The organism is Bartonella sp. HY328, assembly GCF_025449335.1.
In the GTDB taxonomy this organism is placed as follows: domain Bacteria; phylum Pseudomonadota; class Alphaproteobacteria; order Rhizobiales; family Rhizobiaceae; genus HY038.
In genome coordinates, this window is record NZ_CP104884.1 from 230,685 (window position 1) to 283,364 (window position 52,680).

44 protein-coding genes (1 of these 44 cut by a window edge) are annotated in these 52,680 nt (G+C 39.6%); 19 read left to right on the forward strand and 25 right to left on the reverse strand.

Annotated features, from left to right (window positions below; genetic code table 11):
• From N5852_RS14465 to N5852_RS14475, 3 genes are all read right to left on the reverse strand, one after another.
• On the reverse strand, positions 1-937 hold the 5' portion of the coding sequence (locus N5852_RS14465; RefSeq protein WP_262099873.1) for a hypothetical protein. Its footprint begins 149 nt before the window's first position; only the first 937 of its 1,086 coding nucleotides appear in the window; its start codon is at positions 935-937; its stop codon lies off the left edge, out of view.
• Positions 938-1,635: 698 nt separating this feature from the next.
• On the reverse strand, positions 1,636-2,829 hold the full coding sequence (locus N5852_RS14470) for an MFS transporter (protein ID WP_262099875.1): 1,194 nt from the start codon (positions 2,827-2,829) through the stop codon (positions 1,636-1,638).
• A gap of 107 nt (positions 2,830-2,936) precedes the next feature.
• On the reverse strand, positions 2,937-4,145 hold the full coding sequence (locus N5852_RS14475; RefSeq protein ID WP_262099876.1) for a hypothetical protein: 1,209 nt from the start codon (positions 4,143-4,145) through the stop codon (positions 2,937-2,939).
• A 195-nt stretch (positions 4,146-4,340) separates the two neighbouring features.
• Here N5852_RS14475 and N5852_RS14480 point away from each other — a divergent pair, with 195 nt between their 5' ends.
• The 4 genes from N5852_RS14480 (at position 4,341) to N5852_RS14495 (ending at position 7,581) form a co-directional block, all read left to right on the forward strand.
• A complete protein-coding gene (locus tag N5852_RS14480; protein ID WP_262099877.1) occupies positions 4,341-4,769 on the forward strand; it encodes a hypothetical protein in 429 nt (142 codons plus the stop codon).
• Positions 4,770-4,881: 112 nt separating this feature from the next.
• Positions 4,882-5,271 (forward strand): hypothetical protein, encoded by a 390-nt coding sequence (locus tag N5852_RS14485; protein ID WP_262099878.1) that lies wholly within the window; start codon positions 4,882-4,884, stop codon positions 5,269-5,271.
• 356 nt (positions 5,272-5,627) lie between these two features.
• Complete coding sequence (locus tag N5852_RS14490) at positions 5,628-6,515, forward strand: hypothetical protein (protein ID WP_262099880.1); 888 nt, start codon at positions 5,628-5,630, stop codon at positions 6,513-6,515.
• A gap of 364 nt (positions 6,516-6,879) precedes the next feature.
• Positions 6,880-7,581, forward strand: coding sequence for a tetratricopeptide repeat protein (locus N5852_RS14495; RefSeq protein WP_262099881.1), 702 nt, complete (start codon positions 6,880-6,882; stop codon positions 7,579-7,581).
• Between the two features lie 161 nt (positions 7,582-7,742).
• Here the strand turns inward: N5852_RS14495 and N5852_RS14500 are convergent, their stop codons facing one another.
• From N5852_RS14500 to N5852_RS14520, 5 genes are all read right to left on the reverse strand, one after another.
• Positions 7,743-8,357, reverse strand: coding sequence for a methyltransferase family protein (locus N5852_RS14500; RefSeq protein ID WP_262099882.1), 615 nt, complete (start codon positions 8,355-8,357; stop codon positions 7,743-7,745).
• Positions 8,358-8,485: 128 nt separating this feature from the next.
• The gene (locus tag N5852_RS14505) at positions 8,486-9,280 is read right to left on the reverse strand and encodes an ABC transporter ATP-binding protein (RefSeq protein ID WP_262099883.1); all 795 of its coding nucleotides are present in this window, start codon (positions 9,278-9,280) and stop codon (positions 8,486-8,488) included.
• Positions 9,273-10,157, reverse strand: a complete 885-nt coding sequence (locus N5852_RS14510) for an ABC transporter permease (protein ID WP_262099884.1) — start codon at positions 10,155-10,157, stop codon at positions 9,273-9,275. Before N5852_RS14510 ends, N5852_RS14505 begins: the two co-directional genes overlap by 8 nt.
• A gap of 450 nt (positions 10,158-10,607) precedes the next feature.
• The gene (locus N5852_RS14515) at positions 10,608-11,549 is read right to left on the reverse strand and encodes a tetratricopeptide repeat protein (protein ID WP_262099885.1); all 942 of its coding nucleotides are present in this window, start codon (positions 11,547-11,549) and stop codon (positions 10,608-10,610) included.
• Between the two features lie 62 nt (positions 11,550-11,611).
• Positions 11,612-12,334 carry a histidine utilization transcriptional repressor HutC gene (locus N5852_RS14520; protein ID WP_262099886.1) on the reverse strand — a complete coding sequence of 241 codons (723 nt, stop codon included), beginning with the start codon at positions 12,332-12,334 and terminating at the stop codon, positions 11,612-11,614.
• 177 nt (positions 12,335-12,511) lie between these two features.
• On the opposite strand from N5852_RS14520, the gene N5852_RS14525 reads away from it, so the two are divergent.
• Complete coding sequence (locus N5852_RS14525; protein ID WP_262099887.1) at positions 12,512-12,886, forward strand: hypothetical protein; 375 nt, start codon at positions 12,512-12,514, stop codon at positions 12,884-12,886.
• A 199-nt stretch (positions 12,887-13,085) separates the two neighbouring features.
• Here N5852_RS14525 and N5852_RS14530 read toward each other — a convergent pair whose 3' ends face one another.
• The 6 genes from N5852_RS14530 to N5852_RS14555 form a co-directional block, all read right to left on the reverse strand.
• Entirely contained in the window at positions 13,086-14,126 is a 1,041-nt protein-coding gene (locus tag N5852_RS14530; protein WP_262099888.1) for a TerC/Alx family metal homeostasis membrane protein, read from the reverse strand.
• A 460-nt stretch (positions 14,127-14,586) separates the two neighbouring features.
• A complete protein-coding gene (locus N5852_RS14535) occupies positions 14,587-15,309 on the reverse strand; it encodes an ABC transporter ATP-binding protein (protein WP_262099889.1) in 723 nt (240 codons plus the stop codon).
• Between the two features lie 4 nt (positions 15,310-15,313).
• A complete protein-coding gene (locus N5852_RS14540; RefSeq protein WP_262099890.1) occupies positions 15,314-16,081 on the reverse strand; it encodes an ABC transporter ATP-binding protein in 768 nt (255 codons plus the stop codon).
• Complete coding sequence (locus tag N5852_RS14545; protein ID WP_262099892.1) at positions 16,081-17,121, reverse strand: branched-chain amino acid ABC transporter permease; 1,041 nt, start codon at positions 17,119-17,121, stop codon at positions 16,081-16,083. The genes N5852_RS14540 and N5852_RS14545 overlap by 1 nt, the downstream gene beginning before the upstream one ends.
• Positions 17,121-18,026 carry a branched-chain amino acid ABC transporter permease gene (locus tag N5852_RS14550; protein WP_262099893.1) on the reverse strand — a complete coding sequence of 302 codons (906 nt, stop codon included), beginning with the start codon at positions 18,024-18,026 and terminating at the stop codon, positions 17,121-17,123. The genes N5852_RS14545 and N5852_RS14550 overlap by 1 nt, the downstream gene beginning before the upstream one ends.
• Positions 18,027-18,144: 118 nt before the next feature.
• The gene (locus tag N5852_RS14555; protein ID WP_262099895.1) at positions 18,145-19,269 is read right to left on the reverse strand and encodes a branched-chain amino acid ABC transporter substrate-binding protein; all 1,125 of its coding nucleotides are present in this window, start codon (positions 19,267-19,269) and stop codon (positions 18,145-18,147) included.
• 646 nt (positions 19,270-19,915) lie between these two features.
• Here N5852_RS14555 and N5852_RS14560 point away from each other — a divergent pair.
• The 3 genes from N5852_RS14560 to N5852_RS14570 all read left to right on the forward strand — a co-directional run bounded on the left by N5852_RS14560 (position 19,916) and on the right by N5852_RS14570 (position 22,676).
• Complete coding sequence (locus N5852_RS14560) at positions 19,916-21,106, forward strand: tetratricopeptide repeat protein (RefSeq protein ID WP_262099896.1); 1,191 nt, start codon at positions 19,916-19,918, stop codon at positions 21,104-21,106.
• A 154-nt stretch (positions 21,107-21,260) separates the two neighbouring features.
• Positions 21,261-21,989, forward strand: a complete 729-nt coding sequence (locus N5852_RS14565) for a barstar family protein (RefSeq protein ID WP_262099897.1) — start codon at positions 21,261-21,263, stop codon at positions 21,987-21,989.
• Positions 21,990-22,676, forward strand: coding sequence for a barstar family protein (locus N5852_RS14570; RefSeq protein ID WP_262099898.1), 687 nt, complete (start codon positions 21,990-21,992; stop codon positions 22,674-22,676). It abuts the gene before it with no gap.
• Positions 22,677-22,846: 170 nt separating this feature from the next.
• Here the strand turns inward: N5852_RS14570 and N5852_RS14575 are convergent, their stop codons facing one another.
• A complete protein-coding gene (locus tag N5852_RS14575) occupies positions 22,847-23,758 on the reverse strand; it encodes an MBL fold metallo-hydrolase (RefSeq protein ID WP_262099899.1) in 912 nt (303 codons plus the stop codon).
• Positions 23,759-24,423: 665 nt separating this feature from the next.
• On the opposite strand from N5852_RS14575, the gene N5852_RS14580 reads away from it, so the two are divergent.
• The 6 genes from N5852_RS14580 (at position 24,424) to N5852_RS14605 (ending at position 32,007) form a co-directional block, all read left to right on the forward strand.
• Positions 24,424-26,301, forward strand: coding sequence for a TRAP transporter large permease (locus tag N5852_RS14580; RefSeq protein WP_262099900.1), 1,878 nt, complete (start codon positions 24,424-24,426; stop codon positions 26,299-26,301).
• A gap of 66 nt (positions 26,302-26,367) precedes the next feature.
• Positions 26,368-27,378, forward strand: a complete 1,011-nt coding sequence (locus tag N5852_RS14585) for a TRAP transporter substrate-binding protein (protein ID WP_262099901.1) — start codon at positions 26,368-26,370, stop codon at positions 27,376-27,378.
• A gap of 197 nt (positions 27,379-27,575) precedes the next feature.
• Positions 27,576-28,430 carry an IclR family transcriptional regulator gene (locus tag N5852_RS14590; RefSeq protein WP_262099902.1) on the forward strand — a complete coding sequence of 285 codons (855 nt, stop codon included), beginning with the start codon at positions 27,576-27,578 and terminating at the stop codon, positions 28,428-28,430.
• Positions 28,430-29,599 carry an acetyl-CoA acetyltransferase gene (locus tag N5852_RS14595; RefSeq protein ID WP_262099903.1) on the forward strand — a complete coding sequence of 390 codons (1,170 nt, stop codon included), beginning with the start codon at positions 28,430-28,432 and terminating at the stop codon, positions 29,597-29,599. The genes N5852_RS14590 and N5852_RS14595 overlap by 1 nt, the downstream gene beginning before the upstream one ends.
• Positions 29,596-31,197 (forward strand): acyl-CoA synthetase, encoded by a 1,602-nt coding sequence (locus N5852_RS14600; protein WP_262099904.1) that lies wholly within the window; start codon positions 29,596-29,598, stop codon positions 31,195-31,197. Before N5852_RS14595 ends, N5852_RS14600 begins: the two co-directional genes overlap by 4 nt.
• Positions 31,198-31,236: 39 nt before the next feature.
• On the forward strand, positions 31,237-32,007 hold the full coding sequence (locus N5852_RS14605; RefSeq protein WP_262099905.1) for an SDR family NAD(P)-dependent oxidoreductase: 771 nt from the start codon (positions 31,237-31,239) through the stop codon (positions 32,005-32,007).
• Between the two features lie 87 nt (positions 32,008-32,094).
• Here the strand turns inward: N5852_RS14605 and N5852_RS14610 are convergent, their stop codons facing one another.
• The gene (locus N5852_RS14610) at positions 32,095-32,616 is read right to left on the reverse strand and encodes an Lrp/AsnC family transcriptional regulator (protein ID WP_262099906.1); all 522 of its coding nucleotides are present in this window, start codon (positions 32,614-32,616) and stop codon (positions 32,095-32,097) included.
• 264 nt (positions 32,617-32,880) lie between these two features.
• Between N5852_RS14610 and N5852_RS14615 the strand changes: the two genes are divergently transcribed.
• Positions 32,881-33,348 (forward strand): PPC domain-containing DNA-binding protein, encoded by a 468-nt coding sequence (locus tag N5852_RS14615; RefSeq protein WP_410004276.1) that lies wholly within the window; start codon positions 32,881-32,883, stop codon positions 33,346-33,348.
• Positions 33,349-33,425: 77 nt separating this feature from the next.
• Positions 33,426-33,782: a PPC domain-containing DNA-binding protein gene (locus tag N5852_RS14620; protein ID WP_262100015.1), complete on the forward strand. Its 357-nt coding sequence runs from the start codon at positions 33,426-33,428 to the stop codon at positions 33,780-33,782.
• Between the two features lie 28 nt (positions 33,783-33,810).
• Here the strand turns inward: N5852_RS14620 and N5852_RS14770 are convergent, their stop codons facing one another.
• The 9 genes from N5852_RS14770 to N5852_RS14660 all read right to left on the reverse strand — a co-directional run bounded on the left by N5852_RS14770 (position 33,811) and on the right by N5852_RS14660 (position 48,842).
• The gene (locus N5852_RS14770; RefSeq protein ID WP_410004271.1) at positions 33,811-33,984 is read right to left on the reverse strand and encodes an Imm8 family immunity protein; all 174 of its coding nucleotides are present in this window, start codon (positions 33,982-33,984) and stop codon (positions 33,811-33,813) included.
• Positions 33,985-34,068: 84 nt separating this feature from the next.
• On the reverse strand, positions 34,069-35,331 hold the full coding sequence (locus N5852_RS14625; protein WP_262099908.1) for a NupC/NupG family nucleoside CNT transporter: 1,263 nt from the start codon (positions 35,329-35,331) through the stop codon (positions 34,069-34,071).
• 112 nt (positions 35,332-35,443) lie between these two features.
• Positions 35,444-36,382 (reverse strand): pseudouridine-5'-phosphate glycosidase, encoded by a 939-nt coding sequence (locus N5852_RS14630; protein ID WP_262100016.1) that lies wholly within the window; start codon positions 36,380-36,382, stop codon positions 35,444-35,446.
• Positions 36,375-37,346, reverse strand: a complete 972-nt coding sequence (locus N5852_RS14635; protein WP_262099909.1) for a PfkB family carbohydrate kinase — start codon at positions 37,344-37,346, stop codon at positions 36,375-36,377. The genes N5852_RS14630 and N5852_RS14635 overlap by 8 nt, the downstream gene beginning before the upstream one ends.
• A gap of 579 nt (positions 37,347-37,925) precedes the next feature.
• Positions 37,926-39,239 carry an amidohydrolase gene (locus N5852_RS14640; protein ID WP_262099910.1) on the reverse strand — a complete coding sequence of 438 codons (1,314 nt, stop codon included), beginning with the start codon at positions 39,237-39,239 and terminating at the stop codon, positions 37,926-37,928.
• Between the two features lie 36 nt (positions 39,240-39,275).
• Entirely contained in the window at positions 39,276-39,728 is a 453-nt protein-coding gene (locus N5852_RS14645; RefSeq protein WP_262099911.1) for a hypothetical protein, read from the reverse strand.
• Positions 39,725-40,534: a DUF3100 domain-containing protein gene (locus tag N5852_RS14650; protein WP_262099912.1), complete on the reverse strand. Its 810-nt coding sequence runs from the start codon at positions 40,532-40,534 to the stop codon at positions 39,725-39,727. Before N5852_RS14650 ends, N5852_RS14645 begins: the two co-directional genes overlap by 4 nt.
• 181 nt (positions 40,535-40,715) lie before the next feature.
• On the reverse strand, positions 40,716-43,049 hold the full coding sequence (pbpC, locus tag N5852_RS14655) for a penicillin-binding protein 1C (protein ID WP_262099913.1): 2,334 nt from the start codon (positions 43,047-43,049) through the stop codon (positions 40,716-40,718).
• Positions 43,050-43,142: 93 nt separating this feature from the next.
• A complete protein-coding gene (locus tag N5852_RS14660; protein WP_262099914.1) occupies positions 43,143-48,842 on the reverse strand; it encodes an alpha-2-macroglobulin in 5,700 nt (1,899 codons plus the stop codon).
• A 576-nt stretch (positions 48,843-49,418) separates the two neighbouring features.
• Here N5852_RS14660 and N5852_RS14665 point away from each other — a divergent pair.
• From N5852_RS14665 to N5852_RS14675, 3 genes are all read left to right on the forward strand, one after another.
• Positions 49,419-50,456, forward strand: a complete 1,038-nt coding sequence (locus N5852_RS14665; RefSeq protein WP_262099915.1) for a tetratricopeptide repeat protein — start codon at positions 49,419-49,421, stop codon at positions 50,454-50,456.
• A 198-nt stretch (positions 50,457-50,654) separates the two neighbouring features.
• Entirely contained in the window at positions 50,655-51,008 is a 354-nt protein-coding gene (locus N5852_RS14670) for an MmcQ/YjbR family DNA-binding protein (protein WP_262099916.1), read from the forward strand.
• 1,194 nt (positions 51,009-52,202) lie between these two features.
• A complete protein-coding gene (locus tag N5852_RS14675) occupies positions 52,203-52,607 on the forward strand; it encodes a hypothetical protein (RefSeq protein ID WP_262099917.1) in 405 nt (134 codons plus the stop codon).
• The last annotated feature ends 73 nt before the right edge of the window (positions 52,608-52,680 follow it).

Below are 52,680 nucleotides of genomic sequence, written 5' to 3' on the forward strand. Positions count from 1 at the left end.
TTTCAACCAAAGGCAGCGCTCTTTTATGCGCCATTGCCCAATTAAGCACCATAAGGTGATAATTGACACATGTTTGACCACCAAAACGTGCATAAAGATCCTCAAAGCCTTGATCCAACAGATCAAGATCGCAAAAACTTTCATCAAAGGGATTTTCTGCTATAGTAGATTGTAAGTAATAGATAGCGGCATAAGCACCGGCGCCAAATTTATCCTTGGTTCGTTCAACCGCTATGCGTGCAAAATCTTCAACATCCTGCATGGAATCGCCAAACCAACGCGGCATAAGGCGAAAAGCATGATTGGCATAATGAGCAAGGTTATAAGGCTCTAATGCCACACATTTTTCAAAATATTGGTGAAGCTCGTCTCTGGTTACGCCACCATCACTATGCAGGCAATAATTAGCCAAATTCCATATTAAACAATTATCGGTCGTTTCATGGCAATCATTAAGTACGTCGCTTGCCTTCACCAAATAGTCGCTATAGCCTTGCATACCACCTTCACTAACATCGCTTATATAGCCGCCACCACGTTTAGACCATCCGCGCTGATATAGGTAATAAGCATAAAGGCCGCAGCTAAAGGCGGTTTTGTCTTTTTGCCACCAGTCATTAAGAGCGGCTAAGCGTTCTTGCGCCGCTTTCATGTCATAATCGTTAATTATTGTAACTAGCGCGTCAAGGACTAAGCTACTTTTGAGCTGACCGCCGGATAAATATTCATCATTTTGCCGCATAGCATCGTAATCAGCCTCAAAGCCATCAAAATCATTATTAGAAAATTTGAGTAAAAGATCGTAGATTTCTTGCTTAACAATCGGCGTTTCATCAAAAAGTGACTGAATATAAGTAAAATTTCTTTTTTTAAGATAACGCCTTTTTGCAAATTTAAAATAAATCTGATATGCAAATAAAAAGATCCGTACAAGCACGCAATATACTCCAATATCTCTTAAAAACATTTAATTTTATATTTATAGGTATTTGTAATTTCAAAAGCAATTCTATCTATTTATATAAATATGGTTCAATTTAAAATCCGAGAATATATGAGAATAATTGTATTATATTTTGAATTATTGTGAATTTCTATTTAATATATTACGTTGTTCAAGTACATCTATAATCATTTTGAGGCGGTTATGACCAGATTTATTAAAGTCTATTGTTTAACTATTTTTATAAGCATAATGGTTTTACCAATTGCATTTATTATCTATATGACTAAGCATGATGGCAATGTACTTAATACTTATGCAATACAAAACTTTCTGGATGTTTTTATATATATGATGTATATTTACCTATTATGAATTTAGTCATCATGGTTTGCGTAGCTTTGCCGCTTTATCAAAGGTTTAATAATCTGGCCTATGGCAAAAGCACTGTCATTTTTGTTTATGCGCAGCTTGTAAGTATTTTAACATATTCAATTTATTTTTTTTGGAAGCTATTTGATTTTAGCCATAGCTTTGAAAAATCGGACTTTTTATTTTTATTTTTATCCATTATCCAAGGCCTTTTGTTTGCGGCAATTTTCAAATGGCTATATTTTGACTTCTACGGTGAAAAGGCAGAGGTTTATGACGTATAATATTAAAATTGCAGACAATTTTTATGTGTTGAGCAGTTAATTATCTTGCTTTTTTTCATTGCTTTGCCGCCAAAGCAGCGGAATAAGAATGGCAAGAACAATTGGAAAAACCAAAAGATTGATTATCACCCAGCCAGCACTTTCTAAAAGCACACCAGATAAAAATGACGATACTGCAACACTGCCAAAAACAATAAAATCATTGATACCTTGCATTTTGGTTTTGTTTTGCGGCGTAGAAAGAGCAGCAACCATTGCTGTTGCACCGATAAAACCAAAATTCCAGCCAAGCCCCAATAAAATTAGCGCAGTAAAAAAATGAATAAGTCCATAACCAGTCAAAGCCGCAAATGCCGATAGCATGATGAGCGTGAGACCAATAGCGGTTATGCGTTCGGCACCAAATTTATTAATCAGGGTTCCGGTTACAAAACTTGGGCCAAACATTGCCAAAATATGCCATTGGATACCAAGGGTGGCTTGATCGATAGAGTGGTGATGGTCATGCATGGCCATGGGCGTTGCCGTCATTAAAAAGCTCATCAAGGCAAAGGAAATTGCACCGGCAATTGCCGCTAATAAAAAGCCGCGGATACGTAATATTTCACTAATTTTAATGGTGGACGTGTTGTGTAAAGTTTGGCTATCTGTTTGTATTATAGGGCGGTAGAAGAACAATATCGGTATAACAAGCAAGGCCAAACCAGTTTGGCTTAAAAATGAGCCGACAAACTCAATATTCTCAAAGCTATTTCTTGTTCTGTTTGCCAATTGCGGACCTATAACAGCGGCGATAAGTCCGCCAACCATAATCCATGAAATAGCGCGATTACGCATTTGTGGTGAAACACCGTCAGTTGCGGCAAAACGATAGCTTTGCACATGGGCACCATAAATGCCGGCCAATAAAGTACCAAGGCAAAAGATAAAAAGCGAGCCATGAATAATGCCGTATGCTGCAACAAGGCCTGATAAAACGCCAAATATCGCGCCGACCAAATAGGCACAGCGCCGACCCAATTGCCGCATAAAAAACGCAGCTGGAATTACGCTTAAAGCAACGCCTGCTTGATAGATAGATACGGGCAATGTGGCAATGGCAGCATTATCGCTTAAATTGCGCCCGACTAAGCCACCAAGGGAAATAATAATTGGTGGACTTGAAGCACCAAGAGCTTGTGCCACGGTAAGCAGGCATAAATTTCTATATCCTTGGTGTTTGTTGTCCATATTACCCTCCCCAAAATTATGGTTTTTATACTGTCAATATGCTTTTGCCTTTATTTTGTATATTTTTATAAAATGAAAATATGTAAGGTTTTAATTAATTTACCTTATTAATTGCGGCATTGCCCCATATTTGAAACATAAATATCTTCAAAGCGTGTCGATGTAAAAGAGGATAGTGCCAAGGTTTTACCATCGTAATTATAGATGTGGTTTTCAAGCCAGACGGATTCACCAATACCTTTACAAACAGCTTTGGCGACAAGACTATTGCCAATAATTGCACCGTTTTCAAAAGCACAACTGCCTTCATAGCGTGATAATTCATAAATAATATGGTTATTGGCGGTAATTGCTTTAAGTGACACTGGCCCTTCCATACAAGCATCGACATTTTCGCCAAAATTCTTGCCCTTTAAACGGCTAATAAAGGTAGTAAGATCTTTATTTTCACTATATTGGCTGGGTTGATAGCCCCAAAGGCTCAATGCATAAATGATAGCGGACTTTTCGTCATTAAATTCTTTTGGTTGCTTGCAGGCCGTATCATTGCAAATGCTATAGGGCGCCATTGTGTTCTCTGCTACTTCCGCCGGGCTATCAAAATCAAGCATTTGCATGGCTGAGTCAAATACACCAAGCAAAGCTGCCGTGCCAAGCAGTCCAAGGCATGCACCGGTGTTTTCTTTGACCATATTGTTACAGGCGCTTGATTGCATTTTGAAATAATTCTCATGGGCAGTGATATAATGCTCTTCTTTGGTCACGTCTCGCAGTTCACCATTTGCAATAGTAAAAATTTTCATAGGGGGCATTGCGCCAGCATAAGATGAAAACATGAAAAAATTTTGGTCATAAGTGACCAATTCATTTAAGCCGTCACCGTCAATATCTTTTGGCACTAAAACATCGCCATCAAAACTACCAACATTGATGAGTTTTGCGCCATTGCTGTAATCTACAACATAAACCGCACTGCAACAATGGGTACCACCGCTAAATACCGATAAAACAATATTATACTTAGTACCTTCACCAAAACGGGCAATACTAATATTGCCCAAAGGACCAGATTCTTTGAAGGTGAGTGGTTTTGCATTGGGCTTTACAATATCAAAGCGCATTTCAAAATCATCACCAATAGTTAAGGGAGTAAGTTTAACGGTAATGTCATTGAATCTAAAAGTTTGGACGCCATCTGCTAACCGCCATTTAAGCGTTTCTCCTTCAAACAGCATATTGCTATCTTGAGCATGGGCATTGGAAAGGTTGAAGATTGTGATGAAGCAAAGCCCAATAAAAAACAATATGCGGTTCATAAAATCCCTCAATGAGTGCAAAATGCTGTAATAGCTGACAATTTGTCCAATTAAATTGGACTTAAACCAGTTGTTTGTAAATAACAAATAAGGTTTTATACAATATTTTAACAAAAGCCTTAAAACTTATTGCGTAACTATAATAAAAAAGCTTATTCATCGGTAATTGGAGACCCTGAAAGCAGTTGGAATAAAATGAAAAGCTTTATCAATGCCTATTTATCAACCTTGGCGATTTTATATGTTTTAGGATTTGTATTTTCGTTATTCTTGTTCCGCAATGATCTCGATTTATTAACAACATTGCTTCCTCAAAAAATGGCTTTGATGGTAAAAAGCTTAGCAATATATTTTGCTTTAATGTGGGTTGTAGCTTTGCCTTTTTTTAAACTTGTTACAAAACGGCGCAGTTTTTCTTGGCTGTTTAGCACGGTCATGTGGTTTTTAATAAACACTTGCATGAGTTTTTTCACTTTGCTCCGTACCGGTGAAGTTCGCGCGATTTCAATACTAGGTATATTGGTGATTAGTATACTTTTTGGTGTTATTTTTTTGGCTCCATATTCTTGGTTTAAAAGGCGCGAAAAGCCTACCAAACTTGATATTGCTAAAGAGTTTAGATAATTTTAGCTTTTACCATGGCTGTTGTGGAAAATTGCTACTATTTTAACTTGGGCAGAAAATGAAAAGCTTTATTCAATCCTATATTTTGGCAGTTTTTATCAACGCCATATTCGTGTTTACTTTTTTTTGGCTAATATTAAAAGAGGACACTGAGACGTTCACAGAAACTGTTATGCCCGATGCTTTAGCGATATCTCTCATCTTGGCACTATCATCAATTGTAGCTTATCTGGTTTTGATGGTGGTGATTGGACTGCCACTATTTGCAATTGTAAAAAAATTTACCGATTTTTCTTGGGTCTATGCAATTTTTATGGTGCTGGTGTTTGGTATTATTATGAATTATCTATGTATTATATTTTTGGAAAGTAGCGAAGATTTTCAATTACATTTATTTTTAATACTAAATGTGATTTTCAGCGCGATTTTTGCACCTATCCATTATTGGTTTAAAAAACGACAAAAGCCCTATTTAAAGAATGTGGATGAGGTTTTTAATTAAACAGCCAGAGCGCATTTCGATCTGATTGGATCAGATCGGCGCTCTAATCCATTGTTTACACCGCGTTTTTTGTCCGAAAACCGCTTCACACTTTTTTTAAAAACGCTCTAATAGAAATTGACTTAAAATTATTCTGACTTGTTTATGGTGTTTATAAAACTAAAGCTAAAGAATTATACATATAGCTCGACATAAAAAGCTTTTGTAAAGACAAGTTTAAAAGAAACATAACTATCGCGCCAAATTTCATGCAATAGCATAAATAAATATCTATTGCTTCATGGTATTACTTGTGATAATTATATTGAACAATGTTCAATATTTTAGGTGGTATTGCGGTTTGATAGGGGGATAAAATGGGTAGTTTCGTAAAATCTTATGGGCTAACGATGCTGGTCACATGCTTAGTTGCATCTTTAATACTTGTATTGAAGCAATTTGTGCTGCAAATACCCGAATATAGCGATAAATCCATTTTGTTTATGCCGGCTGCTTCTTTTTTCGTTACCACATTTGCTTATATTTTTTTCTTAAATTATATAATTTTATTTGTAATTATTGTTCCTATTTATGCAGTGATTAAAAAATTTGTTACCATTAACTGGTGGTCGGCCTTTATAATAGGTCTATGCGTTTGCAGTTTAAATGGATTCATTATATATCTTTTAATGGCTGAACGGTTTCCATTTATGTTCGCTCTCCGTTTGATTTTACTCCATGGTGTGTTGTTTGGGGTGATTTTAAAGCTAATACATGATTATGCATTATCACCAAGCGGTATAAAATGGTTTAAAATAGGCAATTTTACCAAGGCTTATTGGTTTACTCTTTCTAGCCCCCTTATTTTTATCAATGTGCTTGTTTGGGGGTATATTTTAACAACTGAAAAATTTCCGTTGAAAGGTTGGGCTATATTTGGTGGGCTTATCGTAACTGAAGCATCAGAAATATTTTTCTTTTTGAATTTCTTTATCTATCTGGTGATTTATTGGGCTTTTTATAGGATTTTTTGCAAATATTATAGATTTGGCTTTTTAGCCGCTTGCAGTGTAGGTGTAGTCATCGGCCTAATCAATTGTTTAGCTTATACTTCTCGCTTTGGCGCGTTCGATAACTCATTTGAGATCTGGCGGATATTTATATGTGGCGGCTTTATTTTTGGGATTGTCTTATATATTGTCTATTTGTGGTTGTTACGTTCTAATCCCGATAAAAAAGTAGATGCGGTTAATTTAAAGCCATAAAACGTGGGCCCTTTCGCCAGTTAGATCGAAGCGTACAAGATTAAAGGGTGAAGTCATCGCACTATTTAGTTTTTTACCAAATAGCACTAAACCCCAAATTTTTTACTTCTGAAAAAATGTCAAATATAATTTATGATGGGATGTTAGAACGCCTAAAGAGTGCTGCTATTTAATAAAGATTTTTGACTTTACATTCACTGTAAATCATATTTAATCTGGCCGCAGTAAAGTACTCCAATATTTTTATAGTGTTAGAGTATCGGCAATTAAAACCTATTGCAAATTATAGAAAATATTTTGAAAATACAAAAATTAAGCATAAATGCAACGTAATTACCTTACTTTAGCGAAAGATGGATAGGATATGAAATTAAAAACTAATATAATGCGGTTGTTTTTAATGGTCATAATCAGCATTTTTTCCGTTCATATCAGCTATGGTGCTGAAAGCATAATGTCTCTTCGTGCCAAGGCAGAGCAAGGCGATGCAGTTGCCCAATTCAATTTGGCTATCATGTATGAAAATGGCAAAGGCGTTGTTGAGGATAAGGCTGAGGCAGTAAAGTGGTATAGGCTTGCTGCAGAGCAAGGGCTTGTCAAAGCGCAAAATAATTTGGGCCTTATGTATGATGAAGGTGAGGGTGTGGTTAAGGATCAAGCCGAGGCATTGAAATGGTATAGGCTTGCGGCAGATCAAGGCGATCCAAAGGCTCAAAATAATTTAGGTACGATATATGAAAATTGCCGAGGTGTTGCTAAAAATGCGGCTGAGGCGGTGAAATGGTATAAGCTTGCGGCAGAGCAAGGCAATGAAGACGCCCAGTATAATTTAGGTGTATTATATGATGGCGGTAATGGCATTGCTCAGAACGGGGACGAGGCGGTGAAATGGTATAAGCTTGCTGCCAATCAGGGTCATTTAGATGCGCAATATAATTTGGGTATCATGTTTTTAAATGGCAAAAATATTAAGCAAGATAAGCTTGAAGCGATTAAATGGTTTAAGCTTGCTGCAAAGCAAGGTGACAAAGATGCGCAAAAGATTTTAAGACGCATAAACGACTAATAGGTAAAATAGCATTTTCATTATTATTAAATAAAAGTGCTATTTGCTTCATAAATCTTTGATTGAGTTTCTTAATTTTTAGCCATTTGGGCAAAGAACTATAAGGGAAAAGCATTTTTGGTGACATTCGCAAATATACCAAAAATGCTTTAAAATAAGATTTAATACATGTGAAATAAAACAGGTAAAATATTGCTGTCTTGTAAATATTCAATAAATTCGAATACCGGATAAGCAATGAAAAAAACAAGTCCATCACTAAAGGTGCGGTAAAGTCGATCTGGCTTAACGATTAGCTCATTGGCATCATGAAAAAGTGAAAACTTTGGGAAAAAACGGGGAACTTTTTGGCAATATTGTTGATAGGGTTCGCCGAAATTTCCTTGCAAAAATTTTTCTTCAACTAAAATAACCCGTAAAAAGGCAATATAGCATAAAAACCCCATAATAAGGGCTAAAACTATGCTGCCAGTCTGCGCCCCAATGCCAATGGCGCCAATGGCACTAAATACATAAAGTGGGTTGCGGCTTATGGAATAGGGGCCGATGGCAACAATCTCAGCGCTTTTGCGCCCACCAATATAAAGCGTACACCAAAGGCGACCAATAATTGCAAAAACGATAAAGCCAAGGCCAAAGGCTTCAATATATTCATGCATATGCCCATACCAAGACGAACGAATGAATAATAGGGCAAAAATTAAAACAACAATAATAAGCCCAATGACATAGCGGCGTTTTTGTTGGTACTTTCCCATTTCCTGGATTGTCTTCATGATATTCCCAAAGATGTAAGATTTAAAAAATGCTTTTTTCAATATAATTGCGGCTAATTTACAAGCAAATAACGCGAACGCTTATTTATAGTGCAAAAAAAAGCCACCCAATTGGGTGGCTTAAATCTTTAATCCATTAATAATTTGTCGTCATCAAGCGCTTCACCGCGCACTTTGGCAAACATATCAAGCAAGTCGTTCACATCAAGACCTTGGCGTATTTCGTGGGCGACATCCAAAATAATCTTGCCGCCATGCAGCATCAAGGTGCGGCTACCATAATCAAGTGCTTGACGCATTGAATGAGTGACCATCAAAGTGGTCAATTTATTTTCACTAACGATCCGATCGGTAAGTTTCATGACAAATTCAGCCATGCCGGGATCAAGCGCGGCGGTGTGCTCGTCCAACAATAAAATATCAGCCTTTGCCAAAGTTGCCATAATCAATGACACAGCTTGGCGTTGCCCACCAGACAGCATATCCATACGGTTTTGAATACGATCTTCAAGCCCCAGACCAAGGGCGGCGATGCGTTCGCGAAATTCTTCATGGCGCCCTTTGCCAATAGCTAACTTTAAACCGCGTTTTTCACCGCGTTTTGCCGCAAGCGCCAAGTTTTCTTCAATGGTTAGCGAGCCGCAGCTACCAGCCAACGGATCTTGGAAAACGCGGGCAATCTGGTTAGCGCGATCAGCAGTTTGCTTTTTTGTAACATCAATATCATTGATAATGACTTCGCCGGCGCTTGGCAAAATATCACCAGCTAAAACCCCAAGCAAAGTGGATTTGCCCGCACCATTGGAGCCAATAACAGTTACAAAACTGCCACGCTCTATTTCAAGGCCTATATCAATAAGGGCGCGTTTTTCAAGGGGCGTTCCAGCTTTAAAGGTTACATCAATATGAGAAAGCTTAATCATATTTCTTTGCCCCCAAATATTTAGGTACAATAAGGAATAAAGCTACAATTACAGCCGTTACCAATTGCATGTCTTTTGATGGATCTACGCCCAACACGCCGCCTAAAGCTAAAAAAACAGCAATTCGATAAAGCACTGATCCAACAATACAGGATAATAAAATAACAAGAAGATTACGACTTTGAAATAAAGCCTCGCCAATAATGACTGCTGCAAGACCAAAAACAATGGTGCCTATACCGCCTGTAATATCCATACCGTGATTGATTTGAGCAAAAAATGAGCCACTTATGGCAACCAAGCCGTTTGATAATGCAAGGCCTAAATAAACATGGAAAGAAGTGTTAACACCTTGAGCATTAGCCATTTTCTTATTAATACCAGTTGCGCGTATGGCAAGGCCTATTTCACTTTCAAGAAAACGCCAAAAAATAAGCGCAGTAATAAGAACCAATATTCCAATGATAATAATACGTATATAATAAGACTTTAAGCCAAATAATCCCTCAAAAGGTGTAAAAATTGAAGGAGCATTGCCAACTTGTAGGTTTCCGCTGCCCATTACATGTAAGTTAATAGAATAAAGCGCTGTCATTACCAAAATGGAGGCAAGCAGATTTAAAATATTAAATTCTAAATTGAGCATTGCTGTGACAAGCCCTGCAAGACTACCAGCAAAAAATGCCGCTAGCATGGCAAGCCAAGGATTAATTCCAGCTACCACCAATGCAACATAAACCGCACCGCCGAGAACGAAACTACCGTCAACTGTTAGGTCTGGAAAGTCAAGCACTCGGAATGATAGATAAACACCTATACCAACAAAGGCTAGAATAAACCCCATCTCTATGGCGCCTGTAAAGGCAAACATGCTCATGGTCTAACCTTTCTGTTTTTATTATCTCTTACTTTACGCATTAGCATTATCTTTAATAATGCCTTGTTTATATCAATTCCAACGGATTTCAACAAATATCGCAGAATGTCAATGTTTGAGCGCATTTTTATGAGAATTTTATCAAAAATACAATGTTTTTTAAAAATGCTTTGTATTTTGATGTGTACAGGGCATCAAAAGTAAAATCACTCCTCCATTTCTAATTAGGGTAATGTAACTGATTTTATCACAATTATTAGCGTTAAGAATATTTTGGTATAAAGCCATATAGATTAAGATTGAAAACCGTGCCGCTTCGTTAAGATATTGTTTTTAGTTATAGTCGTGGCGCATATTTGTGGTTTGAATTCGCACAATGTGAAATTTTTTAAAATTTCTGTTGCTCTTTGCGGTGGTTGCTTGTCAACCTTGAGCAAAACTATATGGGTCCTATTGGTGATTTTGCACAAGTGCGCGCAAAGGGCAATTCTCATGATTGGACTTAAAGCAGGCTTTAGCGGCTCTATCCATCATTTTGCGCTGTGCTTTTGTAATAAATTTGGATGCTTCATATTTATTTTCAAATAATTTATTGTTTTTATTGGAGTTTAAATAGGCCAAGGCCATCCAATAATATGCAAGCTTATTGTCATTTTTGACAGCTTCGCCGTTTAAATACATCAAACCGATAGCATTTTGCGCTTGTGCATAGCCTTGATCGGCAGATTTTAAAAACCACTTTAACGCCAGTTGATAATCTTGTTCAACATATTTGCCAGTTTGATAATAAACACCCAACCAATATTGGCCACCGTCATCACCGGCATTAGCAGCTTTTTTAAACCATTTTAGCGCTTCATCCCTATCCTTTTGTACGCTACGCCCCATATAATAGCTAAGGCCAACATTGGTATAGGCAATGGGCCAATTCTGGTTTGCGGCTTTTTTAAACCATCTAAATGCTTCGTCATAATCATGAGCAACACCATCGCCATTAAGATACATCACTCCTAGATCATTTTGCGCTTGTGCATAGCCTTGTTCTGCGGCTTTCCTATACCATTTTACCGCTTCTTCATCATTAGCGCGAACGCCATGGCCATCTTGGTAAATTTTGCCCAACATGCGCTCGGCTCTCATATCATTTTGTTCCGCAGCTTTTAATAGCCAATCGCGGGCTTTATTAAAATCCTGCTCCATCTCGTTACCATCAATATAAAACGTTGCAAGATTATACATCGCGTCAACATCGCCTTGCTCAGCAGCCTTTTGCAACGCATTTATTTTTTGCCCTTGTGTTTGCGCAAATGCGACAAAAGATTGATAAGGTATTGCAGTGAAAAACCCAGTTGCAATTAAAACCGTGAACACAATAAATTTTAAACGCTTCATAAAAATGTTCCTGCGGCAATTTCATCGCCTGTTTAAACTATCTTTTACCTTGTTGAGCTGCTTTAACTTGCATTGGGGGTAAATTCGGCGACTATGCTATGATGATCCCCTGGATAAGTAAGTTCTACAAACGTCACCACACCAATATTATTTTTGGTAAAACGTTCAACACAAAGGCAAGCACTATGCTCACCAATATTGAGGATTTTAGCGGTAGATGCATTGACATTGCGGGCTTTAATCTCGTTATGAGCGCTGCTCCACGGGACTTGATCTACCAGCCAATTACCGGGCGCTATGGTAGAAAAATCTGCGTCTTTTGCTTCGGGAACGCTGACAAGGTTAATTAAACGCCGTTCTAAACAAAATGGATGGTGATTACCATAATGCAAACAGCTAATGTCGCGCACAAGGCCACCATCTTCAATGTCTAAATGAAGCTTATCATGACTATCCGCTTTGCGGATAGTGTCGGATAGTATTTTATAGCTATAGAAAAGATTAAGGCTTTCAATTTCCATTGAAATTTCGTTAATCGGCAAAACAGCAGCATGGCTTTGTGGCATGCGTACAAAACTGCCCTTTTTACGCCGCCGCTCAATCATACCAGCAGCAACAAGCTGCGTCATGACCTTATTGACGGTCATGCGTGAAACGCCATAATGCTCGGCAAGCTCCACCTCAAAGGGTAATTGGAAACCAGGACTCCATTTACCGGTTAAGATTTTATCGCTAATATCATTTAGAATATGCTGATGTCTGGTCTCATTTGAGCGTTTTGTCATCTCACACCATTCGCTTTAAAAAAATCCCGCAAAGCTGTATAATAGGCATTTAACAAGATATTTGCTAATATTTTAATTATAATTCTTGAATTTGATTTTATATATATCGCATATATTTAATTTTATGCATTAATAAATAAGATTGCGATTATTTTAAATAAGTGGATCAATCCGATTATGATTTGTAGATTTTTTTTAACCATTGAAGATTTAACCATTATAAAAAAGACCTTAAAATTATGCTTAACTATGGATGATGATTGGGAATTTCCCTTATTAATTGGTGCAACGCAGCCCTATATCATTGCTTTAAAGGACAAAATTCAATCTTTTATCAATAATCAAGACCACGGCTATTCAACTGATCCAGCAGATATTTTTGTTGATTTTACCGACGATGAGCTAAGAGCGATTGCCGCCTGTTTAGGTCATGCAGCATATTTGAGCCATAGCGCTGCTAATCAAGCGATCATTGATGTCGATGATGTAGATTTTGATGCTAGCCGTTCAAAAATCACTGATATTATGGAGCGAAATGATATTTTTCTTTAAAGCGTTTTATAAAAATTATAAAGCGAGTTTCGCAGATAAATCGCCGTGTAAACAATGAATTAGAGCGCCGATCTGATCCAATCAGATCGAAATGCGCTCTAATATAATAATAGCAACGCGCGGTACACACTTAGCGCGTGGGATAAGCGCATACCACACGCAATAAAACCCACGAATTGCGATATTTTATCAAAATAGCTTAGTTTTTTTGCTCTTCCTCATCGGACTTATCGGGAAAAATCACACTTGCAATTATGCCAAGCGCTAATACACCCAAAACGACATAAAGACTGGTGGTAGCAGAAAGACTATAACCATGATGCCAAATGTGATCCGTTGCATTTAGGCCAAGCTTAAAGGCAATGAAAAATAGTAAAACGATAACTGCTTTTTCCAATTGCGAAAGATATTTTTTTAATGCTTCCAGTACAAAATACAGGGTACGAAGGCCCAAGATTGCAAACATCATTGCACTATAAACTATGAGAGGTTCACGACTAACGGCAATAATTGCTGGCACCGAGTCAAAGGCAAACATAACGTCAGATAGCTCAACAACGGCGACACATAGCATTAGTGGCGTTGCATATAATGCAGCTTTGGTAGCGCGGCCGATTGTAATATCTTTATTTTCAGGTTTTGCTAATTCCGCATCAACTTCTTTTTGAGTTAACAGAAATGAATGGCCTGATAATTTTGGCCAAATTGGAAAAAACCGCTTAACCAAACGATAGGCTAGATGTTGCGAGTAATCCTCGATTTCATCTTCATCACCATTGCTCTTCAGCATCATTATTGCGGTCCAAGCAACAATCAATGCAAATAGTAATTCCACATAGGGCCCTAAACTTAATAGGCCGGTACCAATTGCTACAAAGATTGCTCTAAAAACAATTGCGCCGATAATTCCCCAATATAATACCCGATGGCGATAGCGATCGGGAATAGAAAACCAAGAAAATATCGCCATCATGACGAATAGATTATCAACCGAAAGCACTTTTTCAAGCGCATAACCGGTAACAAAGAGGCTTGCAACTTCAGATCCGTGATGAATATAAAGAAACAGGGCAAAAGCCATTGCAACAATAACCCAAAAAACGGACCAAAGCGCCGCACTTTTCAAGGAAATAGCTTGATCATTGCGATGCATAAAAAGATCAATGAAAATTGCGCCAATAGAGAGTGCAAGAAAGACAATAACTGTCTCGATGGGAAAACCGATATGTGTAGAAACCATAATTATCCTTCAAAGATAGGGTATAGAAATCAAAATCGGCTTAAATCACCCCTATAGCGCCCCAGCCCGCTTTTGACGTTAATCCACGCTTAAACTGGAGTCCAGTTCTTTATGGAGCCTTGCTATATATACCATATTGGCTAACTTAGCCATAAGATAGAATTGATGAATCAAATTATTGTTATAAAGAAATGATTGCTATCATTGTAGGTTAAATTATTTGCGCGTTGCAATAGCGTTCCATAGCAATTGATAAAAAATTTATCTACCTGCTTTTAGCTGCTTAACGCATTGGAAATATGTGTTAATTTTCGTTTTTATTGCGATAAACTAGAATAAAGCAATTAAAGTCACTTTCACTTTAACAGCAAAACAGTTTTGAATGTAATTAGAGTCTATTTACAATGGCTTGGCTAAAGCCATTAAAAAAGGCAGCTCCAAAGCTGCCTTTTGAAATTTTTTAACCGCCAAGATAGGCTTTTTGAATTTCTGGATTATCAAGCAATTTTGATGCTTCATCTTCCAAAACCACATGCCCTACTTCAATTACATAACCACGATCGGCAATTTTTAAGGCAGCACGGGCATTTTGTTCAACCAAAATAACCGTTACACCGCGCTTATTAATTTCTTTTGCAGCTTGCAAAATTTGCCGTACTAAAATTGGTGCAAGGCCAAGGGATGGCTCATCAAGCAACAACACTTTAGGATTGCCCATCATGGCACGGCCAATTGCTAACATTTGTTGTTCACCACCCGACAAGGTGCCGGATAGCTGGTGCAAGCGCTCTTTCAAACGTGGAAAAAGATCAAAAATCCACTCAAGGATTTCCTTTTCATTTTTCTTGTCGTGATTGGTATAAGCGCCAAGCAGCAAATTTTCCTGCACGGTCAAAGTACCAAATACCCGTCGTCCTTCAGGCGATTGGGTAATGCCAAGCTTAACAATTTCACTACTATCTAGCTTTTGGATCGAACGACCTTCAAAAAGAATTTCGCCTGAACTTGGCTTGACAAGACCACTGATCGAGCCAAGTGTGGTGGTTTTACCTGCGCCATTGGCACCAAGAATAGTGACGATTTCGCCTTTTTGCACCTTGATATTGACGCCATGCAAGGCTTCAACATTGCCATATTTGACATGCAAATCTTTAATTTCAAGATAAGCGTTAGAGTTGGACATTAGATTATTCCTCTTCGCTAGCGCCTAGATAGGCCTCAATCACTCTTGGATTAACCCGAACTTCTTCCGGCTTTCCTTCGGCAATTTTGGAACCATATTCAAGCACAACAAGCTTATCGCAAATTTTCATAACCAGATTCATGTCATGTTCAATAAGCAAAATGGTGATACCACGTTGTTTAATTGCGCCAATCAGTTCAGTTAATTCAGCTGTTTCTTGATCATTCATACCGCCAGCTGGCTCGTCTAAAATCAAGATTTTAGGGTCAGAGGCGAGGGCACGAGCAATTTCCAACAAGCGTTGGTTACCATAAGAAAGATTACCAGCTTCATTAGCAAATTGCGCATCCAACCCAACAAAGGCAAGCTCCTGCATGCAGCGTTCAACCGCAGCAGCTTCTTCTCTTTGCATCATTGGCAAATGAAACATTGACGAAATCAAGCCAGATTTCATGCGGCAATGACGACCAGCAAGGACGTTTTCCAAGCAACTCATTTGTTGGAATAAACGAATATTTTGGAAGGTACGTGCAATACCGCTTTGCACAATTTTGTAAGGTGCATTGCCATTGTTTTTTTGGCCATTAAAAATGACCGAACCAGATGTTGGCGTGTAATTGCCGGTAATCAAATTGAAAACCGTTGTTTTACCAGCACCATTTGGGCCAATTAGGCCAAGCACCATTTGCTCTTCAACGTCAAATGATACGTCATTTACTGCCACAAGGCCGCCAAAACGCTTTGTGAGATTTTGTACAGATAAAAGGGTCATTATTTTTCTCCCACTTTATCTTGGCTGAAATTACGCTCGGATCGCTTAATGCCGCTCGCAAATTTACCTACCAGATCGCGTGCCTTATACCGGCGACGGCGTGGATGCATAATGCCTTGCGGACGCAAAATCATAATGATCATCATCATGGCGCCAAAAATTAGCATGCTCCAGTCGCCAAAGTTTTTGGTTAAAAAATCTTTGAAGCCAACCAATAAGAATGTAGCAATAACCACACCAATAATATTACCGCCACCAGCAAGTACAACAATCGCAAAAAGGACGATGGATTCATTGAAACCAAAAAGGCCTGGTGAAATGGTACGAATGAAAGGCGCATAAATAGCGCCTGCAATGCCGGCCCAAAATGCACCTACAGCAAAAGCAAGCAATTTATAGCGAACAATATTAATACCATTACCCGATGCAGCAACTTCATCATATTTGATATAGTTTAATGCACGGCCAAAACGCGAATGTTCCAAAAGATAGAATAACAAAGCTGTAAAAGCGACAAAAGCCCAAATCAACCAAAATTGCGAATATTGCGAAGTAAATTTGAAACCAAATAATTCAAAACGCTTAATTGCTGTAATACCGTTTGGACCTTGGGTTAGGCCAAAAATGTCATTAATCAATGCAATACGCAAGATTTCACCAATACCAATGGTGACCACCAAAAGATAATCACCGCGTAGGTGAATAACAGGAAGGATAACGAGTAAGGCAAAGGCGCCAGCAATACACGCAGCAATTGGCAATGTGTAGATAATTGGCAACCCCAAAGAGGTGTTAAGAATACCTGTAACATAAGCGCCAAGGGCAAAAAACGCGGCATGACCCATGTTAAACAGGCCAGTTTGGCCTAAAATAACATTGAGTGATAACGCCAATATCGCAAAAATACCAATCGTATTAAGCGTGCGCAACCAGTCATTTGCCCCATGTGAATTAAGCCAAAAACTTACTAAACTAAGTAGGATAAAGAAAAATATTCCGATCCAAAGCCCGATATATCTGTTGTTTTTTAATATTTCCATTAGACTTTATCCGCAACTCGTTCGCCCAGAATACCGGTCGGGCGAAAAATCAGAATGACAATAAGAACACCAAAGGCGATTGCGTCTTTCCAGCTACCTGAAATATAGCCGCCAGCAATTGCTTCGATAACTCCAAGTAATAGGCCGCCAATCATAGCGCCAGGAATATTACCAATGCCGCCAATAATTGCAGCAACAAAGGCCTTCAAGCCAAAAGCAAAACCCATCTCTGGATTAATTTGTCCGTAAAATAGCCCCATCAAAACACCAGCTGCAGCACCAAGCGCAGGACCGATGAAAAATACGAGTGAAATGATACGATTAACATTAATACCCATCAATTTTGCAGCGCCTTGATCAATTGCAACAGCGCGAATAGCTGTGCCCTGGCGCGTACGGTTGATAAACCAATAAAGAGCCATCATCAAAAGAACAGCAGTACCGAACATGATAAGGCGCTTTGCTGGTATATCCACACCAAAAATTGGGATATTGGGTAGGGTAATAAGATCAGCAGGATAAGATTGGCTTCTTGGTGAATAAATCAATTTCAAAGCATTTTCAAAAAAGATTGAAGCGCCAAAGGCCGAAACAACTGCGGCAAGCCGATTAGAATTGCGTAAGGGGCGATAGGCAACGCGCTCAAGTGCAACACCAATAACGCCAACACCGCAAGCGGCCATAATAATCAAAATCCACGGAATAATAAGTGGGCTGACATGGCCTTGTAAACCAAAGCTGACCAAAAGGGTGAAGCCAAAATAGCCACCAATTGTAAAAAGGTCACCATGGGCAAAATTGATAAGCCGTAATATACCATAAACCATGGTATAACCAAGAGCAATGAGCGCATAGATACTGCCAATGGCGAGACCATTGCTCAACTGGGTTAGGAAAACATCCATTCAATAAACTCCTCTTCCGTGCGTCAACAATTTGACGTGGAAGTATGAAAGAACCTGCCTTTTTGTAAAAGGCAGGTTTTGTATTAGAGGTCACCCTCTTTCATTTTAAAATTGCAAATTACTGCGGCTGAATGACAAATTTGCCGTTTTCATCAATTTCATAAAGGCGATAAAGGTCGCCAACGCGGTCACCTTTTTCGTTGAAAGAAATCTTGCCTGATAAGACGTCAACATCTTTAAGGTCATTATGAAGATAGTCGGCAATTGCTTCTGAATCTGTGCCTTTAGCTTTAATTGCATCTACAAGTGCAATCAAAGCATCGCCACCGGCGATAGACCAAATTGAGCCAGGCGCGCTACCATATTTTGCTTCATAAGATGCAAGGAAAGCTTTAGTGACTGGCGTGTCAAGATCTGCCGGCATAGGAGGGGAAACGAAACGGTAGCCTTTAGCTGCTGCATTACCAGCAATTTTGACGAGATCAACGTGGTTTGACGCATCACCGCCAATGATTGGCACATCCCAGCCCATTTCCTTCTTTTGGCGCAGCAAAAGACCAACTTCTGGATAATAGCCGGTGAAGAAGATAACATCAGGATTTTCGCTCTTGATTTTAGTCAAAACAACTGAATAGTCACTTTCGCCAGGTACCAATGCATCGAAAAATACAATGTCTTCACGTTTTTGCTTTTCAATTTCAGCTTTCAACTCATCAGCAAGTCCTTTTGCATAAGCAGTGCTATCATGCAAAATGGCTACTTTTTTAAAACCTAGCTTGTTAATGCTTTGTTCGGCAACGCGGCCCTGTTCGTCATCGCGAGGCGCGGTACGGAAAAAACGTTCATAGCCTTTTTCTGTAAGGCGGATAGAGGTTGAACCAGTACCAATTTGTACCACACCAGCTTCGTCATAAATATCTTGCGATGCTTCAGTAATTGCTGAACCGTAAGTGCCTATAACAGCTGGAACACCAGCAGTAACAAGGCGGGTTGCAGCCGTTGCAGCAGTCGCTGGCGTTGAGCCATCATCTTCAATAATTAACTTTATCTTGTCGCCATTAATACCACCTTTGGCATTAATGTCCTCGACCATCAATTCGATAATGCGCTTCATGTCTTGGCCTTCACTTGCGTAAGGCCCGGTCAAACCTGTCATCAAACCAATTTTGATATCTTCAGCATTGGCTTGTGCGGTAAAAAACAACGACGCGGTTGCGAGCGTGGCTAAAAGGAATTTTTTCATCCTTTATAATCCTCCGATTCTAAAAAAAAGACAATAAAACAAGCCCCTAAAACGGTTTCTTGCAAAATTAGGCATGAAAACGAGCTTAAGTTATTAAGAAATCTTTAATGGAATATGTCACAAATTGCAATTGCATTTCGACATTTTAAACAGATTTTGATAATATAGGACCAAATATAGAATAGTTCTTATATTGATTTTTATCTTTTAAAAAACCGATGTAAGTTTATTTAAATATTAAATAATTAAATAGTAATTTTATTTTTATACCTTTGAAATATTGTTGAATTTATATTTATAATATAATTTATCCAAATTAAATTAACATTTTATAGATATAAAATTTTATTTATAGATATTGGCGGTTTATAATAAGTTATACCAAATAATTACCATGTTAAATGAATATGCTCTTTGCTGTAAATTTATTTTCCCCAACTATTTCGTTTAATTAAATATCTTTCTTTTTTTAGATATTATTTTAATATTCTCATCAAATATATCAATACACCAATTATGTATTTTTGTTTATGCTAAAATATTGATATAAAAGTTCAAAAGGCGTCAATATATGCAGAAATATTTAAACAAAGTTTTTTTAAGAATTATATCGTTTGCATTTATGTTGCCAATCTTATGGTGCAACGTGATTTATTTTAAAAAAAATCTGTTTAGCTTTGTGTTGGTTTGCGGTCTCGTCAGTTCGCCGGTTTATGCACAAAAACAAGATAATGTTAACCAAAATATCGGCTCCATTGGGCAAACTGGCGTTACCCATTCAACAGTTTTAATGAACATTTTGCAGCTTGATGAAAGAGATAGTGCAATAAATGGCAAAATTCTCAGCTACAATTTTCGGTTTTTAGACGGTATTGACCCTGCGCATGAAACCATTGGTGATACGCCCTATGAGATATTTTTAGCTGAACTCTTTTTTGCAGATGTTTGGTTATCGATATATGTACCAGAAGATATCCCAAATGGAAATAATGAACTAACTTTGGTCATTTTGAAACAAACTTATTTTTATCTTGAACGACTTGGCGAGATTAAAGTTAAAGGCCGAACTTATGTTAGTGATTTATTTGGTTTAGGCATCAATGTTTCACAACAAAACATCAAACAAGCATTAGCGTGGACAGAAACTGCGGCTTGGCTTGGTTTGGAAAATGCTCAAATGGCATTAGCAGACTATTATGATCAGTTTGAAAATAATCAAGATTATTTGAAGGCTTATAAATGGCTGCTTATATTGGCAAATCGAAATAATAGGGAAGCACTTTATCGGCTTGGTACCTATTTTGAAGATGGGTTAGGTGTTCAAAAAGATCCTAAACGGGCCTTCTATTACTATGAAAAAGCAGCGAATGACGGTGAGGTTAAGGCGTATGGGAAACTTGCAATATTTTATGCAAAAGGTATCGGCGTTCGTAAAGATTTGCAATCTGCCTTTGAGTATTCTTTTTACGCCGCTCAAAAACGCGATACTGATAGCCAAGCTTATGTTGCTATGGCCTATTTAAATGGAGATGGTGTTGAGCAGAATGATGAACAAGCTTTGCTGTGGGGTAAACGTGCCGCGGATGATTTTCGCAAGAACTATCAATGCCTTTATGGCACAATGCTGTTTGATGGTCGTGGAACAAATCCAGAAAAGCTTGCAGGCTATACATTTTGTGAGGTGGCACATTTATTGAGTGATCGGACTGATGATAATATTGGAAATGAGCTAAAGCGCATGGCAAAAGAATTAAATGAAAGCGATATTAAAAAAGCAAAAGACATTGCAAAATCCTGCTATAAAGAAAGCTTTTATTCCTGCGCTAATCCATTTTAAATATTAATGCCGGCGCAGCCTTTTTGAAATAATGGTTTTGAATGTATAGAGGCTTTGAGAATTCTTACCATAGTTTATGGTTTTATGGATAGTTGCGATCAATCTTATATAACCTCACAAATGATAATTATGTAAAATATTAAAGAGTATCAAAATGGATATAGAGGATTGTCAGTTTAAATATGTTTTGGAATTGGATGAAATTGACCATCCGTCAATTAAGGCCGAATTTATAAGCAATATTTTTTCAATTTTTCATAATGAAAAAGTCTTTATCGTTTTAAATCCTGAGATCCCGATTGAGCAATTTTACAACCAGAGAATGGGATTATATTTTTATATTAATGATCTTTACATTTGTGAATATATCAATATCAAAACAATCGAAAAGTGTAATACTAGTTATATTTTAACCTATAATCATGTTGAAAAAGACCCGTTGAAAAGCGATTTATTCGACTTTGCTACTAATTTATATTTCAATTTTCATAATAGTGAACGAGTTTGGCAAAATTTTAATACCGTTGACAAGGTTAAATATCTTAGTGCTGTACCGTGGCGCAGCACTGATTATCCTAAAACTATTGTCATTGATGGCAATATTATTGATGGTTGCCTCGATTTTTACTGTGAAATAGGTTTTCTATTAAATCATAATCAATGGGCATATTTTGGATGGAATTTAGATGCGCTTAGTGATTGCCTCGATAGCTTGCCAAGAGACACAAAAATAATTTGGAAAAACTATGAACGGTCTCGCATATTAATTGACCAAGATTGTCAAAATTCAATGAGACTGGGTTTTTCACCAATGTTTTATGCGAATGCTGACGATATTTTTTATTTATTAAAAGAACATGTGGATGTTGAAAGGATCATTTAAGTGAACAGCATGCCGTATAAGTTCTACAAAATTGATCAAGCTGCGCCAATTATGTCCTGTCAAAATATCTTTGTTAAACAAACGAATAAAGATATTATTGTAGATATAATTATTAATAATTATAATATTCATGACCATTTCGATTTTAAAATTCACGATATTTTTTTAAAAAATGCAGATAAACCTTATGGCGAAAAAATTTTTCTTCATGTGATTGATGCTAAATACAATGGTAGCATTCTAATACTGCGCGTTAAAACCACAGATTTTAATCATCTTTTCATTGATGAATTTGGCAATGGTTTGCTCAAATTGTCGCCGACTGAACGTGTTTGGCAAAATAAGTCAGAAAAGTGGAAATTATACTATCTGATAAGTATCTATTCTTCATTTGGTTTTGTTGACGTGCAAAAACCCGAAATTATTATTGAAGGCGATAAGATTTTTAGTGAATTAGATTTTTTTTGTGAGGTTGGATTTTCCATTGGTCATCAATGGGCCTATATTGGCAATAACTATTATAACTTTCAGCATTTTCTTCATGCTTTGCCACAAGATATAAGATTTATATGGAAAAACTTCGATCTATCAAAAGCAAGGTTGAAGATTGAAAGTGTTACCGGAGAAAATGTAGTGGACTATATAGATAACTCTTTAAGAAATAAGCACAAAGTTATTTATGAATAGCTTTAGGATTATTTCTATAAAACACACAAAAATAACGGCAATCGGCAAGACGAAAAGTTTATTTAATTATATGCTTAAGGTTTCGCTTTTCGTCTTAAATATTTTGCTTCTTTGGCTTGGTTTTTTAAGTTAAAAAATTCTTGCACTAATTCTAACTTCAGCCATTAGGCCTATTTTGCTGGCCATTGACGCTCGCCTTTTATCACTTGCGCACTCATTTCTAAAGAAGTTTTACCTTCAAGGTCAAGATAGCGCTTTTCCATTGCTGCAATAAGCTCTTTACTGTTTTTGGCTTTTGCGGCTTCTTCTTCAAAGGCATTGATATAATCGCGTGTAAATTGAACTGATGCAAGGGTGAATGGCTTGCTGCCGTCCTTATTATCAATAAAATGACCTGGTACTACCATTTTGGGCTGTAAAGCTTCAATCTTATCAAGAATTTTTATCCAATTGCTTCTTGCTTCTTTACTTTGTGTATCTGCCATCCAAACATGTTCGTTCGCCAAAACAACGACACCGCCGATAACTGCTTTATTGTCTGCAATCCATAAGGTTGTGCGCTCAGGTGCTGGGCCATCAAGTCCAATAATTTTAATGTCGTGGCCGTCAAGGGTCAGTGTATCGCCTTCCAATGGCTGTGGAACAATTAAAGCTTTTGGCGCATTTTCTGCTAAAATATCTTTCCAAAAAGCCAATTTATCATCTTTGGTAGCCTCAATAAGAGCAACGGTTTGTGGGGTAGATAAAATTTTGGCATCAGGAAAAGCGGCTTTAATCGTTTCCAAACCAAAATAATAATCAGGATCGCTATGGCTGATAAAAATAGTTTTCAATGGTTTGCCAGTTGCTTTGATTTCTTCTACCAATTTGGTGGCATCAAGGGTCGAAAATTGCGCATCAATGAGCATCACTTCGCTTGGGCCGGTGATAATTTCAGAAGATACGGCAAAAATACCTTTATCGCCTGGGTTGTAAACTGATATGTCAAGGCCATTTTTATCGCTGGCATGGGCTGAAAAAGTGCAAAATAATGTGAAAGCTATTGCTATTACAGCGCCAAAAAATCGGTTAATAATGGTCATGCAAACGTCCTTTAAAGATTTGTTTGATTAGGATAAGCAAAACGTGTAGCAGTTTCATAAAAATCCGCGTCAAGCTTTATACATCAATAAACCAATAACCACAATTTTGTATTTTTTATCATTGCTGGATTTAATAGAAAAATATTTGTGCCATAAATAGTGTTGCAACAAAATATCCTTTTAAAATATGCCTCTTATAATTTTTTACAAAATGCAACTTTATATTCCTAGCAATTTTTTAAAAAATTTATCATCAAAATTATATAATAATAGATAAAACAAATGATAATTGCCGAAAATTCTGCTTCTATCAATGTAAAAGATCCATAATATGGACTATAAATATATTTAATTTTATCAATAATTGCCAAAATTTTAGTATAAATGCACTTTATTAGGCAATTTTTCTGGTTGCAAATTAAAATATTTAGGATAATACTAAAAATTAAGTGACTATAGGGTCCATATTATTGATAAAGTTGGTTGATGTTTTAAAAACCATTTTTAAGAAAATATAGGGCGCATTCGGGGAGGAGCCTGATTGATAGTCGCTGCCACATTGGAGGAGTTCCCTTGGCATCTATATCGGTGGAGCGATAGAGATAAATAGGGGGTATGGCAGTATTATGTATTGTTGGAGCAATACATAATTGGGAGGAATTTATATGCCATCATCTGGACAGCATAGTCTTGAGCAAAATCAGCAGAAATCTAAATTAGCATTATGGGCTAGTCACGTTGAAAAATGGCTTGCGCATATGGTAGAAATTCCGGTGGCTATTCTCGTCGCGATTGAAATTATTATCCTTTTTGCCGGTGTTGTGGCCCGTTATATATTTCACAAACCCATTTTGTGGAGTGACGAGCTTGCATCCATTTTGTTTGTTTGGCTTGCGATGCTTGGTGCAGCTATTGCATTTCGCCGTGGTCATCACATGCGTATGAATGCGCTTGTTGTTAAATTTAATGAACAAGGGCGTGCTTTTTGTGATGTTTTGGCAATTGTTTCGGGGCTGGTATTTTTCGTCTTAATCATTCCCCATGCGTTTGAATATGCCGAGGAAGAAGCCTATATTACCACCGCTGCGCTTGGTTTACAAAATTCTTGGCGCGCTGCTGCTTTAGTGGTGGGGTTTGTTATTATGTTTGTGTTTGCTATTTTGCGTCTATTGCAGCAAAAACAACCTAAGCTGGTATTTTCGGCGCTAGCGCTTTCTGCCGTTATTATTGGCATATTCTGGTTATTGCAACCGGTGCTTTTTAATCTTGGCAATATTAATTTGGTTATTTTCTTTGTTGGCGGCGTTGCAGTTTGTGTGCTGTCTGGCATTCCTATTGCTTTTGCTTTTGGCCTAGCAACTTTTGGCTATCTTGCTTTGACAACCCGCACACCATTGCTGGTTCTTGCTGGCCGTATTGATGAAGGCATGAGCCATAGTATCCTTTTAGCGGTGCCTTTGTTTATTTTCCTTGGCATGCTCATTGAAATGACCGGTATGGCGAAAGCAATGGTAACTTTTTTGGCCAATTTGCTGGGCCGTGTACATGGTGGCCTACAATATGTGCTTATTGGCGCCATGTATCTTGTGTCGGGTATTTCTGGTGCTAAGGCTGCTGATATGGCCGCGGTTGCACCAGTGCTTTTTCCCGAAATGAAAAAACGCGGTGCGCAAGAGGGCGACCTTGTTGCACTTTTAGCAGCAACCGGCGCCCAAACCGAAACTGTACCGCCATCTATTGTGCTGATTACTATTGGGTCTGTGACGGGTGTTTCAATTGCGGCCTTGTTTACTGGTGGTATTTTACCCTCTATCGTCCTTGGCATTATGTTGTGCTTTGTGGTGTGGTGGCGCTATCGGCATGAAGATTTAAGCTTTGTGCAAAAAGTTGCAAAAAAAGAAATCCTAATCAGCTTTTTTATCGCTTTTCCTGCTATTGCTTTACCTTTTATCATTCGCGCAGCGGTGATTGAGGGGGTAGCAACCGCCACCGAAGTTTCAACCATTGGTGTGGTCTATTCTATTCTTGCCGGTCTTTTCATTTATCGCCGTTTTGATTGGCGTCGCTTAAAGCCCATGCTGGTGGACACAGCATCGCTATCGGGAGCCATTTTGTTAATTATTGGCTGCGCGACTGGTATGGCTTGGGGGCTTACACAATCTGGTTTCTCGCGGGCTTTAGCTGATGTGATGATTGGTTTACCAGGTGGTGCGACAACTTTTATGATCGTGTCGATTTTTGCCTTTATTATTCTTGGTTCGGTTTTGGAAGGTATTCCAGCTATCGTTCTGTTTGGCCCATTATTATTCCCGATTGCACATCAAGTTGGCATTAATGAGGTGCAATATGCAATGGTTGCCATTCTATCCATGGGTATTGGACTTTTTGCACCGCCTTTTGGTGTTGGTTATTATAGCGCTTGTGCGATTGCTCGTGTTGATCCCGTCAAGGGTATGAAGCCAATTGTCGCCTATCTTTTTGCGCTATTCATCGGCATTCTTTTGGTGGCATTTATACCGTGGATTTCCACCGGCTTTCTCTAAGCAAAGTTAAAAATTACAAACGCAAATATTTTATCGGTTTAGCTTATCATGAAAAGGGAGATATCCATGATTACGCGTCGTAAATTATTACAAGTTGGTGCTTTATCGGCAGGCATGTTGGCGGCGCCCCATATTGCCCGCGCCCAAAGAGCTGAATATTCTTATAAATATGCCAATAATTTGCCCCTTTCCCACCCAATGAATGTAAGGGCAATGGAAGCGGCAGAACGGTTAAAACAAGAAACCGATGGGCGTTTTGAATTAAAAGTTTTTCCAAGCAACCAGCTTGGATCGGATACGGATATGTTAAGTCAGGTTCGCTCTGGCGGCATTGAATTTTTTACCATGTCGGGGATTATTTTATCAACGCTGGTACCAGTTGCTGCGATTAATTGCCTTGGCTTTCTTTTCCCCGATTATCCAACCGTTTGGAAAGCGATGGATGGTGATCTTGGTGCCTATATTCGCCAAGCCATTATGAAAGCCAATTTGATGCCAATGGATAAGGTTTGGGATAATGGTTTTCGCCATACGACAACGTCAACCATACCAATCAACAAGCCTGAAGATTTTAAAGGCATGAAGATACGCATTCCAGTGAGCCCAAGCTTTACGTCATTATTCAAGGCACTTGGCGCCGCACCCGTTGGTATGAATTTTGCCGAGGTCTATTCTGCTTTGCAAACCAAAGTGATTGATGCGCATGAAAATCCGTTGCCGGTTATTTCAACTGCAAAGCTTTATGAAGTTCAAAAATATTTATCATTAACTACCCATAGCTGGGATGGCTATTGGTATTTAGCCAATAGTCGTGCTTGGCGAGCATTACCTGATGATTTGAAAGAAGTTGTTGCCAAAAACATCAATCAGGCCGGTTTAGATATGCGAAATGACGTGCAATCCATGACCACCCATCTTGCCAAGGATCTTGAAGACAAAGGCATGATTGTGAACAGCGTTGATACAAAGCTTTTCCGTGATGCCATTCGCCAAACTGATTTCTATTCCTATTGGAAAGGTCAATATGGAGAAGAAGCTTGGTCCTTGTTAGAACAATATACCGGCAAGTTGGTTTAAGGCCGTTTACGCTTTTTAAAAATGCGGTGATTTTATCGCCGCATTTTTGACCCTTATAAAAGTCGTTAAAATGCTTTTGCTAAAAATTATATTTTGCAGCGTCCCTTGCAAAAGGGCGAGACGATAGTTTGCGGCCATTTAAAAGGCCGCGTTAAGCGGTTGTTTTATTATAGATAACCAAATGGAAAGCATTGAAAATGGAAAACAGTGCAAAAAAAGACGGTACCCAAAGCATAGAACGTGCCTTGCAAGTTATGCAATTGGTGGCTAGTGCTGGACAAGATGGTATCAGGCTTACCGATATTATCAAGGAAGCGGATTTGCATAAGCCGACAGTGCGCCGGCTGCTTATTGCGCTTATCCGTTCTGGCATGGTTGAGCAAGATAGCGGCAATAAGCGGTATTTTATTGGCCCGGAAGCCTTTTTGCTGGGGCTTGCTGCCGGTTCACGCTTTAGTCTTCATCAATTGTCGATTGGCAGCTTGATGCGGCTTGCAAAGGCGAGCGGTGATAGCGTATTTGTCTCAGTCCGCCGCAATAATTTTTCAGTTTGTCTCCATTGCGAGGAGGGGGCTTTTCCCATTCGCACACAGGTTTTAAAACCCGGTGATCGTCATCCTCTTGGCATTGGGGCAGGTAGTCTTGCGATGCTTTCTGCCCTTGGTGATGATGATATTGCGGCAATTATTGACCAAAATCAGGCCATATTACGCGATTCATATCCAAATTATAGCAATGAAATTATTTGGCGCGGTGTCGAAGAAACACGAAAAAATGGCTATGCCTTTAATCCTGGTATTTTAATGCCCGGTTCGTGGGGGATGGGGCTTGCTGTTAACGATGCGCAAGACCAACCCCTTGGTGCTATTTCAATTGCTGCTATTGAAAATCGCCTTGATGATGCGCGAAGGGCAGAGCTTTTACCGCTTTTGCGTGAAGAAGTGGCCATTATTACTGCGGCTCTACGTTCGCAGCGTCATCTTAAAAGTCATAAAAAACTGCAAGATCAAGATCAAATTCAGCCATTCATCAATCATAGAAAGGTTTCCTAATGACCAAAGCTTGTATCATTGGTTATCATCATAGTCCCTTTGGAAAGTTGGAAGACCCCGACACCGAAAGCCTCATGGCAAGGGTTTCTGGTGCGGCATTACAGCATGCCGGTGTTGAGCCACAAGAGGTAGATGGCATTTATGTCGGGGTTATGAATTCAGGCTTTTCCAAACAAGATTTTCAAGCCGGCCTTGTTGCACTTGCCGATGAACGCCTTAGCTATACGCCAGCGACAAGGATGGAAAATGCCTGCGCTACAGGGTCGGCAGCTTTGCATAGTGCTCTTGATTTTATTGAATCTGGCCGTGGGCGGATTGCACTTGTGGTGGGCGCTGAAAAAATGACAGCAAAGCCAACAGCGGAAGTTGGCGATATATTGCTTAATGCCTGCTACCGCAAGGAAGAAGCTGATATTGCAGGTGGTTTTGCTGGCGTTTTTGGCACAATTGCGCAAAACTATTTCCAGCGTTATGGCAACCGATCAGAAGAACTAGCTCTGATAGCTGCTAAAAACCATGCCAATGGTGTTAGCAATCCATTTGCCCAAATGCGTAAAGATTTAGGCTTTGAATTTTGCAATACTGTATCAGATAAAAATCCGCTGGTTGCTGGCCCTTTACGCCGTACTGATTGCTCGCTTATTTCTGATGGTGCTTGCGCCATTATCCTTGCTGATGCGGACACAGCCCGCAGTATGCAGCGTGCTATTCGTTTTCGCGCACGCAGCCACCGCAATGATATTATGCCGCTATCAAGGCGTGATCCAATTGCCTTTGAAGGCGCTCGCAAGGCTTGGCATGATGCGCTTGCCACCGCCAATATGAGCCTTGATGACCTACAATTGGTTGAAACCCATGATTGCTTCACCATTGCCGAGCTTATTGAATATGAAGCTATGGGGCTTGCAAAACCGGGCGAGGGCTACAAGGTGGTGCGCGAGGGCATTGCTCGTAAAGATGGCCGCCTACCGATTAATCCCTCCGGTGGCTTAAAGTCCAAAGGCCATCCTGTCGGAGCAACAGGGGTTTCAATGCATATTCTTGGCGCAATGCAATTGCTGGGTGAAGCGGGTAATATGCAAATTGCCAATACCAATGCGGCTGGCATTTTTAATATGGGCGGCGTCGCCGTTGCCAATTATGTTTCAATTCTTGAGAGGTTAAAATGAGCACATTTGCACCAAAGGGCGGCGTTATACCCTGCAGCAAACGCGTTATGAATCTTTCGCATTTTTTGGCACAAGCAGCAAGGCGCTTTGCTAGTGATATTGGTTTTGTTCATGGTGAGCAAATTTTGTGCTGGCAAGAGATTAATGCGCGGGTTGATGCTATGGCCGTCGCGCTTAGTAAATTAGGGATCAGCAAGGGTGATCGCATTGTCGTGCAATCGCAAAATTGTTTGCAAATGTTTGAAACAATGTTTGTTTGCTTTCGCCTTGGTGCGGTTTGGGTGCCAACAAATTTTCGGCAAACCGCCGATGAAGTGGCCTATCTTGTGGAGGCGAGTGGCGCTAAGGCAATGATTTGCAATAGCGATTTTCCAGATCACGTCATTGCGGCAAAGGCGGCGACACCGAGCCTTGATATTATTATTGAGATCGGCGAGGGGCATTTTGCTCCGTCTTATGATCGGCTGGTTGCACAATATTTGGGTGAAAAATTTCTGCCCTGCGATGTCGAGCATGATGATCCTTGTTGGTTTTTCTTCACCTCGGGTACGACAGGGCGGCCAAAGGCCGCTGTGCTTACCCATGGTCAAATGGGCTTTGTGGTCACCAATCATCTTTGTGATTTAATGCCTGCAACAACAAATCATGATGCTTCACTTGTGGTGGCGCCTTTGTCGCATGGCGCAGGAATACATCAACTTGTCAATACGGCGCGCGCGGTAAAAACTATTCTACCGTGTAGTGAAAGATTTGATGCCAATGAAATTTGGCAATTGGTGCAAAAATGGCAAGTGAGCAATATTTTTACAGTGCCAACCATTACCAAAATGATGGCTGAAGCACCAAGCTTAGATCATTATGATCATTCTTCCCTGCGCTATGTGATTTATGCCGGTGCGCCAATGTATCGTGAAGATCAAAAATTTGCCTTGCGCAAATTGGGTAAAGTCTTAGTGCAATATTTTGGCCTTGGTGAAGTGACTGGCAATATTACTGTTTTACCGCCTGCTTTGCATGACGTTGAAGATGGTGACCATGTTAAAATTGGCACTTGCGGCATTGAGCGCACCGCGATGCAGGTGCAAGTACAAGATGATAATGGCAAGGAATTAGCGCCTTTTGAAACCGGTGAGATTTGTGTTTGCGGCCTCGCCGTTTTTGCTGGCTATTATAATAATGATGATGCCAATGCTAAAGCATTTCGCCATGGCTGGTTTCGCACTGGTGATCTTGGCCATATGGATGAACAAGGCTTTCTTTATATCACGGGACGAGCGTCCGATATGTATATTTCGGGAGGTTCCAACGTATATCCGCGTGAGATTGAAGAAAAATTATTAACCCATCCCGATATTGATGAAGTAGCGATTTTAGGTATTCCTGATGCCAAATGGGGCGAAGTTGGTATTGCAATTTGTGTCGCGCATAAGGGATGCATTATTGATGAAAGCGCAATTATCAGCTTTTTAGAACCAAAAATCGCACGCTATAAATTACCAAAAAAAGTGCTGTTTTGGGAAAGTTTGCCAAAATCAGCTTATGGCAAAATTACCAAAAAAATGGTGCGCGAAGTGTTGGAGCAGCGCGGCGAAATATAATGCATTACAAAATAACCAAGAAAATAAGAAAGGGACAAAATGTCTGATAAGGGAACAATTATTGTAACGGGTGGGGCGGCTGGTATTGGCTTTGCGATTTGTGAGCAATTGCTCGCGCAGGATTGGACGATTATTGCGGCCGATATTAATGAAAATGCAATTGAAGCGGCAAGGCAAGCTTTTGAGACAAAATTTGGTGAAAAGGCAAAGCAAATTCGCTTTGAACGATTAAATGTTGCCGATGAAAACAACATGGTGCAACAAGTCGCTTTATGGGCGGCAAGCGCGTCGCCTCTGCGTGGTCTCGTCAATTCGGCGGGGATTGGCGCCGATATTCCTGCGCTTGAAACAGGTGTTGAAAAATTCCGGCAAATTCTTGACATTAATCTCATCGGCTCGTTTGTTATGAGCCGCGAGGTTGCGAAAGTTATGCAAAAAACGGGTGGTGGTTCTATCGTTAATATTGCTTCAGTGTCGGGTATTACCGGTAATCTTGGTCGCACCGCCTATGGCGCTTCAAAAGGCGCGGTTATCCAAATGTCACGTATTTTGGCGGTAGAATTTGCCCCCTTTAAAATCCGCGTTAATAGCGTGTCGCCTGGGCCAATAGAAACAGCAATGGCTAAAATGATGCATACAGATGAAGCACGCAAAAGTTGGACTGATCGGGTGTTGCTCCATCGCTATGCCGAACCTTATGAAGTGGCAGGTGCTGTTACATTTTTGCTTGATGAGGAAAAGTCGAGCTATATTACGGGACAAAATCTTGCTGTTGATGGCGGTTTTACCATTGGTGGTATTATTGACTAGGGCTTGAACATTTTGCAAAATGATGTGGCGGTTTTGTCCTTGTAAAAAGCCAAAACCGCCTTTTTATGTTACAAACATGCGCTAGGCTTATGATCCTAATGGCCATTCAACCGGGTCAATCGAATGGTTTTGTTTTAATGCCCGCAAAGCGAAAGTCGAACGTGATTGACGAACGCCGCCAATGCCATAAAGCTTTTCGCGTAAAAATACTTCAAAATGTTCAGTACCCGATACCACAGCTTTGACAAGATAATCATATTCGCCAGCAACAAGATAGGCTTCCAAAACCTCTGGTATTCTTGCCAAATGGTCACCAAAGCGTTCAAGAATGGTTTCATCATGACGATCAAGCGTAATTTCAATAAAAACAAGGTCCTTCATGCCGATGGATTTTGGATCAATCATCGCGCTATAACCACTAATAACCTCCATCGTTTCAAGACGCTTTACCCGTGACCAACAAGGCGATTGTGACAGGCCAACCTTTTGTGCAAGCTCGGCCATGGAGATGCGGCCATTAAGCCGCAAGGCCGATAATATTTTTTTGTCCATAAAATCAATTTTAGGATCCAACTTATCTTTGTTGGCGACAGATTTTTTGTTCTTCATAATGGCAAGTTCCCCTAAAAATGTTCTGCTTACTTGCGTTTACACCCCATAAATAAGCAAGATTTTCTTTTAAAATACAACTATATTCAAATCATGCCAAATAATAAAAACCGGTTTAGCCGCGAATAAAATGGGCATTAAGTCTTTGATCGACAATACTGTGTTCACAACTTTTGGAGGAGGGTTTCAGTGAAGGCAATTATTACATCGCAATTTCCCCGTCCGCGCACTTTACGCCATAAAGGTGCATTTGATCCCGTTCGCATAAAAAGCGCTCATGCAACGTCCTCACGCCATATAAGACTAAGTTTGCAACCGGAAAAATCACTTTATCAAGGCTTGGTAGAACCCCTTGCACAACTTGGTATTAAATCGGTGTCAACCACCATATTGGGCGGTTATTTTTTAAAACTAGATTATTGTGTTGCCCCACCTGATCCAAGCAAACAAGCAGTTATTGCCTATACAAAACCAATACATGCGGGTGAAGCCTATATGGTATTTGGCAATGCAACCCTTGGATTTGGTCTTGATGATAAACCACTTGTTCATTGTCATGCTTCATTGCGCACGCAATCGGGCGATGTGAAAGGTGGCCATATATTGACGGAAACCTCCATTGTCGGGCCGTTTCCTATTTCAGTATTGGTGACATCTTTTGAAGGATTTGAACTGCGGCAAGCTTTCGACCCAGAAACCAATATTGCGCTATTGCAGCCCTATACTGCTTGAACATCATAAAGGTTATGAAAATGAGTGCAACTTTGATGAATGATAATATTGAACAAACCTATGTTGAAAGCGGCAAGATGGGCCGTGTCGCCTATGCACGTATTGCCCCTAATGAAGATTTGGTACAGGGCATTGAAAAATTATGTCTTGCACAAGGTTTTCGGAATGCATTTGTGCGCGGCGCTTTGGGCAGCCTTGTTGATGCTTGCCTTGGCACGATTGATGGTAATTACCAAAAAATATCAGGGCCAGCGGTAGAAATTGTCAGCATTGCTGGTGAAGTACGTGAACAGCCGGATAATTCGCTTCAAGCATCATTAACTGGAGTGGTTGCCGATACCGATGGAAATGTTTTTGGTGGACCGTTTATTGCTGGCTCTAACTATGTTTGTATGACCTTTGAAGTGACAATTGAGGAATGGCTGCCCGATTAATAACAGCAGCAGTATAATGATCTTGCAATTATAGAGGTGTACAAACTTCTATATCAAAGCATTCCTTGCTTTTATCATCTTTGGGTCCAATGATGGCCTGAAGTAGAAAGGCAAAACTGTTTTCATTTTCGGGCCTATAGTTTGGCAAATCAAAAATGCTGGGACTATGTAATGCTTTTAATACTGCCTGCACAATATTCACCCCATTGCGATTATAAGATCAAAAGGCCAAGTATTAGCTTGGCCTTTTGTTTTAACTGCGTAATTAGGCTCTCGCCCGATTAATTTAAACAGCTATTGATAAGAAGAGACCGGCAATGGTCGCGCTCATCAAATTGGATAGGGTTGCAGCAAAGAGAGCGCGTAGCCCTAATTGTGCAATTAATGAAATACGCTCTGGCGCAACGGCAGAAAACGCACCAATAATAACACCAATTGAACCAAAATTGGCAAAACCACAAAGCGCAAACGACACAATGGCAATAGAGCGCGGATCGGTTAAAACTGCTGTTGCCTGCATGGTTTGTAATTCGGTATAGGCGACAAATTCATTAATAACCAATTTTTGGCCAATTAAGCTGCCAACACTACCAGCATCTGGCCAGCTAACACCCATAATATAAGCAAGCGGTGAAAAAATATAGCCAAGCAGGCCTTGAATTGTTACCCCTTCATAACCGATCCAAGGGTGGCTAGCAATCGCGCCAACAATACCGTTTAATAAAGCAATCATCGCAACAAAGGTCATCACAACTGTTGCTACACCTGCTGCAATTTTTAAACCAGTTAAAGCACCATTAGCCAAAGCTTCAATAATAGTCTTGGCTGGCGCTTCAGAAAATTCAAGATTATCAAATGTGACAACAGATTCTTCTGTAGCTGGGCTTAAAAGCCGTGCAAATAAAATACCACCGGGTATAGCCATTAAGGATGCTGCAAGCAAATACTTGATTGGTATGCCAACGCCGGCATAAGCAATGAGCATTGCACCGGCAATAGATGCCATACCACTTACCATAGCGGTAAATAATTCATTGCGGTTTAATTGCTTAACAAAAGGCTTAACGGCAGCAGGAATTTCATTTTGACCTAGAAAAATAGTGGTCACCGCAATAAAAGATTCAATCTTAGAAATTTTAAGCGCTTTTTGGAATAAACCGCCTAAAACTTTGATCAGCAACCCCATAATGCGCAGATAATACAGGATAGAAATCAATGATGTTACAAAAATAACCGCTGGCAATACGCGAAATGCAAAAATATAACCATAATTGCCAAAAGTGGCCTTCATTGGCGCATCTTGAGCTAATCCACCAAACATGAAGACCGCACCAACATCGCTATAATCCATCACCGCTTTGATACCGCGTGCGGCAAATTCCAGAGCTCTTTGCCCAGCTGGGACATAAAGCATGATGCCACCCAGCACTACTTGAAGAAGAAATGCAGCAATAATCGTTCGGTAGCTGAGTTTTGCTTTATTATTACAAAATAAAAAGCCAATAAACAGCAAGAACATCATGCCGATAACACTGCGGATTATGTCCATATTATTTCCCTCTATTTTAAAGTGGCACAGGTGCACAACTATGCCAAAAGCTTGTTTTGCTTAATGTTTTTTTAAATTTTAAAAAGGCATTAAGCAAAAAAAAATTGAATGATTAAGCGCTGATTAACTGGTATTCTTTAGCAATATTTGCAGCTAAAATTGCATTATTGAAAACCAGCTCAATGTTAGATTTTAAGCTATCACCGCCGGTTAGTTCATTAACGCGGGCAAGTAAGAATGGCGTACTATCCTTACCAATAACGCCTTGTTCATCAGCTTCTTTTACTGCTTGGTCAATAGCTGCAGCAATGCGCTCTTCTGGCATTGCAAATTGCTCGGGAATTGGGTTGGCAATCACCGCGCCGCCCTCAAGACCAATTTGCCATTTGACAAAAAGTGCTTTGGCAATGTCTTTTGCGCTATCTAATTGAATACTGGTTTCAAAGGGACTTGTACGGGTGAAAAAAGCTGGTAAGGATTTGGTTTTATAACCAATAAGCGGCACGCCAAAGGTTTCGAGATATTCTGTGGTTAATCCTAAATCAAGAATGGATTTTGCACCTGCACAAATAACCGCAACATTGGTTTTAGCTAGTTCTTGCAAATCGGCTGAAATGTCAAAGCTTGCTTCTGCGCCGCGATGTACACCGCCAATACCGCCCGTTGCAAAAACCTTAATGCCTGCCATAGCTGCAATAATCATGGTAGAAGCAACTGTTGTTGCACCATTTAAACCACCAGCAACAATGAAAGGCAAATCGCGGCGGCTGACTTTAGCAACCTTATGGCCTTCACGGCCTAAAAGCTCAATTTCTTCGCGCGATAGGCCAACTTTCATTTTACCAGCAATGATGGCAATGGTTGCAGGGACTGCACCATTGGCACGCACGGTTTCTTCCACTTTTAATGCTGTTTGCGCATTTTGCGGAAAAGGCATGCCGTGAGAAATAATCGTTGATTCCAAAGCAACAATCGGCGCATTGGCGGCAAGCGCTGCCTTTACTTCGTCTGAGATGACAAGAAATTCATCAGAAATAGCAACCTTAGGCATCATAGACATGGGATAACTCCAAGTAGTTTAAAACATTTTTGAATGATAGATCTGGATTATTAGTAAATTGACTTTTTAAGGCCATGGAAGCGCAGCCTTGGGCAAAATGAACGGCTTTGGATAAGGGCATATTTTGCAGTTTACAAGCAACAAGCCCTGCCATCATGGCGTCGCCTGCGCCAGTAACATTGACAATATCCGTTTTGATAATCGGCAACCAGCCATTAGCACCATTTTTTTCGCTGTAAAATACCCCCAATTGGCCAGCACTGAGCACAAGGTTTTGCAAGCCTTGTTTGTGGAACCAATCGGCAATTTTAAATGCATCATTTTGTTGATGAAATGCTATATTGCTTAAGGTTTGCGCTTCTAATAAATTGGGTTTTAAGGTGTTAATATTGGCTAAAAGATTTTGAATTTTAGTGCATTTATGCGCTGACACAGTATCGACAAAAATAGTTGGCAAGTTTTTTTGGTTTAACAGCCAATTAAGGCTTGTTTGCTCCAAATTGCAATCGACCACCACAATATTCGCAGCTTTTATCGCATCCATATGGCTTGCAATCATGGTTTCATCAATGCGGCGAACAATATCCATGTCATTAATAGCAATAACCATTTCGCCGTGTTCATCAAGCACCGAGAGATAGGTTGAGGTGTTTTCACCATCAAAACGCATGACGCGCGTCATGTCAACGCCAACTTGCGCAGTTGTTTTTACGATATTATCGCCATAAACATCATTGCCAACTGCCGAGATAAGAGAAATATCGACACCTAAAAGCGCGAGATTATGAGCGATATTGCGGCCAACGCCGCCCGAACTATAGCTAATTTTACCCGGATTTGAATCACTTTTCTTTGGCGGTTGATGAGAACGGCCAGCAATATCAATATTAACTGATCCAATAATAATCACATGGTTCTTTTTTTGCGAGGCTAAATGGTTATTCTCATTATCCATATCAAACAGCCAAATCTGAATTGTTTCATTTCTATCTAAACTTTATAGCAAAACTTACTATATTTACTATTGGTCAAAATGCTATTATCGGCAAATTTCACTTTTTTACAGCGCTTTTCAAAGCTTTGGTTAATGTTACTAGAACCGGCGCTTATTTTCAAACCTTGAGGTTTTTAAAAGGGAAAGTCATAATTACCATTAAGTTAAGTTATTACTAAAATAAAGAATGACCATTTGGCAAATTAAATGGTGCATTATTAAAGGATATCCACCTTTTATTGAAAATATGGCAAAGCAAATTACGTTTAAGTTCGCAAAATTTATTCATCCAGATGTCGGATAATCATCGGTGCTTGACGGTGACTTTAAGTGAACGGCTAAGAGATTGGTCAAATATAGGCGGGAAAGTCTACCAAAAGATTTTAACTTGATCGAGTTTGGTGCAGATAAAAATTTTGGCAAAATAAAATATTTGCAGGTAAAAACGAGCCGCAGATCAAGGTAATTATTTTGCACGAAAGGCAATGAATGAGCTGAATTAAAAAAGCGGTAAAGGCATGCCTTTACCGCTTTTTGGTTTTAATTACTTGAAAAAGATTCAAGCAATTTAAGATAGGTTTCTTTGGTAAGTTGCGGTTTAAATTCCGACTTTACTTTTTGTGCGCCCTCGCCATCACCATAAAGCAAGTCAATCACCGTCATTGCCATGGCTTGTGCGCAACGAATATAAGCGGTGTCTTCATCAAAGATTTTATAATCCTTGCCATGCAAAGTGCCTTCAATGCCGCCAGCATGAGGGTGGGCAAGTGGAATGATTTGTGATAAATCACCCGTATCGGTGCTGCCTGCCATGTGCTTACCTTGGCGAACACGGTCTTTACCTACCAATTCCTCGGCATTTTTTTCAAAAAACGCATTAATATTGGCATCATTATTAAGCGGTAAATAACCTGGAAGATCTTCAATTTCCACTTCAGCACCAATTGCCATTGCGCCAGCTTTTAATGCACGGTCAATTTTTTTATTGGCATCAATCATTGCGTCAATATTGGCAGCGCGCACATAGCTTTCCATACGCACATCGCTTGGTACAACATTAACCAAATCACCGCCCTTAGTGATAATTGGGTGAAAGCGCACATTGTCTTGGTCTTTAAACGTATCACGAATAGCATTAACCCCCATAATGCCCATCATGGCGGCATTAAGCGCATTAACACCTTCATAAGGTGCGGCAGCAGCATGGGCAGGTTGGCCTTTATAGGTGATTAATTTGCCGATAAAGCCATTACTGGTGGTTGATAATTGTAAATAACGCTCATGTTTATTATCGGGAACAACATGCATTTGAATGGCCATATCAACATCATCAAAAGCACCAAGACGAATAAGTTCAGCCTTGCCGCCAAGATATTTAATCTTGCCTTGTTGGCGAAGTTTATTGCGATAGGCAATTTCAACATATTCTTCCGCTGGAACAGCAAATAGAACCACATCACCGCTTAAATGTTCCATGGCATCGGCATCTTGCAAACCCATGCCAACTGCAATCATTGTGGCAATCTGCACATTATGGCCGCAGCAATGGGCAGCGCCAGTTAATTCATCAGCATTTGGGTGTTCATGGCAGATAATGGCGTCTAATTCGCCGATGACAGCCACACTATGATCGGAATTTTTGCCCTTTAACCGTGCTTTTACTCCGGTGAGTGCCAATTCTTTTTCATAAGGCAGTTGCATGCGCTTAAAGGTTTCTTCAACTTTTGCGGCAGTCTTTACTTCCTTATAGCCAAGTTCTGGCTCATGATAAATAGAGCGGCCAAGGGCAAGAATGTCATCGCGGCGCGCTTCAATTGCAGCGCAGACTTTCTTTTTCAGTTCTTCTTTATTCATTTAAACACCTCCAAAATATTCTGCTGGCTTTAAGACTTAAATTGCGCCTTCAATATGTAATGCCCATTGGGCAAGCATTGTCGCACAAATGAATGTACCTGCAATGACTGCAAGTGCAACTGGAATAATGCGCCATGAAATTTTTTTGAACGCTTCTAAATCCTTACCAATGGAAAGTCCGGCATAGGCAAGCACTGGTGTACAAATAGCTAGGAATGGAATTTTTGCTACATAAAAATTGATAATTTCATGATAAGGAAAGATTGGGCTTGATACGAGGATAGCAAGCGCAGAAATCCATAAAATGGACGGTAACATGTTAAAGAGCGGCAGTTTTGCAATGATATAGCCGCAAATGCCAACACCAATAATAATCCCAACACCAGTTAGCGATACAACTATATCAACATCACTATAGCCAATATAATGAGCAACAACAATCAATAGCCCGCATAAGATAGTTAGAAAAATAACTTCTAAAATATTCATTTTACCGCACTTTCATTGTTTTTATTGCGCCCAAATAAGCGGTTTAAAATGGCATAAAATTTTACCGCAAGGGGAAGAGAAATAAACAGTGCAAAATAAATGCCTAAAATTCCCGTCATTAAATTGGCAGCCCCTGCATAAGCAAGAATTTGCTCCTTCATTTCCGGATAAAACTCAATGATTGAGCCTGATGCGGCAGCAAGCATACTGCCAGAGCCAACACCCGCACCCATTGCCAAAGCGTAAGGGTGGAAAATATCAAGGCTGGCTATCGCACTTGAAAAAATACCAATCCACACAGCACCAAAAACAGTCCCACAAATATACATTGCCATAACGCCGCGCCCTTCAGGCGAGTTAAGACCGTATTTTTCAGCAATAATCGCAATATTGCCTTCACGGTCAAGCGAATAGGTAGCGCCAATGGCTTCACGTCCCATGCCTAATGCGACTGCAATTGGCATGCCGATTATGATGGTACCAAAAAAATGACCAAACTCTTGAATAAGTAAGGCAAATTTTGCATCAAGTAGTTTCATAATATTGGGACCAATGCCAAGCCCAATCGCGGTAATAAGCGGAATAAGTACTATGGTGAGCATTTTGCCAGCACTGTCACCGTCTTTAAAGCTAATAATTTTCCATTTTGGAAAACTGATAAAGCCAGAAATAATCATTGCAAAAAGCATAGGAAAAAGCACAATGGCAAATTTGCCAAAGGAAAACCTCATGGAGCCAATAGTTTCACACACTATCACCACCAAAAATGCTATGATATGAAGTTTGACGTTTTTTAAGACAGTCATGGACTTCCCCTATTTAAAAAGATTCTTAATTTACCTTTTTGTATAAGCAGCGTCCATTATTCAATAGCTAAATGCCATATTTCTATTTAAAAGGTTAATTTCTACAATTAATCTCAGCTTTATCGCTATTATAATGCTATAGCGTAAAAAATTTTGTACTTTGCCTTTTAATCATTACAGCCTAATTGAAACTGACATTGATACTACGCAAGGCGGTATTGCCATTTTCATCACTTACCCGTAATTGCATGCGTCCTGCTTGTTTTGGCCGCCAATCAAGGCTTGTTCCCGGTGTTACAACGCCAAGAAAGCGGTCTTTTTCAAACCAATAGAGCCGTTTTACGCCGGCCGGTGCGTCTGCCTCTAAGCGTATATGATCATTTTCATCATCGCGTTTTAAAACATAGGTGACATTTACCAACGGATAACGAATTTGCGGTGGCGATATAGTGTCAGATTTTAACCTTATGCCACATGTTTTTTGAGTGGGTGGTTTACGCCGCGGCAAGCCTGCCGCATCAAATAATGCATTTAAATCACTTGGCCAAAATTCAAAAATTTCTTGTTTAATATAGGGCTTATCATAAGGCGGGCAGGCAATTTGGCCGCTGCGTGTATCAATCATGAGTGGTCGATGTAGATTGGAAATTTTAATTGGCGAAACGCCAGCAATAAACCAAGTTTGCTTTCGTTTTGGACAATATTCATTAGGTAAATCGCCAGAGGCTGCACAAACATCAACGCGCACGACATTTTTAGGTGGCAATTGCACCAGTTGCTTTTCATTGGGCTTTAAAATTGGCAAAGCATCAGCAATCTTAAAAAATAACGGCGCTGCAGAACGCACGCCAATAAAAGCCGTCGGGCCGCTATTGTCAAAATTGCCAATCCATACCACCACAATATAGGGGCCAATCATGCCACTTGTCCAAGCATCGTGGTAACTCCATGATGTGCCGGTTTTCCATGCGACTGGCCAATCTTTTCCACGGCGATCTTTTGGCAAACCATCAGGGCGCGGGTTTTGATAAAGCATTTGGCGGGTGATAAAACTCGCTTCTGGTGATATTAGTGCCTCGCCCTCATGATATGGCTCGGTTTTTAAAAAGCGCGGAAACTGTCTTTTGCCGTCTTTGGCAAGGCTGGCATAAAGGCTGGCAAGTTCCAACATTTTCATTTCACCGCCACCAAGGGCGATGGATAGTCCATAGCTTTCTTCAGGCCGAAGACCCGTAATGCCAGCATTTTTTAAAAACTGATAAAGGCTTGGTTTACGGGTTTTACTGGCAAGCCAGACGGCAGGCACATTGCGCGAACGGATAAGCGCTTCTTGCGCCGATAGTGGCCCGACAAAACGGCCATCAAAATTTTCAGGCTGAAACGATCCAAACATAGTTGGCGCATCTTTAAGCATGGTCATTGGATGGATAATGCCCTGATCAATCGCCAAAGCATATAAAAACGGCTTTACTGTTGACCCCGGCGAGCGCGCGGCTATCGTACCATTGACTTGGCCATGGATTTTTTCATTAAAAAAATCTGCTGAGCCAATCATAGTCTTTATGCCCATATCACGGCTATCAATGATTAAAATTGCGCTATTGCGGATACCTAAGCGGCTGCGATCTTTAATATAGCCATTATTAATTGCCTCTATCGCCTTTTGCAATTTCAAATCGAGCGTGCCCTGTAACTGGTCTTCTGGGTAATTGGCAAGCAGATAATCGCTATAATGGGGGGCTAAAAATGGCAAATCGCGCCTTGTATAAGCGGTGATTGGTAAATCATTTAATGCCGCACTGCGCGGATCATCTTTATTGGCGTCGCGCCAATCATTTAGCAATAATAGCCGCGCTTTTTGGGTCTCAAGTCCAAAACTTGCGCGTTTTGTTGGGCTTTGCGGAATAACAGCTAAGGCGAGGGCTTCATTTAAGGATAATTTCTGTGCAGATTTATGGAAATAAATTTGCGAGGCTGCTTCCACGCCTTCAATATTGCCACCCATTGGCGCAAGATTAAGATAGGCTTCTAAAATTTCCGCTTTGCTGTAACGCGCTTCTAACCAAAGGGCTGCCAATATTTGTTGCGTTTTACCTGAGATTGAACGCGAATTAATATTGTAAATTTTGCGCGCCAATTGCATGGTAAGGGTGGACGCGCCTTGGCGATTGCCGCCAATGTAAGTGGCAAGGCTGGCCCGAAACAGCGCAAAGGGATTAACGCCAAAATGGGAATAAAAATAGCGATCCTCTTTTAGCATAATGGCTTCGATCATTACCGGTGACATGTCCTCAAGCGGCACAAAAAGTCGATAATGATCGTCTTTGCTCAAGGTTAAGCGCAAAATTTGCCCATTTTGGTCGCTAACAAGCCTTGAATAGGAAAATTGTTCTTTTAGCGGCGTATGCGGCCAAAGGCGCAGCGCGATAAGTACCAAGCTTAAAAAAGCAAAGCCATAAAGAAAAATGCGTAAATATCGCCGCAATCTTGATTTTGTAAAAAAACGCCGCCGCATTTAAGCCATACCAGTTTTAAGTCTTCATATGAAATACGCCATGATATTATCATGGCGTATTTTGTTATGGTTTATCGCAATTTATGCGGTTTACTATTTTACCTCAATAATCAGCTTACCAATAGCACCTTCACCATTAATTTGCGGATTATACATGCTTTCAGCAAAAGCGGCTGGAATGGTAAATTGCCCTGCATTGATAGCGCGTACCTTATAGGTAAATGTGCTAACTTCTTTATTTAAGCTGCCGTAAAGCACAACGCGGTCGTCGCGTGGATCAATAAAGTGAGGCTGCCAATCGCTTTGGTCTGGCTCGCCAACTGCTGGCAATGCCTGTTCTTCATTGCCTTCACTATCATATTCATTGCCATCATCGCCATTTTCATCACTGCCATCATCGCCATTCTCATCAGCACTTTCATCGTCATCAGAAGATTGCGAATGATTGGGTTGACGATAAACAAGTTCAACACCACCTGGTAAAAGATCAACAATCGCGACATCACCAACATAATCTTGCCCTGTGCTGCGCATTCTTACCCGCACCAAAAATTCATCGCCAACATTGACCTTATCAATCTTGTTGCCTTTTAGGTCGGTATAATCATGGAAGATATCAATACCATTATTACGTGGCTCTTGGCTTTTGTTAATATCATAACCAGCTTCACTTAACAGCACAAAACCTGGTAAGTCGCCACGGCTTTTTGTTAATGTCAAAGATTTAAAATCAAAAGGTAAAATGGCTTTTGATGGGCTACCTTCTAAAGTTACACTTGTTGTTTGATCATTATTTTGTTTGACAACAGCTTCGATTGAGCCACCACTATTTTGCACAGAATTTTCGTAAATGGATGCTGCACGAATAAGCAATGCCGATGAAAGGCTATTATAGCGTTGGCTTTGTAAATTATCGGCAATTTTTTGCCAAACTTCGTTTGGAATTTTGGATAATTGGTTAGGGAAATAGCGACCAAGTATGGTGATTGTTTCGCTATCATGCGTTAAAGCATCATCAAAGTAATATTGACTGTCTTCATTATTTTTAAGCAATTGCCAATCAATGGAATTTACCAAGGCATTGGCTTCTTTATTTTGCTTAAACATCACATAACTGGCCGCCATATAAACAGCGGTCGTATCTTTTTGCCATTCCTTTTTTTCATAATAAGTGTCAAGTCGCTCACGAAGATTAGCAAGCTCATTGAAACTAGGACTAATGCCAAGGCTTTGTGCTTGGCGGTTTAACAAGTAAATTGCATAGGCTTGTAAACGAAAGCCGTTTATTCCTTCAAAAGGTGGTTCTTCTGCAATGTCTTTCAAAAAGGCTCTTGTGCGTTCAAAATTTTGGCTTGCTACATAAAAACCGCGCTCTTGCGCATCAAGCATAAAATCAACCGCATAAAGCGTTGCGAAAATATCGCTATCGGGTGTTGCATTCCATTGACCTAAACCACCAGAACTATTCATGCGTTGGCCTAATATTGTCAATGTATTGGCGACATTTTGGGCTGCATCACTGTCTTGCGCATTGCCAAAAATAAGTGATGGCATGGTTTTAGAAATGGTTTGCTCGGTGCAAACATAGCCATAATTATCAAGATATTGATTAAGGCCGGTTGCCCAATTAAGCGGTGAATAGCCAAAAGATGCCTCTACCTTGCTTAATTGCGAATAAAGCTTGCGTGTTGGTTCAAGCGTTATAACCTTATCATTGGTGATTTTAGCGCTTAGCTGCACCCGCCGTTCAGATAGTGGACGGATAGAAACATTTTCAACCATAGTAAAGCTGCGACCATCAGCCAATTTTGCAACGAATTTTATATCATGGGCACCTAATTTGTTGCCATCATTATTATTGGAAGCTTTTAACTGCCAATTAGCGGTTGCTTCTTTAAGTGGATCAACGGTGAATTGCTGGGTCTTGTCACCCACAATCTCAAAAGCCAAACTTGGCTCAATGGTCAAACTTACCACATCTTGCGAAGCTAGATTGCTAAATGCGCCCATTGACACATTGACTATATCGCCAGGAGCAACAAAAGCCGGCACATTTGGGGTGAGTACTATAGGTGCCTTACTTTCCGTATAGCTTTGGGCAATACCAATATGGTTTTGATCAACGGCCACCGCAAAGAAATGCACTTTACCGTTGAAATAATCAGGCACTTGCCAATTAAGCTCGGTTTCACCCTTGGGCAAGTTGACAATGTTGCTCCAATAAACAACAGGCGGCTTATTTTTGCGCTTAAATGGATTTAGATGGTTGGATAATGCCCCTTCATCATCACCACCAGAAGCTGCCAAAAATAGTTTTGAAAATTCAGGCAAGATCAAATCAAGAATTTGCGTGGTTTCAACTTCCAAAGCGCGCTTTTTGAAAAAGAAATCCAATGGCCGTGGCTGGCTATAGCGTGCCACTTGCAAAATGCCTTCATCAACGCCCCAAACCATCACTTGCGATGGGCGATTAACATTCACCTTAATGGCAATATCATCACCCGGCTCAACCGTCTTTGGTGTTGTAAGCGCAATATTAGTCGTGCGATTATCTAAACTAATGGCAAAAGGCGCAACACCATAGGAAAGTGGCGACATGAAAATTTCATCCGATTGCGGCGAGCGGACAAATTGCACATTAATATAAGCATTACCCTCTAACCCCTCTGGCAATTCAATATATTGAACGCTTGATGTTGTATCGGTTTTAAACCAAGAATGGGCATAGACCTTATCACGCTCGATGGTGATGAGGCCTGCTCCGACATAAGGGGCACGAATATTAATTTCAATAAATTCGCCCGGCTTATAAGAGGTTTTATTAAGTTTAAGGGTAAGCTCGCTGTTACGATCTAGCGAGCGTGATAGGTTCGCATCACCTGCAACACTATAATTTAGCTGGTTTAAAACCGTATCACCATTTTTAATTTTAACAATAAACTCACCCGGATTGCTGGTGTCGAGCGTATCGACCGCGCCATTTTCCGCAATAGAAAAGGGCTTGTTTTCAAGCACGATTTCTTTTTTGCGTGACGCATAGCGATAGGTATCATCATATTGCTTTACCAATACCGATACATAGCGCACTTCCACCAATTCGCGTGAAAGACCATTAACACCAATTGGTTTTAAATTGGCATTAACCGCAAGCCAGTTAGCACGCCGTTGTGTACCCTTATTAACAAAGTCAAGATTATCATCACTCTTTACACCCACCATATAATCAGCTGGGGAAACAAGGGCGCTTGCGTCTGCTGCAACATTCCTGCCGCCATCAGCTTCAAAAACCCGTGCCAAAACTTGCAGTTTATAACCGCTTGCAGTAAAGCGGTTTAAATCAAGATTAAAATTGGCAATGCCATTTTCATCGGTTTTTTGGTCTGCCAAGTCTTCAACATGGCTTTCGTCCAAGGTGTTTTCAAGATAAAAACGATAATCGCGATAGCTATCAAAGCCAACAAAGGCGGGTTCCATGCGCATGGTCATGCTTGTACGCCGATCACCTGCTGGCGCACCAAAAAGATGCATTGCTTTGACACTTGCCTTAACTTCTTCTGGCTTTAACCAGCCTTTAATCGGCGTTGGCGAAAGACTAGCTGTTACTTTCATGCGGTCTGGTTCAAAATCACGAATAGAGAATGAAACGCTACCAAGCGAATAATTGCCACCATTTATATTGGCAAGCTCAAGCTCTGCCGTATAGGTACCAGCAGGCATTGCAGGATCGGACGCAAAATCATAGCTTTCAAAGCCTTCTGCCGATAGCTGCATTTTCTCGGTCTTTACTTCGCGGCGGGCAGGATCATAAATGGTAAGCTCAACCGGCAAGCCTTGCAAACTACCAAGCCAATCATCACGGCGAACAATCATGCCAAGATGCACGGTTTCGCCGGGGCGATAAAGGCCGCGCTCGCTAAACATGAAAGCACGTAATGTATCGGTTTTGCCATCGGCCATTAAACCGCCAATAGCAAAGCGCGATAGGTCAAGCTGGCGGCCTTCATTATTAATAGGCAAGAAAGACTGATCCTCGCCATTGGTGACTACATACATGAGCGGGCGTTTTTCACGAGATAATTCGCTTAAATTACCAAAATAAGCATGGCCTGTTTCATCGCTATAGCTTTGCGCAACCGGCAGACCATTAACGCCGTAAACTTCCACCAAGGCATTATCAATTGGTAAGCCCGTTTCGATGGATTGCACAAAAATATCATGGCCGCGATTGCTATCGCGCTTGGCAATAATGCCAAGATCCGTCACCACAATAAAACGTATGTCACGCGCTGATGTAACCTCGCCAAGGGTTTGGCGATCATAGCTACCTTTTTCACTTATACGCACCACAAAAATGCCATGCCTACCATCTTCACTTGATAGGTAAGGAGCAAGATCGACATAGCTATATTGCATTTTATTGACAGCAATATCAGGAAGATCAAAATCGATATTTTCGCGCTCGACCAAAGTATCAAACTCGCTTTCGCTCATATCAGGGCGAACAAAATTGCCATCCAATTGATTAATCAAATGGTGAAGCTGCTTTGGCAGAACGCGGGCTATTTCAACTTGTGCGCCACTGACACCTTGCGCCATGACGCCAAGGGTGCGTTCACCACGAAGACCAAGCAAAGCGCCTTCTGACATGAATTGCAAAGTCTTAGGATAATTGGGCATATTTGATGTGTAAAGTGTTTGCGCATCACGCGATAAATAACCGCCTTGGGATTGGATTTTGCCATTGATACGCACATAAAGTTGCACACCGGGCTCAGCATTAAGCTTAAATGAATGAAGGCTATTTTGAGCGCTATCACTTGGAATTTGAATAAGTGAAATTTTGCGCGAGCGGTCAAGCAAATTATCGGTAATTTCATTGTCGCGCCAATTAATGTGATGACCATATTCATCGTTACGTTGTGGTAAAGCCCAAGCTGTCACTTGTCCATCAATGTTAGTGTCGCTTACCGGTTTTGAGCTTTCAAACATGAAAATCGGCTCTGGTTCACCATTATTATTGCGCACAAAATCAATTTTTGCGTCACCAAAACTTAACTGATAACGCCCCGGTACATCAATGCTTGCGCTAAATTCGTCGCTGCTAGCATTACCGCCAAGATTTGACGTCACGCCTTTTGACAACTTTAATTTAACGGTAGATGTTTCAAGCGGCATGCTTAAAATTGCTGATTGAACAGACGCGGTTAAACCATCTTCTGAAAAGAAAATTTGCGGATTATTATTAGTCTTATTTTGATAGGTAAGACCGCGCGATAATTCAAATGATATATGTTTTGCAAAAGTCTTTTGATCAATTGGGTGGCTTGCTTTAATTTCCGCGACCATCTTCTTTTGATTAGGATCTTGCGGATCTTCATAGAGTTTTGAATTATTAACCGAAATAGCAAATGGACTAGTTGTTACATCAAAACTATAATCTTTCAGCAATACGCCGTCAGTAAACAAGCCTTTTTGGGCAAGGCTTACCGTATATTTTTGGTCAATTGGCCAATCTTGTTGTGGCTTAAAAGTTAGTACCTTGTCATTAGACCAATGCCATGTACCCTTAATTTGTGGTGATAGGCTTACGCCTTCTTCAATTGTTGTATTGATTTTATCAATGGGGGCAACAGAATCTGAAAATTCAATAGTTAAAGGATAGGTTTTGACACCCTTTTTATCATAATCGGATAAAGGCGGATTAGAATAGTCATAATTCACCATATAGGGCAGTGGCTGGTTTTGATACCATATCCAGCCAGCAAAACCTGCACCAATTAACGCAACCAGCACAAAAACACTTGCGATTGCGCTTTTGGTATATCTTTTAAAAAAACAACCAATAAGGGAAAATATCTTGCAAATGGGCCTTAACCAAAAAGGTGGCACCCACGAAACATTACCAAAAATAAGGCTAAATATTTTTGCCAAAAAAGAATAAATTGCGTTAAAAAATGCCATAACCCGCCCATAAAATTATAAATGAATTTGGTTCTACAAATACACTTGTCATAAGTTAGACGAGAATATTACATTTTTTGCATAGTTGCACAATATAGTATAAATTATTATCAAAAGATTTTATAAATGATGTTTAAAGTCTAAAGGCTTTAATATATTTAGAATAAAATCGTTCTAAATTGAAATTATCCGCACAAAAAAGATAGCAAATCAACTTTTTTAACTTAAAAAATTTGATAAGATAAAATTTAAGTTTTATAGAGCGCATTTCGATCTATTTGGATCAGGTCGGCGCTCTAATCCATTGTTTACACCGCGTTTTTGTCTGAAAGACGCTTCACACTTTTTTAAAAAACGCTTCAATAAAAAACGCCAATGCTGGTTACCAATGCATTAAGGGAAATGAACATGAAAATTCGTCACCTCTTTTCAATTTATATTTTGACAATTTGCTTAAGCGGAAGTGGGTTTTTAGGGCAATATTCATTTGCTGGCGAGCCTCAAACAGTTTCATCCAAAACAATCGAAACATCAACACAACAAACAATAAATGACGAAATTGAAGTTTTAAAAAAAGCTGCTTTAACTGGTGATGTAAATGCGCAAAACGAGTTGGCGGTGATTTATTATCAAGGTAAAAAAGTTAAAAAAGATAACACTGAGGCAGTAAAATGGTTAAAAATGGCTGCGGAAAAGGGTGATGCGACCGCTCAAGCACGATTAGGCCTCATGTATAGAGATGGTTTGGGCGTTGAGCAAGATCGAAAACAGGCGATGATCTTAATAAAAAAATCAGCAGATCAAGGGAATGCGGTAGGACAGGTAAGGCTTGGTACGTTTTATGAAGGTGTTGGGGCCTATAGTGATGCTATCAAATGGTACAAAAAATCAAGTGCGCAGGGCAATGAATTTGCGAAAATGCAGTTAGACAAGATTTATTTTAAGGGTTTAGCGAGCCAAGAGGATTATGACAAATATCGGAAAGAGCTGCAAGACGATGCCCTGCAAAATAACGGCGAAAGCATGTATAGGCTTGGGCTTTTCTATTATCGTGGATTAAGTGTTGAGCAAGATTATACTGAAGCGGCTAAGTGGTTTAAAAAAGCAGCTGATTTAAACCATGCTATGGCCAATTTAAGGTTATCGATGTGTCATGCAATGGGTCGAGGCGTAGAAATAGATTTTGATAAATATGTTCTATATGCAAAAAAAGCAGCACAATTGGGTGAAAAAACTGGGTTGTTTTCTCTTGCAGTTGGGTACAAAGCAAACAAGAAATATGAAGAAGCTTATATGTGGGTTCTGCTTGTCGATAAAAATGTCCGCGATATTGAAAATTTAAAAGCCGAAATTGCTAAGAAATTATCGCCGCAGCAGATTTTAAATGCTGAACAAGCGGCTAAAAAATGTCTTACAGCTAATTATCACAATTGCAGCATCGAGTAGTTTTTTATAAATTATTCTTAAATAATGAACACTCTCATATTTTGGTATAATTTTAAACGGCTTTGAATATTTGTTGGCGCCGATGCTTAGCAGGGTATATAACAAATAAATAGCAAGATTTGCTTTAGCTATAGCATCCATCTAATAATGAATATATATTTAAAAACGAATAGATTTAGTTCAACGGGTGAGAAAAAAATGAATAGAGCGCAAGTATTTGCCTATGTGCAAGAAAAATATCAAACAGCTGAAGAATATCCTTGGCCAAAATTTCCCGATTATGCAGTTTTACGCCATAAGGATAATAGCAAATGGTATGGTATAATATTAAATGTGATGCGCGAAAAAATTGGCCTTGATGGCAATGGTCAAGTTGATGTGCTTGATGTCAAATGTGACCCAGCTTTGATCGAGCATTTAAGTGAAGCTGCAGGTTTTATCCCCGCCTATCATATGAATAAAGATCATTGGATTGGCATTTTACTTGACGGTACGCTTACAAGTGATGAAATTAAACAATATATTGATAAAAGTTTTGAGCTAACTGCGTGATATTTGATGCAATTTTTGTAAAAGTTGCTGAAATATATAATTATAACATTAATAAATAAATATTATTGGTTATTTATATAATATAGCTTTTGGCTTATCGGTATCATTTGAACTAATTTTTTAAACATTAAATCTTGTTTGTTAAACCGAAAATAGCGAGAACCAATAGGCTTATTTCACTTATGAATGCGCCATAAATGACCGCACATAAAAGAGGTATTTTGAATTTAAATAGATATAGGCGTTAGACTGAGCCACCAAATTAGTTTTTAAGTGTATTGGTTTAAGTGTATTGGCCCAAAAACCAAAACAAGCACAAAGAACGAAGAGGATTGCAATAAAAACGCTTAGCCCATAAGCTTTTAAAAAATCGCGCATTTTATTCCTCCATAGGATAAAGTATTTATCGAATGATGATTGAATTATTTGCTTTTGGTTTGGTGAGCAATTTATAAATTAGCGAAAAAATTATTCCCGTCGCGAAGCTAACAGCTATGAAAAAGACAATTAAAGTGACCATTGGAAAAAGTGTTGTTGCACCAATAATGTATAAAATGATTGCATTAAGTAGTCCGATTAAGACACCCCATGGACAGAAAAACAAGAATTTCATTTTAGAATATTTTTTTAAAATTAGGTAAATTGGTATGCTTACAACAATAAATAGGGCTATATTGATATGAAAGATAAAACACATTATAATGAAAATAACATATAGAAAACTAAATGATGCATGAATGTTTTCAAGGCTACTATCAACCGAAAATATCCGTATAGCAAAATATCCAAAGATAAGTATATTGCTTATAAGGTAGCTTAACCAATAAGCTAAAATAAAACGCCACATAAAATTCCCCCTCACCAGAATATGAACCCAGTTCATTTATTCAATTTTTACAATAAAAAGTCAATTCACTTTAATTAAACACAATATATAATGCTCATTATTTGGATGTTAGGCTAAATGCTAAGGCTTTTTCAATGACTTTTGAAAATAAGCTAAAGGAATTTACTCAAAACGATGAAGTGTTTTAATATGCCATTTTAACGCAGTTTGGTTTAGCTATCATCAGCGTGAGCCGTTGCCGACAGAATGATTAACCATTGACAATGGAAAAAGAAAGTTAAAGGTTTCACTTCGCCATCAAATATTCAAAATTGAACAGTGGTTATAATTTTAATGGTTAGTTTAAAATGGCAAATTTTATGAAAGCCTATTGGCTAACACTGATATTGGCGGCAATTTGTGCTACAATTTCCGCAATTAGATATATTTATGTCAATAATATTATTTATGTGAGTAGTTCAGATGATGCGGTTATTTGGGTATCCATGCAAATTTTTGTTTGGCTTTTTTCTAATTTGTTTATTTCAGTTGTTATCGGCATGCCGTATTTTCTCATCGTTAGGTTTTTTACTCAGTTTAACTATTGCTGGGCGGTGATGATGGGTGTTTTGGCTGGCTTTGTTAATTTGCTCTTTATTACCGGACGGGAATACCTGTCTCAATGGTGGTGGTTTTTAGGGGGAGGGCTAGTTTTGGGGCTTATCCTTGGTGGCATGCAAATCTTTTTTGATAAACGGTCAGCCAATGATTAAATTATCCATGCCGCAAAACGAGGTGTTTTTTTAACAAAATACCAAAATAATTATTGCTTTATTAATAAATTAT

Coding starts and splice junctions, on each gene's coding strand:
- pbpC (WP_262099913.1), bottom strand. CDS start 43,049: ATGCGGCGGCGTTTTTTTACAAAATCAAGATTGCGGCGATATTTACGC.
- N5852_RS14670 (WP_262099916.1), top strand. CDS start 50,655: ATGAATAGAGCGCAAGTATTTGCCTATGTGCAAGAAAAATATCAAACA.
- N5852_RS14650 (WP_262099912.1), bottom strand. CDS start 40,534: ATGACTGTCTTAAAAAACGTCAAACTTCATATCATAGCATTTTTGGTG.
- N5852_RS14520 (WP_262099886.1), bottom strand. CDS start 12,334: ATGACAAAACGCTCAAATGAGACCAGACATCAGCATATTCTAAATGAT.
- N5852_RS14645 (WP_262099911.1), bottom strand. CDS start 39,728: ATGAATATTTTAGAAGTTATTTTTCTAACTATCTTATGCGGGCTATTG.
- N5852_RS14555 (WP_262099895.1), bottom strand. CDS start 19,269: ATGAAAAAATTCCTTTTAGCCACGCTCGCAACCGCGTCGTTGTTTTTT.
- N5852_RS14635 (WP_262099909.1), bottom strand. CDS start 37,346: ATGGATAATGAGAATAACCATTTAGCCTCGCAAAAAAAGAACCATGTG.
- N5852_RS14610 (WP_262099906.1), bottom strand. CDS start 32,616: ATGAAGAACAAAAAATCTGTCGCCAACAAAGATAAGTTGGATCCTAAA.
- N5852_RS14550 (WP_262099893.1), bottom strand. CDS start 18,026: ATGGATGTTTTCCTAACCCAGTTGAGCAATGGTCTCGCCATTGGCAGT.
- N5852_RS14525 (WP_262099887.1), top strand. CDS start 12,512: ATGATTTGTAGATTTTTTTTAACCATTGAAGATTTAACCATTATAAAA.
- N5852_RS14640 (WP_262099910.1), bottom strand. CDS start 39,239: ATGAATAAAGAAGAACTGAAAAAGAAAGTCTGCGCTGCAATTGAAGCG.
- N5852_RS14500 (WP_262099882.1), bottom strand. CDS start 8,357: ATGAAGACAATCCAGGAAATGGGAAAGTACCAACAAAAACGCCGCTAT.
- N5852_RS14540 (WP_262099890.1), bottom strand. CDS start 16,081: ATGACCCTTTTATCTGTACAAAATCTCACAAAGCGTTTTGGCGGCCTT.
- N5852_RS14505 (WP_262099883.1), bottom strand. CDS start 9,280: ATGATTAAGCTTTCTCATATTGATGTAACCTTTAAAGCTGGAACGCCC.
- N5852_RS14475 (WP_262099876.1), bottom strand. CDS start 4,145: ATGAACCGCATATTGTTTTTTATTGGGCTTTGCTTCATCACAATCTTC.
- N5852_RS14630 (WP_262100016.1), bottom strand. CDS start 36,382: ATGCCTAAGGTTGCTATTTCTGATGAATTTCTTGTCATCTCAGACGAA.
- N5852_RS14545 (WP_262099892.1), bottom strand. CDS start 17,121: ATGGAAATATTAAAAAACAACAGATATATCGGGCTTTGGATCGGAATA.
- N5852_RS14625 (WP_262099908.1), bottom strand. CDS start 35,331: ATGGACATAATCCGCAGTGTTATCGGCATGATGTTCTTGCTGTTTATT.
- N5852_RS14535 (WP_262099889.1), bottom strand. CDS start 15,309: ATGTCCAACTCTAACGCTTATCTTGAAATTAAAGATTTGCATGTCAAA.
- N5852_RS14620 (WP_262100015.1), top strand. CDS start 33,426: ATGGGCCGTGTCGCCTATGCACGTATTGCCCCTAATGAAGATTTGGTA.
- N5852_RS14665 (WP_262099915.1), top strand. CDS start 49,419: ATGAAAATTCGTCACCTCTTTTCAATTTATATTTTGACAATTTGCTTA.
- N5852_RS14595 (WP_262099903.1), top strand. CDS start 28,430: ATGACCAAAGCTTGTATCATTGGTTATCATCATAGTCCCTTTGGAAAG.
- N5852_RS14495 (WP_262099881.1), top strand. CDS start 6,880: ATGAAATTAAAAACTAATATAATGCGGTTGTTTTTAATGGTCATAATC.
- N5852_RS14675 (WP_262099917.1), top strand. CDS start 52,203: ATGGCAAATTTTATGAAAGCCTATTGGCTAACACTGATATTGGCGGCA.
- N5852_RS14585 (WP_262099901.1), top strand. CDS start 26,368: ATGATTACGCGTCGTAAATTATTACAAGTTGGTGCTTTATCGGCAGGC.
- N5852_RS14480 (WP_262099877.1), top strand. CDS start 4,341: ATGAAAAGCTTTATCAATGCCTATTTATCAACCTTGGCGATTTTATAT.
- N5852_RS14510 (WP_262099884.1), bottom strand. CDS start 10,157: ATGAGCATGTTTGCCTTTACAGGCGCCATAGAGATGGGGTTTATTCTA.
- N5852_RS14565 (WP_262099897.1), top strand. CDS start 21,261: ATGGATATAGAGGATTGTCAGTTTAAATATGTTTTGGAATTGGATGAA.
- N5852_RS14600 (WP_262099904.1), top strand. CDS start 29,596: ATGAGCACATTTGCACCAAAGGGCGGCGTTATACCCTGCAGCAAACGC.
- N5852_RS14590 (WP_262099902.1), top strand. CDS start 27,576: ATGGAAAACAGTGCAAAAAAAGACGGTACCCAAAGCATAGAACGTGCC.
- N5852_RS14580 (WP_262099900.1), top strand. CDS start 24,424: ATGCCATCATCTGGACAGCATAGTCTTGAGCAAAATCAGCAGAAATCT.
- N5852_RS14470 (WP_262099875.1), bottom strand. CDS start 2,829: ATGGACAACAAACACCAAGGATATAGAAATTTATGCCTGCTTACCGTG.
- N5852_RS14530 (WP_262099888.1), bottom strand. CDS start 14,126: ATGGTTTCTACACATATCGGTTTTCCCATCGAGACAGTTATTGTCTTT.
- N5852_RS14575 (WP_262099899.1), bottom strand. CDS start 23,758: ATGACCATTATTAACCGATTTTTTGGCGCTGTAATAGCAATAGCTTTC.
- N5852_RS14605 (WP_262099905.1), top strand. CDS start 31,237: ATGTCTGATAAGGGAACAATTATTGTAACGGGTGGGGCGGCTGGTATT.
- N5852_RS14515 (WP_262099885.1), bottom strand. CDS start 11,549: ATGAAGCGTTTAAAATTTATTGTGTTCACGGTTTTAATTGCAACTGGG.
- N5852_RS14490 (WP_262099880.1), top strand. CDS start 5,628: ATGGGTAGTTTCGTAAAATCTTATGGGCTAACGATGCTGGTCACATGC.